This window comes from Pseudomonas sp. P116, assembly GCF_020149425.1.
Classification (GTDB): domain Bacteria; phylum Pseudomonadota; class Gammaproteobacteria; order Pseudomonadales; family Pseudomonadaceae; genus Aquipseudomonas; species Aquipseudomonas anatoliensis.
Genome location: NZ_JACVHB010000003.1, coordinates 517,851 through 575,388 on the forward strand (window position 1 = coordinate 517,851; position 57,538 = coordinate 575,388).

Here is a 57,538-nt window from a genome sequence, read left to right on the forward strand (position 1 = left end):
GCCTTATCCTTATCCGCCGCCCCCGGCAGCACCGGCGGTTTAATCCCGATCCCGGTGCCGGAGCCAGCCGAGCCCCCGGCATTGATCTTGATCACCGGCCCAACCACCGTCACACCACCGCCATCCAGCTTGATAAAGCTCCCACCCCCAAGAATGGTCAGCTCTGTCCCCGCCTCAATAACAATCTTGTCCCCAGCCTTGAGGTGTATCTCTTTCCCCACGCTGGTCAGTTGCGCAGTCCCCAGCTTCACATGCTGGTTTTGCCCAATCGTCAGGTGATCATCCAGCTTCGCTTCGATCTTGCGGTCGCTGATGGTGGTGCGGTGTTCCTCGGCTTTCAGCTCGGTGTAGGTGTTCTTCACCACCGTGTCATGACGTTCATTCCCGACCCGAATCTTCTGGTCGTGTTCGACGTTCTCGTCCCAGTCCCGCTGGGCGTGGATGAAGATTTGTTCGGCGCCTTTCTTGTCTTCAATGCGCAGTTCGTTATACCCACCACCACCCGGCGAGCTAAGCGTTTTGAACACGCTGCGGGTTTTGTTCGCCGGCAGTGCATACGGCACCGGGTTTTCCTTGTGGTACAGGCAGCCGGTGACGAGGGGTTGGTCGGGGTCGCCTTCGAGGAAGGTTACGAGGACTTCCATGCCGATGCGCGGGATGCTGATCGCGCCGTAGCGGTCACCGGCCCAGGAGCTGGAAACGCGCATCCAGCAGCTGGTTTTGTCGTCGGCCTGGCCTTCGCGGTCCCAGTGGAATTGCACTTTGATGCGGCCGTATTGGTCGCAGTGGATTTCTTCGCCTTTGGGGCCGGTGACGTGGGCGGTCTGGCTGCCGAGGACGCGGGGTTTCGGGTGTTCCAGCGCGGGGCGGTAGAACACGTCCCATGGGGTGGCGAGGAAGGTGTTGCGGTAGCCCTGGTGAAAGTCGTCCTTGTTGTCGGTGGTGTCGCTGGTCACGCCTTCTTCGAGGACTTGCGGCTGTTTGCCTTCGTGGACGATTTCGGTGAGCAGCCACAGGTCGTTCCACTCGCTGCGCGGGTGGTCGGACATTTCCATGAAGTGGCCACTGACCAGTTTGGTCTGGTCGCCACGACCCTCGGCCTGACGATAGTCGGCGCGGTGGCGTTCGAGGGCGCGTTGGCTGAGGAACTTACCGCGCGCACGCTCGATGAAGCGGCCGGGGTAGTCGTAGTCTTCGAGATCCGGTTCGGTGCTCTCGCCTTCAGGCTTATAAGCAGCTTCCATTTGCAGGCGCGGTTTTTCGAAGTCGTAATCGCGTCGCGTGACGCGGCTGGTGCGGGTTTCCAGGCGCAGTTTGAAGCCTTTGATCACCGGTTCGTCGGCGACCATCCCGCTGCCTTGTACGTAGGCGGTGGGCTGGCCGAGTTTCTGGAACACGGTCTGGTCGTCGCCGAATACCAGCAGGTGAGCTTTGTCGCTGTGCTGGAAGTGGTAGTGAATGCCCTCCTCTTCGCACAGGCGCTGGACGAAGTGCAGGTCGGTTTCGTCGTACTGCACGCAATAGTCGCGATCCGGGCACGGCTGGCTCAGCTGGAAGCTGTAGGCGTTGCCTTTGATGCCGTGTTCTTCAAGGATCAGCGCGATGATTTTCGGCGCCGACATCTGCTGGTAGATGCGCTGGTTGGTGCGGTGATGCAGGTATTGCAGCTGCGGCACCATCGACACTTTGTAGCGGGTCAGGCGCTTGCCGGCATCGCCTTGGGCGACGCGGTAGATCTGGCCGTGGATGCCACTGCCCTGCGGATCGAACGCCAGGAATGCCTGCTTGTGCAGAAGCTTTTCCAGGTCCAGATCCGGGTTCTCGCTGACCAGTTCGAGGTCGAAGCGATAAGGCTGGCTGATGCCTTCGGTGCCGGTGAACGACAGCACTTGCAGGTCGCCGACATAGTCTTCAACCGTCAGGCTGAAGTGGGTCTCGTTAGCTGAGTTGAACATAAAGTGCTCCCTGTTCGAATGTCATCCGTTACGCCCGAAACCGCAGACGTTGCAGCCAGGATGAAGTGGCGCCCAAAGCGTCACGCAATTGTTGGGCAGTGATGGTGCGCTCTGCCGGGTCGAAGCTCAGCGCGGTTCGCAGCGCCGGCCAGCCGTGTTTCGGTAAGTTCTGCGGGGCTTGCAGCTCACGCTCCAGATGCTCGTCGCGGGCCTGGGTCGAGGGCAAGCGGCGGAACGGGTGTTTGCCGCTCGCCAGTTCATAGATCACACAGGCCACGCCGTACACGTCCGCGCTGGCCGACAACGCTTGGCCCTCAAGCAGTTCGGGGGCGGCGTAGCCCGGGGTCCAGGCGTTGAAGCGCTCGCGGCTCAGGTGCGGCAGGCCGGGCAAGGTGCCCTCTTCTGCCTGGCCCAAACCGAAGTCGAAGAGGCGCAAACCGTCTTCGCTGAGCATGACGTTGCTCGGTTTCATGTCACCGTGCAGCACGCCGCGACGGTGGGCGTAGGCCAACGTGTCGAGCAGCGGCAGGACGATGTCGCGCAGTTCTTTCCACGGCAGTCCGAGGGGCCGCTCGCAGAGCAATTTGTCCAGGGTCAGGCCACGCATGTATTCCATGGTGATGAAGGCCCGCTGGCAGTCGGTGTCGACTTCAAAGGTGTGCGCACGCACGACGTTGTCGTGGCGCAGGCGTCGGGTCAGCGCGAACTCGCTGTAGAGCAAGGCACTGGCGTCCGGCGATTCGGCAAATTCTTCGCTGAGGATTTTCAGCGCGATGTAAGGGTCGGGATCACCGAACTGTTCATGCAGCAGATCCCTTGCCCGGTAGACGGCGCCCATACCGCCCGCCCCGAGCAGACGCTCGAGGCGATAACGGCCCGCCAATACGTCAGGCAGTGCACCAATGCTGGCCTTGGTAGGCGCCAGCAAAGGCTCTGCATTATTGGGCTTGGCGAAGGCGAAGTAGGTCAGGTTGTTGGCCTGTTCTTCACTCATCAGCAAGTCATCGATGGGCGATTCGATTTCACTCATTGGCGGATTACCACGGCAGTCAGGTTGTCGCGAGCGGAGCCCCGCAGGGCGCCGTCGAACAAACGTTCCAGCGCCACATGCGGCGCGCTGAGGCTGAGGGCGGTGCCGAGGGCATCGCTGCTCAGGCCCTGATACAAACCATCGCTGCAGAGCAAAAACGCATCGCCCGGATAGACCTCAAGTTCCAGTACATCCAGGGTCAGTGTGTCGGCCGCGCCGACGGCTCGGGTCAATGCCTGAGCCGCCGGGTGCGCCGCCGCCTGTTCGACGCTCATTTGCTGCTCGTCGATCAGTTGCTGCTGCAGCGAATGGTCTTTGGACAGCTGATACAGACGCTGCCCGCGCCACATGTAACAACGGCTGTCGCCGGCCCAGATACAGGCCGCGCGATTGCCTTCCACCAGCAGCGCCACAACGGTGCTGCCCATGATGCTGTCGTGACGGCCGGCAGTGACGGTCAACTCCTGCCCCAAACGCCTGTTCAACCAATGCAGGCATTGGCGGATGGCTTTGAGGCGTTCGTCGAAGTCGTCGTGTTGCGGCAGTTCAGCCAGGCTGGCGACGATCAACTGGCTGGCGATGTCGCCACCCTGATGACCGCCCATGCCGTCCGCGACCACCCACAGCCCCTGCTGCGGAAGGTCGAGGAAGGCATCTTCGTTGCGCGCCCGCACCTTGCCCGGGTCGGTACGCGCCGCGCTGCGCCAGGGACTGGCCACCAGCATCAGAGCTGCACCGGCATACGGAAGGTGCGCAATACGCCGAGGTCGAACGGGTTCGGCGAGCGTTGGCTGGTCAGCAGGTAGTTGGCGCGCAGGCCACCTACGTCAGCTTTCAGCACCAGCACGTCGCGACCGCTCAGGTACTCGGTCTGCATCAGGTCGAACAGACGGAACAGCGACCATGGGCCGGAGTTCTTCTCGATGCCGATCGGACGCCCGGCCATTTTGTCCATCACCAGGCTGGTGCGGCCGTCTTCAGCATCGGTCGGCCATTTGAACGACATTGGCAGGATCGGGCCGTGACGGTATTCCATGGTCTTGTCGCCGAACTTGAACTCGGAACGGCTGACCGCCGGATCGAGGGTGTACGGCTCCAGTTTGAACTGCACGGTCGGTTCGGCCGGGTTGATCGAGAAGAAGCTCTGACGAATCGTCAGCGCAGCCGCCATCTGATCGAGGTAGACCTTGGACACCGGCAGGCTGTGGCCGTCGACGCTGCGCATCCGGTAGTTGCCCGGATCACCGCTGACGAACGGACGCATGTAGCTGTCGAAGAAGCGGTCGACGGTGCCTTGCGCGCGGAAGAACTCGCGGAAGTCGCTGATCGCCACGTCGCTGGTGCTGCTGGCGCTGAACGGATAACGCTTGCTGATGGTTTTGCCATACACGCTGTACAGCTCGTTCTGATAACGGCCGTTCAGGTATTGGTAGGCATCGTTGAGCACCAGGCGCCACGAGTCTTCGGCCAGCACGTTGAACCACACGCTCAGCGGACGCGGCAAGCGACCCGAAGCGGTGCGCAGGTTGGTCAGCGCATCACGCTGGCCGCTCATGCGGGTTTTGGCCATTTCGAACGCGGCTTGTTCCGGCGTACTGGAACGGGCCAGGCCGGACAATTGCAGTTGCAGGTCGTTGAGCGCGCTGAGGGCTGGTGTCAGGTCAGCGGCCGGGCCGTTGTTGTCATCGAGCAAACGATGCAGCGGTTCAAAACGACGTTGCAGGGATTTCTTGGCGGTGTCCGGCAGGTTTTTCGCGACGCTCAAGGCCGAAGCCTTGTCCGCTGCGGCGGCTGCCAGTTTGCCGACTTTACCCAGTTTGCCTTTCTGCCCGGCCAGCGCATCGGCGGCTTCGCCCGCTTCTTCGACCGGGTCTGCGGCGGCCTCGAAGCGCGTGTTTTCGCGCACTTCCGTCAGCAACGCGAGCACCGGCGAGTTGGCCGAAGTCAGGCCCGCCAGTTGCTCGGCGCCTTCACCGGCGTCGCTGATCGGTGGCAAGGCCACTTGGCCAACGGCCTCGCTCCAGTAGTTGGCATAGTCGCGGAAATACAATTGCTCCAGTTCGACCATCAGGCGACGCAAGTCCATGTCGCTGATGCCCGCGCCTTCACCCAGTACCCAGTTGTCACGCAGGATGTCGGTGACCAGCGCCGAACCCTGTACCGAGAAATACTGCTGATAACCGGTTTGCGTGTAGAAACCCGGGATCACGTACTCGGTGCCGATAAACAGCGAACCCTGCGGGCCGAGGTGTTGGCTGAAACGGTATTCCGGCAGGTCGCGCGCCTGCTCACGAAGCATGCGATAGACCACGGTAGCCAGCGACTCGCTGCGCAGAACCTGACGCGCCTGCGTTACCAGTTGATCGTTCAGCGGGTAGATGAAAGGTTGCTTCAGCAGGCGTTCGAGATGGACGTTCAGGCCGTTCTGTACCGCCGTGTTGCCGGTGTAGCGTTGCGACCAGTCACTTGCGATCCAGTCCTTGAGCCATGCGGCATCGCGGCGATCCTTCATGTTCAGCATCAGGTACGCGCGCAGGCTGTTGAGCAGCTTTTCGCGGTCCTTCATGTTGGTGCGGATCTGCCCTTCGAGCATCGTGGCAACCCGTGGCAGCAGTTGCGCTTCGAGCTCACGCTCGTACGCCGCTTTGACCGACGGATTGATGTCTTCGCCCTGGTACAGACCACCGCGCTCGTGGTACGACACGTCGCCCTTCTTCGGGAACACCTGAGTGGCGGCGTAGCTGGTGTCGAGGGTTTTCAGCACGCCCATCGCGTCATCACGCGGGGTCAGCGCCGAGCGCTGCTGAGTCCAGTTTTGCGCCAGTGTGCGCAGGTTTTCCAGACGCTCGTAGTTGGCCGAGAATCCGCCCGCCCAGAGCATGCCGAACAGCGCCAGCGCCGCCAGTGCGCCGACATACAACGCACGTTGGCCCCAGTGGATGCGGCTGCGCTCACGTTTATCCAGACCGGCCAGATCGGCCTCGGGGAAAATCACCTGGCTAAGCAGGTGGTGGATGAAGCGCGAACGACCGCTGCGCAGGGTCGGCAGCACACCGGCATTCATGCCGAGGCTGGCGCCGATGCCGGCGGTGGTCGAATCCATTTCCTGGGTCAGGTGCGGTGCGCTGGTCAGGTAGAAACCACGCAGTTGCGTTGCACGCTGATAGCGGTTGCCGGTGAACGCCATGTCGACGAACAGGCACAGACGCTCGCCGATCTGCCCCAGTTGATGCGGGAAGTCGAGGATGCGACCACGGCGCTGGGTATCGCGCTCGGAGTGCATGCGCATGATCACCTGGCTGTTGAGGCGACGCAGCAGTTCTTCAAACTCGTTGCGCAGCACAGCCACGTCGGTGCCGATCTGTTCCTTGCGGAAACTGGTGCCCAGCACCTGATCGCTTTCTTCGCGGGTCAGTTGATCGAAGAACTCGTCGAAGCCGAGCAGCTTGTCAGCCTTGCTCAGCACCAGATACACCGGCACATCGACGTGCAGCTTCTGATGAATGTCCTGCAAGCGACCGCGCACCTGGCGCGCCAGGGTGTCGATGTCTTGCTCGCTGCCACCGGTGAGGGATTCCACCGGAATGGTCACCAGCACACCGTTCAACGGACGGCCGCGACGACGCTTGCGCAGCAGCTCGAGCAAGGTGCGCCAGGCACTGCCGTCGACTTCGGCGTCCGGCTGGGTGGTGTAGCGCCCGGCGGTGTCGATCAGCACACCGTGATCGGCGAAGTACCAGTCGCAATGACGGGTGCCGAGGGTGTCGCGGGTCAGCTTGCGGTCGATCTTGTTGATCGGGAATTCCAGACCGGAAAAGTCCAGCAGGCTGGTTTTGCCAGAGGCTTGCGGACCGATCAGCAAGTACCACGGCAAATCACTGCGCCAGCGCTCGCTGCGACCACGATACAGGCTCGACGTCTTCAGGGTTTTCAGCGCGTCTTTGAAGCGCGCCTTCAACTCTTTCTGCTCGTCGTCGATCTGCTCTTCACGGCGGATACGGTCCTGGCCGTCTTCGCTTTCTTCGACGGCTTTCTTGCGAATACCGGCGCGCCAGCTGACGAAGACCATGGTCAGGCCCCAGATCAGGAACAAGACGCTGATGGTCAGCAGACGCGAGGTCGCGCTTTCCCAGAACTTGTAATCATCAACCGCCAACAACGGGCCGACGAACCACACCAGCAGTGCCACGAACAGCACCAGCAGCAGGGTCCAGACCCAGGTCTGGCGCAGGAAGGCGCCGACTTTCTTGAAAAACTTTTTCATCACACGTCCCTGTTTACGGCTGCGACTGCGGTTGAACCGCGGCTGGATCAAGCGGCTGGTATGGTTGCAGAACGGTTTCGCGCTGCTCGCCCAAGACCCAGGCGAAGCCCGAATACATCACCACCAGACAGACGACAGTGAACAACACCACCATCCACGCCGGCACGATGCGCACCAGACTGCGGCGCTGATCGTTGAGGCCTTCCCAGTGCGGCGACAACTCACGCGGCACGTCGCCACGCAACTGACGGATCTGGCGATACAAGGCATCGCGGATGCCTTCAAGCTCGAGCATGCCACGCGCCTGTACGCGGTACTTGCCCTCGAAACCGAGGGACAGGCACAGGTACATCAGCTCGAGCATCGGCAAGTGCTTGACCGGGTTTTTCGACAGCCGATCGAGCAGCTGGAAGAACTTCTCGCCACCGAAGGTTTCGTTGTGGAAGCTGCTGAGCAGGCTCATCTGCGACCATTCGCTTTCGTTGCCCCACGGCGTGGTCACGACAGCTTCGTCGACCACGGTGCAGAGCACGTAACGCGCGGCCATCACCTGGCTGCTTTCGGCGCCGTTGTGCAAGGCGCGCACTTCAAACAGCTTGAGCCCGGCGGTCAGGCGCTCATTGAGCGCGTAGAGGTCTTCGCGGGTTTCGCTGTGCTTGAGACGCACCACTTCCGAGAGCAGTTCGGACGAGGCGGCCACCAGCGAATTGAGGCTGATATTGAACGCCTCCGCCGGACGCAGGCGCGCGGCGTAGATCATGCGTTCTTCCAGTTGCTCGAAACGCGGCGGCGCGGCGAAGTCAGTCAGCGGACTCGCCGCCGGGCCGTGGCCCTGGCGGTCGAGCAAGACCGTTTTGTCGTCCTGGCTGTAATCCGTTTCCTTGATCATGTCGGTCAGTTCCTGATGGCCCAGAATTTCAGTTCAAGCTCGGCAAATTCGCCGGACACGTGGAACGCGAAGCCGCCGGAGCGCTCGAGTTGTGCCAGGTCTTCGGAACTGAGTTCGAGGATGAAATAGGTTTTGTTGGAGTGGAACGCGATCTGCCGCGGGGCCACCGGCAACGGTTTGACCTTGATCCCCGGCAAGTGCAGGTTGACCAGCTGGCGGATGCGCTCCACCGGGCCGACCTTGAGGTGCGCCGGCAAGCGGTGGCGCAGTTCTTCGGAGTCGCAATTGGCACTGGCTGCCAGCACGAACGACGCCGAGCCGAGCAGTTTGTGGTCGTGCAACGGCGACACGATGATGCCGTACTGACGCGCTTGCAGGATCAGTTCGATGGCGTGCTGTTCGAGCACCATCGACAGCACCTGACGGATCGCTTCCATCAGTTTGCGAAAGCTCCCGCCCTGGTCGGCGTGGGAGTAGCGGCTGTCCAGGCGCGGGCGTTTGCTCTCGCCGGAGAAGGTCGCCAGATCGCCGAGCATGGTCAGCAGCGTGCGATACAACTCTTCCGGGTGCACCTGCTCCAGGCCCAGATAGTGACGCAGCAGCAGTTCGGTGCGGTTGATCAGTTGCAGCATCATGAAGTCACCGACCTCGGCGCCGCCGACCTTGCCGTTGGAGCGAATCCGCTCGGCAATGGTGTCGCCCCGGTGGTTGAGCATGCTGATGACTTCTTTCAGACACGACAGCAGATAGCTGGACGCGTGAGCCTGAATGTAAGTCGGCACGAAGTCCGGATCGAGACTGATCACGCCGTCGGGCGTGGTGTCGAGCACGTCGCAGATCTTCAGCTTCACGTAGGCCTGATCGCTCTGCTGCTCGCCGAGCAACAGTTTGAAGTCCGGGCGACCACAGCTGACCTGGCTGGCGGAATCGTCGCCGGCGTTGGAGTCGGCCACTTCGGCGTCATACGCGGTGTAACGCGCCAGTACGTCTGATTGTTCCGGACGGCGCGACTCGATGTGGTTACCCGTGACCAGCGGCAGCGCCAGATAGATCGGCGTGTTGCCGGTGTTCGGTGGCACGTCCAGCGCCAGCGGTTCGGTGTTGCCACCGAGCTCGAACAGGCTGCCGTCCGGCAGAATCCCCGAGGCTTCACTGATCACCAGTTTGCCCATGTTGAGGAACTGCAAGTCGATCTCCAGATTGAGGAAACCCCAGGTGTAGCCACCGAGCAACTGGGTGCGGGTTTTCATCTGGTGATCGTAATAGCGATCGTTGTGCTGGAAGTGCTGCGGACGCAGCAGCATGCCTTCCTGCCAAATGACTTTATGGGTATTCATGATCAGTCATCCGCCTTGGCGAGCACTTGATGGGTGTTGCGGATACCGCCCTGGTCGAGGGTCAGATCAGCCTCGGTGACTTCCAGCGGGGTGATCTGCACCGTGTAGCGCCACTGGCTTTCCGGCAGGTCGCGGTAGGCGGCGAGGACGCCGACGTAGAGGCTGCCCTCCTCCACGCTGAGCTTCATTTCCACGGTTTCACCCGGACGCAGTTCGAGTTCTTCGCTGGCCACCAGATCCGGGTTGAGGGATTCCTTGGCGCGCTCGTAAAGGCTGAAGAAATCAGCATTCTCGAATGTCACCGGGTGCTTGAGTTCGAACAGGCGCACCACAATCGGCGACGGGCGACCGTTGAGGTCCGGGTTGAGCTGATCGCTGCCAGTCAGTTTCAGGTTGATCTTGGTCACTTTCGAGTACGGCGACAGCGACGAGCAACCGGCGAGCAGCACCAGCACGGTGAGCGCAGTCAGCGTCTTGAAAAAAGCGGTCGAACGGCGAGACATGCGCATCATCCTTGGTGGTCGGTGTGGAGGGTGGAGATCAGGCGGATCTGTTCTTCGTAAGCCTGGGCGAAATCGCGGGCCAGCAGACGCTCGCTCCAGTCATCGTCCTGACGCAGCGCCTGGTGATAACGACCAAACGCTCTCCAGCGCCCGCCGGAAGTCGCGATCATCGGCTTGCTGTCGCGCTCGAAACGCAAGGTCAGTTGCTCGGGCGAGAAGTGCTCCAGCGTGCCGCGCACGGCGGCGCGGCTGGCGGTCAGCAAGGCCACCTGATGCGCCTGCAAATCGCGGAACGCGCGGGAGATGGCTTGTTCGGCAGGCAGGTGTCCGGGCTTGCTTGGCTGCAACAGAATCTCCAGCGCTTCGCTCGGATCGACGGCGAATTTCAGCGGGTTCTTGTTGGTGCCTTGCACGGTGGTCTGGGCCAGACGCAGTTCGTTTTTCAGCTCCGAGCGGGTACGCAGGCTCTGCTGCAAACCGCCGATGCTCTGACGCAGCAAACGCGCGGCGTTCAGCGCCAGGGCTTCGCGTTCGTCGTGGCCGAGACCTTTGACGTCAACGCCGAGTGCGGCGCCGAAGTGCTCCCAGAAACCTTCGCTCTGACGCTCGACGGCTTTCGGTGCCGGAGCGGGTTCAGGTTCTGCGGGCGCGGCGATCAGCTCCGGCACCATCAGGCTTTCCATGTCGATGCGCGCGTAGTCGGCACGCTGACGGGAGTCTTCAGGCTTGGTGTTCGGCGCCAGCAGTTCGTCGATTTCCGAGTACACGCGCTCTTGCTGTTCGAGGGCGTTGAGCGGGTCGAGATCGAGGAACGCGTCGTCCGGAATGATGCTGCCGGCCGCACGCGGACGGCCGACTTCGCCGTCGAAGGTCGCCGGGTCACGCACAAGGCGCGCGCGAATTTCGAAGTCGCCGAGCACATAGGTGCTGCCGTGCTCGATGCGCATCGGTTCGCCCTTGTGCAGGCGTGCGCCGCTCGTGCCGTCCTGAACACCGTTGCTGCTGGTGTCGGTCAGGAAAAACGTGCCTTCGCGGTAGCTGACAATCGCGTGGTGATTGGACAGATGACGCTTGCGGTCAGGGATGATCCAGTCGCAGTCCTCGCCCCGTCCGATCACGCCGCCGGCCTGTTTGAAGGTCTTCTGGCACAACTCGGTGGGCACGAACTGCTTGGTGTTCAGCATTTCGAAAACCAGTTCCATGTTTGATGCTCCTTGCGGTCACTTGCCGCGATTGACCGCTTGCGGATCACCCAACGGGCGATAGTCGGTGTCATTGAATTTGTAATTGCCGCTACAGCCGCCAAGGCCACATAGAACGACGAGGGTCAGCAGGACAGCTTGCCAGTGACGAACAGACATCAGAGGGTCTCCAGGGGTAGACAAAGCACAAAGCGCCGGCCCTTGCGGGCGGCGCTGAAATAGGTTTTTCGAGGAGAAAACGATGATCTTTGCCTACCCATCGAAATCTCCCAGATTGATGTTCAACCGCCCGAGGCGGTACAGCAGGGTGCGGCGTGGCAGGCCCAATTCGCGGGCGGCGAGGGTCTGATTGCCGTCGTTCTTGCGCAGGCAATCGAGCAGCAATGTGCGTTCGACCCGCTCCATGCGCTCGCGCAGATTCAAGCCACTGTTGTCTTCGGGCATCGGCTCCATACGCAGGGAGAAATGCTCGGCCAGTAACTCACCGCCCTCGCACAACAACACCGCGCGCTCGACCAATGCCTTGAGTTCGCGAACGTTGCCGGGGAAGGTGTAACCGGACAAATGTTCCAGCGCCGGTTCCGACCAGCGCACCGGATCACGTTGCAGGAATCTGCAGGTCTTCTCGGCGAAGTGCCGGGCCAGATCGAGGATGTCGCCTTCGCGCTGACGCAGGGCCGGCAGTTCGATGGGGAATTGCGCGAGGCGGTAATACAAGTCCTCGCGGAATTTCCCTTCGCTGACCAGCACCGACAAATCGCGGTGCGTGGCGGCGATGATGCGCACGTCAATCTTGTGCGTGTCGTTGGAACCCAGCGGGCGGATCTCGCCCTCCTGCAACACGCGCAAGATTTTCGCCTGGAGCGACAGCGGCATGTCACCGATTTCGTCGAGCAACAGCGTGCCACCGTTGGCCGCATCGAACAGCCCGGCGCGGTCGCGGTCGGCGCCTGTGAACGCGCCTTTGCGATAGCCGAACAGCTCGCTTTCCAGCAGGTTCTCGGGGAACGCCGCGCAGTTCTGCACGATGAACGCCTGGGAACGACGCGGCCCGCAATCGTGAATCGCCCGCGCGACCACTTCCTTGCCGGTGCCGGTCTCGCCCCGCAACAGCACGGTGTACGGGCTGTGCAGCACTTTGCTGATCAGCGAATAGGTCTGGCGAATCGCCGCGCTTTTACCGATTAGCCCGTAACCGCTGATGCTCGGCACGCTGCGTACCGCTGGCGCCTGAACATCCAGAGGCTGGCGCAGGCGTTGCAGCAAGTGCAATTGGCCGAGCACGAACGAACCGAGCTGGCCGAGCGAATCGGCAAAGCCCTGCAGGTCGGCGCGGCGACGGCTGGCACACAACAGCAAACCTTCCACAGCCTTATGCTGATTGACCAGCGGCACGCACAACAGTGATTGCCACGGCGAAGACGCGGCCGGCAGAAAACTGGTTTCGTGCAGGCTGGCGCTAAGGTCGTCGAGGCACACCACGCGGTTCTGGCACAGGGCGAATTGCAGCAATTGCTCACCGTTGTAATCCGCCGGCAGACTCGCCGCCTGGCGCGGTTGCAGCGCGCCGTCGAGGTATTCGGCGTTCATCCCAAGGCAGGTGTGGGTGGCATCGAGCAGATACAGCTGCGTCAGTTCGCAACCGCTCAACTCGGCCAACCCGCGCACAAAGTCACCCAGCAGCGCAGCACCGTCCGCCGCCCGCGACAGGCTGGCAAACTGCGCCAGCAACGCTTCGGCGTAAGCCAGCGGCTGCGGCACTTGAGTGAACATCACGCCCACCTCAGGCGAACTCGCACGTCACGCTGGCGTTGCCGTCGAGCGTGGCATGCACGCGCTTGAGGCTTTCACCCGTGGCCATGGCATCGAGCAAGCGATCGGCTACCAGCGGCAGCACATGCTGATCGAGCAGATGATCGATCAGACGCGCGCCGCTGTCGCTTTGCGTGCAGCGCTCGGACAGATGATCGACGAGGTTCTGGCACCAGCTGAAATCCAGCTGACGACGGTTCAGGCGCTCGCCGAGACGACCGAGTTTGATCTCGATCAGCTCGCGCAATACCGGGCCGCCGACTGGGTAGTAAGGCACCACTTTCATCCGCGCCAGCAGGGCGGGTTTGAAATGTTTGCTGAGTACCGGGCGAATCGTCTCTTCGAGCACTTCGGCGGTCGGCCGCGCGCCACCTTCGCAGAGGTCGCTGATGCGATCGCTGCCCAGGTTCGAGGTCATCAGGATCAACGTGTTGCGGAAGTCGATCTCGCGACCTTCGCCGTCGTTGGCCACGCCTTTGTCGAAGATTTGGTAGAACAGGTTAAGCACGTCCGGATCAGCCTTCTCGACTTCATCGAGCAGCACCACCGAGTACGGTTTCTGGCGCACGGCTTCGGTGAGCATGCCGCCCTCGCCGTAACCGACGTAGCCCGGTGGTGCACCGATCAGGCGAGAAACGGTGTGTTTCTCCTGGAACTCGGACATGTTGATGGTGGTAATAAAACGGTCGCCGCCGTACAGCAGGTCAGCGAGGGCCAGCGCGGTTTCGGTTTTACCGACGCCGCTCGGGCCGACCAGCAGGAACACACCGACCGGCGCGTCAGGCTTGTTCAGGCCGGCAGCTGTGGCGCGCATCGAGCGATCCAGTGCGTGCACGGCTTGCTCCTGACCACGGATGCGCGTGCGCAGGTCGGTGGCGAAACTGGCGACCTTGGCGTTGTGCTCACGGGCCAGTTGCGCCAGTGGCACGCCGGTCCAGGCGCTGATCACTTCGGCGACCAGACGCGGGCAGACTTCGAAGCTGACCAGACGTTCTTTGACCTGGGCGGCGGTGAGTGCGCTGTGGGTTTCGTTGAGTTGGGCTTCCAGCGCTGCGACGCTTTGACCTTCCTCGACTTCAGCGGCCAGGGTTTCGATGACGGTGCCTTCGGCGTCTTCCTCAACCGATACGGTCGGCTCGACCGCAGCGGCTTCGCGCGCCTTGGCCAGTTGCTGACGCAGGTCCAGCAAGCGCTCGGCCAGTGCCTTCTGTTCAGTCCACAGGGCTTCCAGCGCGACCATTTCGTCTTCGGCTTCTTCCAGTCGCGCTTCCAGTGCATCCAGCGCTTCGTGGTCGATCAGCAGACCGGCCTCGGCATCGCGGCGCAAGGCCTGACGCTGACGACCACCTTCGGCCAGTTCGCCACGCAGACGCTCAAGGCTTTCCGGGGCGGCGGCGAGGCTGATGCGTACGCGGGCGCAAGCGGTGTCGAGGACATCGACGGCTTTGTCCGGCAGTTGCCGACCCGCCAGGTAACGCGCGGACAATTCAGCCGCCGACACCACCGCGTCGTCACGCAGATAAATGCCGTGGCTCTTCTCGTAGACCTGGGCCAGGCCACGGAGAATGGTCACCGCTTCGCTGACGGTTGGTTCATGCAGTTGAACTGGCTGGAAACGACGGGCCAGCGCCGGGTCTTTCTCGAAGTATTTCTTGTACTCGGCCCAAGTGGTGGCGGCGATGGTGCGCAGTTCGCCACGGGCCAGTGCAGGTTTCAGCAGGTTGGCTGCATCGGAACCACCGGCATTGCCGCCCGCGCCGATCAGGGTGTGGGCTTCGTCGATGAACAGAATGATCGGTTTTGGCGAAGCTTTGACTTCGTCGATCACGCCTTTGAGACGACGCTCGAATTCACCTTTGACGCTGGCGCCGGCCTGCAACAGGCCCATGTCCAGCGACAGCAGTTCAACGCCTTTGAGCACTTGCGGCACTTCACCGGCAGCGATGCGCGAAGCCAGACCTTCGACGATGGCGGTTTTACCGACACCGGCCTCACCGACCACAATCGGGTTGTTCTTGCGGCGACGGGCAAGGATGTCGACCATCTGGCGGATCGCGCCATCGCGGCACAGCACCGGGTCGAGTTTGCCGTCGCGGGCCTGTTGAGTCAGGTTGTGAGTGAAGCGCTGCAACAGCGATTCGCCCTGCGCGGCAGGTTTACCGTTGGCCGCCGGTTGCTCCTTTTGCGACAGGGCAAATTCTTTCAGGCGATCGATGTTCAGCTTGGCGAGCAGCGGCTGATAACGGCTGCCGGCATAACGCATCGGGTTGCGCAGCAAAGCGAGGATCAGCGCGGCGTCTTCGACCTGGGTCTGGCCCAGTTCGAGGTTGGCCACCAGCAGTGCGTCTTGCAGCCATTGCACCAGTTCCGGGGCGAACACCGGGTTGCGCGAAGCGCTGTGCTCGACCCGCGATTGCAGCGCGGCGCTGAGTTCACCGGCATCGACATCGGCGTCCTGCAACGCGCGTGCGAGTAAGCCGTTCGGACGCTCCAGCAGGCCGAGCATCATGTCTTCGACGAGGATCTTGCTGCCGCCACGGGCTACACAGCGCTCAGCCGAACGCTCCAGATCACGACGGGTTTCGGCGTCCAGCGCCTGAATGAGTTGTTGCAGGTCTACGTTGATCATGGCTCACGTCCTTAATGAATTTTGCTGCCCAGGGTCACCACGCCGTCCGCCTTCTCGCGGCCCAGCCAACTGGTCCAGCCGAGGCGACAGGCGTTCTGCTCACCGATGCGCAGTTCGCGGATTTCTTCCTGGCGCAGGACCAGGCGAATGTCGTAATCGAGCGGGTCACGCAGGGTGAACCGCACCAGCGCGCAGAGCGGCTGGTAACCAAAACCGATCGGCAGGAATTCGTGGAATCGCTGCCAGTCGAGTTGGGTGATGTGAATGCGGAATTTGCCGCTGCGGTCGCGCACGCGCTCACCGAGCACCAGGTCCTCGCCAAGCACGCTGTTGTCGCGGCCCAAACGATTGCGCTGCTCGTCGAGAATTTCCACGCGGCGCTCGATGCACTGCTCGATGACCAGGTCTTCGTGCTTGAAGTAGTAACGCAGCACGGCCTCGATCAACGCCGCCGAGTGCGCCCGCAAACTGAGCAGGCCGAGGTACGGCAGCAGGCGTTTCCAGTTGAGTTCCTTGGCCTTGCGGATCTCGTCGCCACCCAGGCCGATCAGTGCGAACAGCTGCGATGAAAACGGGTCAATCGCCCCGCTCTGGAAACTCGCGCGATAGCGGTACTTGCGCCAGATCGGCAGCATCAGCCGTTGCAGACGATGGTGGAACAGGTCGAGGAAATTGCGCGTCGGGTTGCCGTCTTCGCTGTCGCCCAAGGCTTGTTCGCCGTAGAACGCCGGCAGCGGTGAACCGGAACCGACCAGGCCGATCAGGTTGAAACGCACGCGCGCGCGCATCTGCCCGTGCTCTTCGAAAAACTCCACGCGATCGACATCGCTACGCGGAAATCCGAGGCTCGGGTTGGCCTGAAACTCGACCTGATCGTACAGATCGTCTTCGCTCAGGTGCGGGTGTGCCTCGCGCAGCCGGTCGATCACCAGCAGCACGGCCTGAAACAGCGAGTACTCGCGTATTACCCGGGTCAGCCCGCTTAAAGCAGGGGCTGAAGGCCCATACGTGGTGTCCATTGGTACACCTCTCCCTGTGTGCTTTTTACCCGCAGCTCATGGAATGAATTGAGACTGGCGTAAAGCGCGAAAAACTCGTTAAGAACCGAAGCGAAAACGAACAGGTCGCCTTCGCCGATATACCCTTCCGGATCGATGGTCAGTTCGGTGCGCAAACCGCGCACCGGCAGGCCACGGTGCAGCCGATCGACGTGGTGGTGCTTGATATGTTTGAGGCCGCCGAGCAGGCGCTTGCTGACTTTCTCCGCGTGCTGGTCGTAGTAGCGCGGCAGGTCGTAGGTTTCCAGAATCACCTTCAACGCATTGACGTCGGCCAGCGACAGATAGTTAAGCGACATGTTGCTGATCAGCTTCCACAGGAAGTCACGATTCAGCGGCGGCGCGAAGCTTGGGGTGGCCGGGGTGATGTTGCGGAAGCTCAAAAACTCCGGCGTCTCTTCGCAGGCCATGCAGATGTCGCCGAGCTTGAGCTTCTTCGGCAGGTTCTGGTTAGTGCACATCAGCTCGATCGACAGCGTTTCGTGAGCTTCGGTGTGGCGGATGCCGAAGCTCAGGTAAGTGTCGAGGCCATCGTGCAGCAGTGACGAACGCTGACGGATACTGTAATGCGGACGGCTGTTGGGCACGTCGAAACTCGGGTCGTGCTCGAAGGATTCGAACGGCACGTACTCCTGATAGCCGAGGCCGCCGGGCTTCCATCCCGTCACGGTTTCCACCGAGAACACGCCGCAGTTTTCCAGATCGTATTCCGCCGGCAGCAGCAGGTATTCGTCCTGTTTGCCGTCGAGGCGGATTGGCAGCGCGTCGTGCTCGAACAGATTGACGATCGGCGTGCAGAACAGCTTCACGTTATCCAGCGTCGGCCGCATGCGCATGATGCCGCTCTTGCGAATGTCGAAACGCAATTCCAGGCCGCGCATCTGCTTGAGGGTGTCTTCGGGCAGCGCCTTGAGAATGTCCAGACCGTTGACGTCGACGAACAGGAATTTGTCCTGGAAGGCGAAGTATTCCTGCAGGTAGCGATAACCACGGAAGGTGTTCAGCGGATAGGGGATCAACGCTTCTTCTTCGGCAAAGCCCACTGGTTTGACGCGATCACCGGGAATCTTGAACGCCATCGGTTTGCCGCTGACGCCATCAATCGGCTTGCCGGCGCCGTCGAGCGGGATCAGCTCGATGCCTTCGAGGTTGCGCAGCAGGCTCAAATACAGCATCTGGCTGATGTAGCGCTCACCGGCAAAGTGCAGGCGCAGCTTGCTCAGTTCCAGTTCGCCGAGGTGGCCGTCGGCGCTCATTTCCAGACGCAGGCTGAGCAGCGAACCGTCGCCCTTCACCGAGTAATTCAGCGCGGCCAGATCCAGCGGCAGCACCTCAGTCGGGTAGCAGGTACGGAAGCGGCAACGCACGTCTTCGATCGGTTTGCTTTCCACCGGCGTATCGCGCGCGACCACCAGCGCCGGGCCGGAACGCTTGAGCGGATCGAACTGCAAAATGCTGAACGCCGGCAGCGGCCGCATGTAGTTCGGCCACAGCAGTTGCATCAGCGAATGGCTGAGTTCCGGCAACTCGTCATCGAGCTTCTGGCGCAGACGCCCGGTCAGAAAAGCAAAGCCTTCCAGCAACCGCTCCACATCCGGATCCCGCCCGGCCTGGCCCAGAAACGGCGCCAACGCCGGACTACGCTCGGCGAAACGGCGACCGAGTTGGCGCAGTGCAGTGAGTTCGCTTTGGTAGTAGTGGTTAAAGGACACGGGTTACCTGCCTGGTAGTGGAACTCATGGAAAAACTGTCCTGTGGATTACGCTCGATGTCCGACCTGATCATTGGATTGCACCTGCAGGCTGACTTGGCGGGATTCGATCCGATACGTTTCGCAAAACCCAACGCAACTCGATGACTTGAGTGGTGAGAATTGCCAGCAACGTGACGCAACCTTGTGCAACGCCGTAAAACAGGGCTCTCAACGGGTTGTCCGGCAGCATCCATAGCAGAATGAAGCCCACCATCAGACCAAGGATGACTAGCTTGGCGACCAGACTTGGAATCAGCGCAACGATCAAGTTGACGCCCAGAAAAATGTAAAACAGTGCGTAACTCGCCATGCCGATGGCGACACCGCGGGAGGTGAATCCGCCGTTAAAAAGCTTGTAAGCATGCACAACCGCGTCATTCAAAAACGCGTAAGCCACGCATCCGAGGGCGTGGATTAACAGGCATAGGCCAAGACGTGCGTAGTTACTCATGCAAGCCCCAGATTCCCATACCACGAACCAAAACCACCCTGTTTCCCGGCCCAGAACATCAATTTTCCAGAACCTTGTAGGGCGTATTACTGATAAAAAAATCCAACCAGTGCTTTCTCGGATTAGATAGCGCCAGCGTGAACTCCTTGCTTTTTTTATCCAGCTCGATGAAAACAACTCCGACAACTTCGTCATCCTCATCGGCATTCATATCCAATGAAACATCAGAAAACAAAGGGGTTCGATATGCACGATCAGGATTATTCAAATCCGTAAAACGCAAATACACCGAATCTCGCGGAGTCAAAAGGGAACTCGCCGGAATTGACTCTATAAGATACTGTCCGGACGGACTCTTTTTTGAGACATCAGGTGCACGATTCAAAACACCATTTATAATAAAAGCGACAACGATGAACAAGCTGACCAATAGCGCAGCCAAACTCATAAAAAACTTATTCCATGAACTCATTTAGAGATTTCCTCAATAGGAGCCACGGATACGCTCTCGTACAAAATGTCCGAATAAACGCGAAAGCCCCCCCCTTTTTTATTCTGATCCCGATAATCTCGAAAATCGCTATTTTGTACGAGCATATAATGCTTGCCTTCCAGCTCTCTATATCGCCGCACGGCTTCGTCCTTTTGCTGAGGGCTTTGTTCTCCCTTGACCTGCTTATACGTGGACTCAGCCATCAAAGAAGTCATTTCGGCAGCCAGCTTCGCGTTTGTTTTAGCGCCTTCCACAGGATCAGTGACCAATTTATCAAAATTCCAGTAACCTAGAATTTGACTAAAAAGAGCAATACCATCATTGAAGTCATAAGCATCTTCAATATAAAAACCGATTTGCGATGGCGTAAAAACAATACTTTTGCCTGTTACGACTACCGAGCCTTCGGCAATCACGCGCATATTGAAATTTGCAAGCGCAGCGCGAAGCTCGTTAACTTCATCAGCACCAGCCTGTTCGAACTCGACAACTTTATTATTGGAGTAACCAAATTTCTCAGCAGCACTGGCCACGCCATTAAAAGCCACTGGATAACAGCCGGGAACGCTATTGGAAAAATTATCTCGCAATCTCTTCTTTATCAGATTGATCCCAGGAGGACTGTTCCAGTTTGCTTTCAAGTGTTTGAATGCTGCATTTGCTCGCTCAAACCCAAGCACCCAATTCATTTTAACGATGGACTCTTCGATGTAATTTGCCGGAGCAAATGCGTCGTGCCTTTTTACGACATCATCCATTCCACCATCTTTTGTCGCCCATGGTTTACCATTGAACCAATGGCTCATCAAAGCAGCGGCAACAGGCCAGTTTATTTTTTTCATCGTGGCCGGGATATCAGTAATCTTGAACTGGCGCGCAGTAGCAGTCTGACCGGTTTTATTGCTCGCCGGAGTCATGGTGGTTGCCACTGTCTTCGCTGCCATCTCTATATCCCTTTGATATATTTTCCAGCAATCAAACTTTGCTGAATCTCAAAACCAACAAAACTAAGCAAGCACAACTCTGCTCTGAGGTTCAATGATCAATTCAACGGCTTCTGCGGTGGCTGAAAATACTTTTTGAGTTTTCCCGTCCGCACCTGTCACGCCGTTTATGATCTTCCCCGAGGAAGTTTTAAGTGTGTATTCCACCCCCGCAAGGGGTTTGCCTGTTTCTTCGCAATTGATTACAAAATGCTCGTTAAACGGCCACTGAATCTCCACCGGCAACGGCGGCACAAACGGCGCCGGCGAATGCGAATTCCCGATAATCACCGTCCCCGATCCAGCCGTAACCTTGTTGCCATGCGTACCCACCGAATCAACCGTCGCGGCAGGTTTGCCGTTGATCAACACAGTGGTCGCCAAACCTCCCGACATCGCACCACCACACGCCGAGGCATCGCCCTGGCGGGCGGCCGCGAGGCCGTCGAAGAACACGTCGCCGGAACCGGCGGCGATCGGGTTGGTACCGTGGCCTGGAAGTGGGCAAGCGGTGGGGTCGGATACGCGTGCTGCGGGTTTGCCAGACATCGGGGATCTCCTTAATTGACCTTGGCTTGGTGGCTGTTCATTTCTTGACCACACGCTGGAATATTCCAGCCCTCGTAACCAGCCGCTGTCGGATAAATCGCATGGCCGGATACCCACTGCGCACGTTCATCGGTAGTGAACTCGTTCTGCCAGAGCAGCCATTCGGACGACTTAAGCAGCGTGCCGTCTTTTGCATAAACGCGGAAAAAGGCTTCGCTGGCGAATAGCTTGAAAAGCTTTCCCGGTATGCCGAAGGCTGAGTACTGCGGAATGTAGGAGCGGATGGAGCACGTACCATTGTCATTCCAGACAATCGAGTACTCGTCAGCCAGCCGTGCTGCCGTCGTTTTCACGTAGCAGGCGACTGAAATCAGGGCAGTAGCGGTTAGAGCCAGAAATAGCAACGCGCTACGCCCCAACGTTGCCAGCTTACCCCGGTGTACGGCGCTCCCTCGCATGATCCTAATTCACCTTCACTTGCCCGCTGCCATCCAGGCGCGCGGAAAAACTGACCTGACGCTTGAACCCTTCAACTTCCAGCAGCCCTTCGATACTGAAGGACAGGCGAAGCTGATCGTGGTCACGCGGCAGGGAAATGACACGCACGTTGCTCAGGCGTGGCTCGTAGGCTTCGATGAAGGTTTCGATGGCCAGACGGGCCTGACTCAGGGAGTCGTGCAGGCTCAGACGCATGTCATTGAGATCGGGCAACCCGTAGTCGGACAGCGTTTGCACGCTGCCGGCCCGGGTGCTGAGCATTTTGGCCAGATGGGCAGCGACTGACGCCATGGCAGAAACCTCGAGGCTCCTGCCCTTGCGTTTTTCCGCGTCGCCATTGAGACGTTCGAAAAGGCTGCCGTATCCGTCCATGAGTCGCTCTTACTCTTTGTCCAGCTTGCCAACCAGCGACAGGGTGAAATCGGCACCCATGTACTTGAAGTGCGGACGCACGTTCAAGCTCACGCGGTACCAGCCTGGCTCGCCTTCAACGTCGCTGACGATGATTTGCGCAGCGCGCAGCGGACGACGGCCACGTACTTCGGCGCTTGGGTTTTCCTGGTCGGCAACGTACTGACGGATCCACTTGTTGAGTTCCAGCTCGAGGTCGGTACGTTCTTTCCACGAACCGAGTTGCTCGCGCTGCAGCACTTTCAAGTAGTGAGCCAGGCGGTTGACGATCATCATGTACGGCAGTTGGGTGCCGAGCTTGTAGTTCAGCTCTGCCGCCTTGCCTTCTGCGCTGATGCCGAAGAACTTCGGCTTCTGCACCGAGCTTGCGGAGAAGAACGCCGCGTTGTCGGAGCCTTTACGCATGGTCAGGGAGATGAAGCCTTCCTCGGCCAGTTCGTATTCACGACGGTCGGAAACCAGAACCTCAGTAGGGATCTTGGTTTCGATTTCGCCCATGCTTTCGAAATGGTGCAACGGCAGGTCTTCAACAGCACCACCGCTCTGAGGGCCGATGATGTTCGGGCACCAGCGGAATTTGGCGAAGCTGTCGGTCAGCTTGGTGCCGAACGCGTAAGCGGTGTTGCCCCACAGGTAGTGCTCGTGGCTGTTGGCAACGGTTTCCTTGTACACGAACGATTTGACCGGGTTTTCTTCCGGGTCGTACGGGTTACGCAGCAGGAAACGCGGCACGGTCAGGCCAACATAACGGGAGTCTTCCGAAGTACGGAAGCTCTGCCATTTGGCGAATTGCGGGCCTTCGAAGTGGTCTTTCAGATCTTTCAGATCCGGCAGGCCGGTGAAGCTTTCCAGACCGAAAAACTTAGGACCCGCAGCGGCGATGAACGGCGCGTGGGACATGCAGGCTACGCTGGACACGTACTGCATCAGTTTCACGTCCGGCGAGCTTGGGGACATGTAGTAGTTGGCGATGATCGCGCCAACCGGCTGACCACCGAACTGGCCGTATTCAGCGGTGTAGATGTGCTTGTACAGGCCCGACTGCATGACTTCCGGCGAATCTTCGAAATCGTCCAGCAGGTCTTCTTTCGAGACGTTGAGGATTTCGATCTTGATGTTTTCGCGGAAGTTGGTGCGGTCTACCAGCAACTGCAGACCACGCCACGACGATTCCAGAGCCTGGAAGTCCGGGTGGTGCAGGATTTCGTCCATCTGACGGCTGAGCTTGGCATCGATCTCGGCGATCATGCGGTCAACCATGGCTTTCTTGACCGGCTCACCGTTGTTCTGCGGCTTGAGCAGCTCTTCGATGAACGCCGACACACCGCGTTTGGCGATGTCGTAGGCTTCGTCGTCCGGCGTCAGGCGGGTTTCGGCGATGATGCTGTCGAGAATGCTGTACTCGCCGCTGGCGGCGCCTTTCTCTTGTGCTGCGCTAGTGCTCATTGTGTTGGCTTCCTTGGCTGCTGGGTTCAGGCGTCGGTGGCTGCGGCGTTCAGGCCCAGCTCACCGAGTACGCGACCGCGGGATTCGTCGTCGGCGAGCACGCCTTCGATGGCTTTACGGAAAGCAGGTGCGTTACCCAGCGGGCCTTTGAGGGCCACCAGCGCGTCACGCAGTTCCATCAGCTTTTTCAGCTCAGGCACTTGCTCGACCAGGCTGGCCGGGTTGAAGTCCTTCATCGAATTGACGCGCAGTTGCACGCCCAACTCTTCAGTGCTGCCTTCTTCCTGCAGACGGTTCGGCACGTTCATCGTCAGGCTAAGCTCTTGCTTGGCCAGCACTTCGTCGAAGGTCATCTTGTCGATGCTGATCGGCTTGCGATCTTCGATCTTGCGCTCGTCCTTGCGGTGGGTGTAGTCACCGATTGCCAGCAGTTTCAGCGGCAGTTCAATCTCTTCCTGAGCACCGCCGGTGGCGGGTTTGAAGGTGACGTTGATGCGTTCCTTGGGGGCTACCGAGCCTTCTTTGGCCATGGCTTTTCTCCTTGCGGTTGTGGCCCTGGGGCCTATTCGAGTACCACTTCGAGATCGAGGTGGCACAGCCTGCGATAAATCTCTTCCTTGCGTTCACGCACTGCATGGTTCTGCGGTAACAACTCGCAGCAACTGTGCAGCAGGTGCAGCACTTCCAATGCAAGATCGGGCTCCCAGGCGTGCAGGCCTGAGTCCTGTAATGTCTGATCGAGGGTTTCCAGCTGGTTTTTGGCCAGCTCGTATTTCTTGGCCATGAAGCACAGCCTTGCGAGCGCGAACTGCCAGAAGAAGCGCTCGCGCCCGCCGTGGGCCGATTGCAGCCCTTGCTTGAGAATCTGCACGGCAGGCTTGAGGCCTTCCTTGCGCAGAGTCGGCAAGACTTCTTCGAGGGCTTTTTCCCAGGCTGGCTGGGTTTCGACGTTGTCGCTTTCAACCTTGCGTGGCGCGCTGGCGCTTTGCAGGTGCGGCATGACGTTGGCGGCAATCCACGCCCGGGTGGACGGATCGGCAAACGGCGCGCCGTCGTGGTAACGCAATTCGACAATGCCGGGAAGGCGCTGAATCAAAAGCGCGAAGTGGATTTCCACTTCGCGCATGGCCAGCTCGGCGTTGAGGTTCTGGAGACATTCCCAGACCATCCTCTGGCCATCGAACCAGAACGGCGCCTTCGCCAGACTCGCCTCCAGTTCCACCAGCAGGTCTGCGTATTTGCCCTGATCGAATCGATCCTGATAGAGCTTCAACTTGTCGAGCGGCAGACCGCGCAACACGGTGATCTGCTCGGCATTACGCTCGGGCACGGCGTCGATGGTCATCCACAGCAGCGTGCGGTTCAGGCGCAGGGCGCGCAGGTCGGTGGCTTTCTGCTTGAGCCACCAGGCGCACAACGGCCGGGCGCTTTCCTGCTGGGCGCGGAGCGCTTTGTGGGCGTCTCTTTCGTTATCGATCGGCGCGCCGGGCGTGAGCAGCTGACTCGCCGCCTGCTTGACCTGCGCCACCGCCGCCCCCACAACACCTGGGGCCGGCTGGTTGTCGGCGGCGCGCTGGATCATGGTTTTCAGGCGTCGGGAGATCGGCAGCAACAGCGGCGAGTCGTCGCCCAGATGTTCAGCGCAAGCGGCTTCGAGACCGGACAGGTGCTCGGAGAGCTGCCGGAACATCGGCAACTGCTCTTTGATCGCAATGTTTTCGGTGATGACCTGCTCAAGACGCGGCACCAGCCAGCCAATGGCAGCGGCACGTGTGCGGGGTTTGAGCGGGTGAACGTCGGCCCAGTTGTTTTCCGACAAGTGGTGCAGCAAGCCAAGGCCGGCCAGCAGCCCGGGGAAGGATTCACGCTGGTAAAGCGACCAGGTCAGCCAGGCGCCGACACGCAAATCCTTGGATTGGGTACGCAGAAGGTTTTCGCTGTTTTCGCGAATTTTCAGCCAGTCGATCTGCCCGCTTTCGTGCATCGACGAGGCTTTGGCCAGCTCGCTTTCCAGCGCCTCGAATTCGCTCGAAAAACGAACGTCTTCGCCCGCGAAATTCTCTTTGGAAACAGAGACTTTGGCGAGTTCGAGGTAATGGGCGGAAAGTTTGCTTGAGTAGGACATCCATGGCCTTTATTAAGGATTACAGTCAGGCGCCAATTTGAGGTGCGGCAGCGCGGGACAGTATCGAAGAGCAGTGATGAAACTCATCCAATTGAGTGAGAGCTCTTTCAAGTGGGCGCATCGTAATCACTATGATGGCCACTAGCAAGCATCTGGTTAAACAACAAGACGAACTGTTGATTGGGGCTTGTAGGAGATCGCCCTATATATGACAAGGGATTCCCTGACACCGACTTATATTACGTGCATTTGCCCCGCCCCCTCAGAACCCCTGATCCAGAGCGGCCCGACCATGCTCGACCGCATCGACCAGAACGCCTGTCCCGTTTCACGGCAGTGAGCATGACAACTCTTGAAAAAAATAGAAGTAGGACTCTTCCGAAAATTCGCTGGTTTCAATTAATAATTTACCGGCGACAACGGTCAACTAAAAAAGTGCCATCAATTTGATGGCATTGATATTTCTGCAACATGACGTCTCCGCAAATACTGCACAACCGTGCTAACTCAATAATTATCGAAGTGTTTTCCTACAGTCATTTCCGTCAATCCACCCAACCACTTCACACCCGGAATACTCTGACAAATCTCAGGGATACTTCTTACATCAATTTATTTCCTGCATTGCTAGCTTGGCTTGGCAAATTCTTTTTGCGTGGCGATCACGGACGATCGGACACCGCGCATCGACTCACTTGCTTAAGGACAAGCGTATGTTCAGTGCAGGCAATTGCGCGCTATTCACCCTGCTAATCCCCGCTATTCGGCACGACTTCAAGGTGCTTGCCTTTAACGGCACCGAAGCCATCAGCCAGCTGTACTCCGTCAGGATCGAACTGGTCAGCGAGCATCCGGATTTCGATCTTGAGAGCCTGCTCAGCCAACCCGCGTTTCTACAATTCGGCCTCGACGGCGAAGGCATTCACGGGCGCATCGAAGATGTGATGGTGGCAGAGTCCGGTAAACGTCTGACTCGCTATGAGCTGACGCTGGTGCCGGCGCTGCACTATTTGCAGTTCAGTCAGGATCAGCGGATTTTTCAGAGTCTTACGGTGCCGCAGATCATCGCAGAGGTGCTCAATGGGCACGGCATTCAAGCCGATGCGTTTACCTTCCATGTCAGCACCTGCGAGCCTCGTGAGTACTGCGTTCAGTACGCGGAAAATAATCTGGAATTCATCCAGAGGTTATGCGCCGAGGACGGCATTGCCTGGCATCACCAGCACTCGGCGGACAGCCATATGCTGGTGTTCACTGATGATCAGGTGTTCCTGCCCAAACTCGGCGCCACGCCCTATCAGCAAGATTCCGGCATGGTCGCCGCGCATCCGGTAGTTAGCCGGCTCAGCCTGCGAACCAGCACCCGCACCAGCGCGGTCACCCGCCGTGACTATGATTCGAAGCGCCCGAACCTGCTGCTCGAAAGTCGCTTCACCGCGGAGTTCACGCCGACGCTGGAAGACTACCGCTACCCGTTACTGCTGAATAACGAGAAGCGCGCCAAAAAACGAGTTCGACAGACGCTGGAGCGGCTTCGCGCCGACTATGAATTGGCCGAGGGCGTAAGCGATCAGCCGAGCCTGCGCTGCGGCTATCTTTTCGACCTGACCGAACACCCGCGTAAACAGTGCAACGACTTGTGGCTATTGCTCAGCGTTTCCCACACCGGCCGACAGCCACAAGTGCTCGAGGAGGCGGGCACCAGTGACGTCAAACCCGCCGACGGCTTCACTCAGGGTTATCGCAATCGCTTCAGCGCAATTCCCGCCGAGGTGGTTTTCCGCCCACCGCTGCCGGTGCGTCGTCCACCGCTGGTAGCACAGACCGCGCGAGTCACCGGGCCTCAAGGCGAGGAGATCTACTGTGATGAATCAGGGCGCGTGAAGATTGAGCTGCCGTGGGATCGCGCCGAACTGAACAGTGAGCGCAGCAGTTGCTGGGTACGCGTGGCGACCGGTTGGGCCGGGGATCATTTTGGAGCGATGGCCATTCCGCGCATTGGCATGGAAGTCGTGGTGACCTTTCTGGAAGGCGATCCGGACAAACCGCTGATCACCGGTTGCGTGGCCAACACAGTCACTTCGCCGCCTTACTCCTTGCCCGAGCACAAAACCAGAACCGTGCTGCGCAGCCACAGTTCGCCCAACAGTGGCGGCTACAACGAACTGGCGATCGAAGATCGCGCCGGCCAGGAGCTGATCTATTTGCGCGCGCAGCGCGACATGGTTCAGGAGGTCGGCAACAGCATTCAGCTGGAAGTCGGCAATGAACGCCGCGAAACCATCAACGGCAACAGCCACACGAGCGTCGGCAAGATCCTCGACGTCGAAGCCGGCCAGCAAGTGCATCTCAAGGCCGGCGCCAATGTCGTGCTGGATGCCGGCGCCAGCATCACGCTGAAAGCGGGCGGTCATCACATCGTGATCGATGCTGGCGGTATTTTCAGCAGCATCGAAATCGAAACGGGCCGACAGCCAGCCGACAGCGCAGGCAGCCATTTGCTGCTGCCTGGACTGGAGGGCGCATTGCCCGTGTCCGCCTCGGCACCGACACAAGCACTTATCGAGGAGGAACTCGAAGAAGAGGAGGAAGAAGTCGATCTGGAGGATGAAACGCCGGGGGGCATTACTTTGCGGATCGGCGTGTTTTTCGATGGCACGGGGAATAACCGACTGAACAGCGAAATGGCTGCTGGCTGCTACGCAAGCGATGTGGGATTGGCGGAGCAGGCAGAAGAGATCCAGAAGTTCTGCATGAGCCAAGGTTATGACGGTATGGGCGGAGTACCCGATAACAGTTATGGCAACGACATGAGCAATGTGGCTAGGCTTTATGACTTGTATCGCGATGACAGTGAACGCCGATTGGAAAGTGATGAATTGATTGGATTCATACCGGTATACGTGGAAGGTATCGGCACTAGCAGTGGCGCGGAAGATTCTAAGTACTCGAAAGCAACTGGAGGGGGCGCACAGGGCATTCTTGCAAGAGTGGCGCAAAGTCCAACGCTCATCGTGGAACGGCTACGGCTTTTTCATCAGAAAAATGCTGAAAGAAAAGCCGCTCGAATCGAGCTGGATATTTTCGGCTTTAGTCGAGGCGCTGCGGCTGCAAGGCATTTTGCCAACGAAGTACTGAAGATCGAGGAAAATATCTTGGTGGAGGCACTCGCGAGCACCCCACTGCTAGTCGAGGGATTCAGCCCGGATAATCTTGCCATCAACTTTATTGGCATCTTCGACACTGCTTCGGCCGTCGCAAAAATATCCTCCGGCGATTTCAGCGTCCACGACGCCGAAAACCCCGACGTGAACCTCTATCTCGCGCCAGACATCGCCAAAAAAGTCGTGCACCTCGTAGCTCGGGACGAGCGCCGCCATAATTTTTCGCTGAACAAGGCCGATGCTGCCGACCTCGTATTACCAGGGGTGCATTCTGATCTGGGTGGCGGGTATGTGCCCCGCATCACCGAGCGTGTTTTGCTCAGCAAACCACGCCAAAGCGCAGAGGATGTTCGCCTGCCCAATCATGAGTCAGATGCTTATAAGGTCACGCAGTATGAACTCAGGCGCCTGCAGGACCAGCTGAATCTCCAAGACTTGCCACTGCATATACGCGCCTGGGAGAAAGTATTCACCCGCAATGCCAAGGGCGACAGAGCCCGTTGGAAACAGGTGCACGCAGTCATCAGTTGTGAGCGAGAAGTCCGCAATGATCTGTCATTGATTTATCTGCGAGTTATGCGGGAGTTGGGTGCGAAGCATGGCGTTCAATTCAAAGTCATTGACGAAGAAGACAGCCGATATGCGTTGCCAAGGGAACTACACACCATTGCGAGGAAATTGATGGCTTATTCACTCGGTCACAGCGGTCATATTGGATTGACACCGAACGAGGAGGCCTTGCTCCTAGCACGCTACATCCATCTTTCAGCAAACTGGAACACGACAGAGGAGTTGAACGGTAGCGAACTGAACATCCTGTTCATCAATCGGCCAGCCGAAAACTTTGTTCGTGTGGTGCATCCCAATGCTTGAGAAATACGGCGTCTTTCTTTGCACTTTGTCGCTTGCGCTATTTTTGAGTAGCTGTACCTCAGCGGCTGACCGCTCTCTTCCTTATGACGCATGGACGTTACAACTTTTCTCTCCTGACTATATGGATGTCGTGATTGAAGCTACAGCGGCAGTAGATATAGATAACAGGCTATTCAGTAACATCGGCAGCAGCGTCGCAGCACAAAGCTATCCGAACGCATTCAGAAAAGGAACGCCCGACGAATTCAAAGGCAGCCCTGCTGGATGGCCCGGGGACCCAGGGGGAAAGGGGCGGCCTACTTCAGGCGCGAATCTGCCCGAGCGCATTTATGTCCGCTGGCAGTCACTTGTTGAGTCACAAACTTACGAAGTCGTCATCAGGATTCCTGAGTCCACTCGAATGCAGATGCGTAAACGCGAGGACATATTTTGCGCGTTTGACGGGAAGGTCATAACGCAATATCGAAAATGGCTGGTAGTGGGACTAGCCCCCGGCGGTATCGCCAAAGTATGGGTTCGCGGACCATGTCTTCCGGGCATTGAAATCACACGCGTGAAAGGCATAGTCCACTCAAAGGGATCAAACAGCAGGCGCGGGGGCGGTGAATACTCTGGTCTACACGAAGAATCCAAATCCTACATCGAAAAGTTCGGGATTCCCTATGGCTCGTGGTAACCACAATCCGGTCATCGCGCCAAGGAGTCCGAGCCCTCGCATAAAAAAATACGTACGCCTGTTCTTCGGGCTGCTGTTGTCGGTTTGCACTCAAATTCATGCTCAATCGACTAAACAACCATCCTGGTTCCTTGGCTTTGGAGCGCCCGACTACATGGAGGTCTGGATTGAAACAGCCGATGTCGTGGATATCCGTGAACGGGTGTTCCGTCGTGCCGGAGCCGGTATTGCTTCGGTAAGTACCCCCACCAACAACACGGGCACACCCGCAGGCTGGCCGGACAATCCCGGTAGTGGCGCTGGTCGCGAAGTCAACGGCGCCGACCTGCCCCGTTTGATCTACGTGCGCTGGCAATCACTTGCCGAACCTCAAACCTATGAGGCTTACATTGTAATTCCCGAATCAGCCCGTGAAATCATGCGCAAACCCGAGAAGGCCTTCTGCAGGGCTGATGGCAAGTGGATCACGGATTACCGAGATGACATCGGTATTGGTCTGGCGCCCGGCGGAATCGCCAAGGTCTGGTTGGGAGGGCCCTGCTTGAAGGCTGTCGAGATTGCCCGCGTAGAGGGAACCATCAATCCGAAAGGCCCTTATGAAGGCAAATCCGGCGGTAAACATCGACCTCTTACCGATGTATCCAAAACCTACATCGAAAAGTTCGGGATTCCCTATGGGAGCTGGTGAGACGTCAAAATCTCCGGGGATTCATTTACCCACCGTCGCTCACCCACCATTCTCCACAGTCGCCCTTTCATTTCGACGTCAAACGCTACTAAAAAGGATTTCTCGAAACACTACGCAGTTATCCGTTGCTTCTCGAGCCGTTATTTGAAACCTTCATCGGAAAATCCAACACGCAACGAAAGCTGGTAAGGAGTAATGACCTCATGGAATTGAAACCACTGTTTTTTGCAGCACTGATGTGGCTGCCCATCACCCAAGCATCAGCAGACACCTCGCCGCTGGAGGGCCATTACTATCTGTACGGCGCGATGGAAATGGGCGCCGAGTTGCTACTGCGTAAGGACGGCACCTTTGATGCAGGTGTTTCGTATGGCAGTGCGGACGGTTTTGCCAAGGGCACATGGCAGGTAGAGAACGAAACGCTGACGCTGAAAAGCGCGACCAAAGCCGCCTCCAACAGCGATTTGTCCGGCCTGTTTCAGGATCTGGAATTGGCCATCGAGCCAAACTGTCTGGCGGTAGACTTCGGCAACGGCAAGGCCTGCTTCCGTCGCCAGTAAGTGCGTTAAACAGCCAAAAAAAATGGGCACCCGACCGCAATCGGTGTGCCCATTTTTTATTGCGGTTCTCCCCGTTATTCAGGGAGCTCGCCGCAATTATGGATTAACGCTGTCTTTCAACGATTTGCCTGGCTTGAACGCTACGGTATTGCTGGCCTTGATTTTGACCGGCTCGCCGGTTTGCGGGTTTTTGCCGGTACGGGCGCCGCGGTGGCGTTGCAGGAAGGTGCCGAAGCCCACCAGCGTGACGCTGTCCTTGCGGTGCAGAGCGCCGGTGATTTCTTCGAGAACGGCGTTGAGCACGCGGTTGGCCTGTTCTTTGGTCAGATCTGCTTTTTCAGCAATTGCAGCGGCGAGTTCTGGTTTACGCATTAGTGAAGCCCCTTTGACGGTTTTTTGTTGTTATGTCCGTGCTGTTCTCGTTGGAACAGCGCCCAAGGCGCCGCAGGCTCTACGCTGCGGCAGACGGGAGTGAGAATGGCACGCGGATACGGGCGGCGCCAGTCTCCCCGCGACCTTTGTGGGGGCAAAAGCTGGGTGATTCCGACAGAACGACCGGTATTTACGCCAGCAGGGCCGGAAGCTGTTTGTTCAGGGCGAGTTTTTCCATCACCGCCGCACCGGTCAGGGCATACCCCAGCAACTGACCGTCGGCGCCGTGGCACAGGGCCTTGATGTCGGCGCCCTGCCCCTCGACGGTCCAGACCCCTTCGCTGCCCCGTGGTGGCGGCGACACCACCAATGGGCAGACGGGGGTTTTCACGGTGATCGGCATCGGGCCGTAGTTCACCGCCGTCGGGTTGCCTGCGAGGGTTTGTGCCAGCGCACGCGCACAACTCATGAGGGGCATGACGTACAAAAGATTCAGCCCATCGACCTCGGCGCAGTCGCCCAAGGCGTAGATATTGGCGTGGGATGTTTTCAGTTGTCGATCAACCACGACACCGCGATTGACCTGCACGCCGGCAGCCGCCGCCAGATCGATCCGTGGGCGCAGGCCGATGGCCGAGACCACTACGTCGCAGGGGATAACCTGGCCGTCGGACAAATGCGCTTCCAGACCGTCGGCGACCTTGTGCAGACGGGTCAGCACCGGGCCGAGGTGGAATTTTGCGCCAAGGCTTTCCAGCCCGGACTGCACCGCAGCTGCGGCCGCTGGATGCAGCAACATCGGCATGACTTGCTCACACGGGGCAACCAGTTGCACCTCGTAGCCACCGAGGATCAGATCGTTAGCGAATTCACAGCCGATCAACCCGGCACCGAGCACCAGTACCCGACGCTTGCCAGCCGCTGCCGCGCGGAAACGTGCGTAGTCTTCGAGATCATTGATCGGGAACACCCGATCAGCACCGTCGCCCTCAATCGGCACGCGTACGGTTTCTGCACCCCAGGCGAGGATCAGGTCGCGATAAGCCACGGCTTCTTCGCCGATCCACAGGCGCTTGTGGCCCGCGTCGATTCCGCTGATGCGCGTATGCGTACGCACCTCGGCCTTCAACTGCTCGGCCATCGCGCCTGGCTCGGCCATGCTCAGGCCATCGGCGTCCTTGTTCTTGCCGAAACCGGTGGAGAGCATCGGCTTGGAGTAGGAGCGACCGTCATCGGCGGTAATCAGCAGCAGCGGTGTTTCGCTGTCGAGCTTGCGAAACTCGCGGGCCAGGTTGTAGCCCGCAAGCCCGGTGCCGATGATGACGACTGGTGCGCTCATGCCTTGTTCCCTCTGTTTTTCTTAGTTGATTTCGATCATTTCGAAGTCCATCTTGCCAACGCCGCAGTCTGGGCACAGCCAGTCTTCCGGCACGTCCTGCCACAGGGTGCCCGGCGCGATGCCGTCATCCGGCCAGCCGTCGGCTTCGTTATAGATCAGGCCACAGACCACACATTGCCACTTCTTCATTCAGGTACTTCCTCAGGATTCAGGCTTTTGCCGGCGCGAATGGTCGATGGGTGTTGCGCTGCCATCCGGCTCAGGGCGTTTTGTACTGATGGTGCCGGACAGATGCAAGCCTGTTCGGCGCAACGGCGACCCGGATCAATCAATATCGGTGCCCGCCATGGTAAGCTCGGCGCCTCATTTGCGGCCAATAATGACTCATTGTGCAACAGACAAACTCCTCCCCCGCCCCGCTCTGGCTGCCCCAAAGCCGACTGACGCCCCTCCCCGATTCATCGACCCTGGACTGGCTGTTCGACGAAGGTTCGCTGACCCGCCGCCTGACCCGTTTGTCCAACGATGGCTTCAGCGTCACGCCGCTTTTCGAAGGCTGGGACACCTTGCGTGTCGACGAATGTGCCGCGCTGGATCTGGCAGAAGGCAGCGAAGGCTGGGTGCGCGAGGTGTATTTGCGCGGCCATGGCCAGGCGTGGGTGTTCGCCCGCAGCGTGGCATCGCGCAGTGCATTGCAGGGCGACGGTTTGCACATGGATGAGTTGGGCAGCCGCTCGCTGGGCGAACTGCTGTTTTGCGACCAGGCCTTCCGGCGCCGCGCCATCGAAGTCTGTCACTACCCGGAGCAGTGGCTGCCACCCGCCGCCCAGGCGCCCGAGTTGTGGGGCCGTCGTTCGCGTTTCGACCGTGGCGCATTGAGCGTGCTGGTTGCGGAAATCTTCTTGCCGAGCCTGTGGGACGCCGCCCGCGCCCATCCGGAGAACTGCTGATGTACCAGAGCCTGCTCAAGTCCCTGAACCGTTTGAACCCGCGCGCCTGGGATTTCATTCAGTTGACGCGCATGGACAAGCCGATCGGCATTTATCTGCTGCTGTGGCCAACCTTGTGGGCGTTGTGGATCGCCGGCAAGGGTTCGCCGTCGCTGGCCAACGTGGTGATTTTCGTCCTCGGTGTGGTGCTGACCCGCGCCGGTGGCTGCGTGATCAATGACTGGGCCGATCGCAAGGTCGACGGCCACGTCAAACGCACAGCGCAACGGCCTCTGGCAGCCGGCAGGATCAGCTCAAAAGAGGCGCTGGTGTTCTTTGCGCTGCTGATGGGCGTGAGTTTCCTGCTGGTGCTCTGCACCAATGCCCCGACAATCTGGTTGTCGCTGGGCGGTCTGGCGCTGGCCTTCACCTATCCGTTCATGAAGCGCTACACCTATTACCCGCAAGTGGTACTGGGTGCGGCGTTTTCCTGGGGTATGCCGATGGCATTCACCGCAGAGACCGGCGAGTTGCCAGCGGCGGCGTGGCTGCTGTGGATCGCCAATCTGCTGTGGACGGTGGGTTACGACACCTATTACGCGATGACCGACCGCGATGACGACCTCAAGATCGGCGTGAAATCCACGGCGATTCTGTTCGGCGAGGCGGACCGGGTGATCATCCTGAGCTTGCAGGCGTTGTCGCTGGTTTGTTTGTTACTGGCCGGATCGAAATTCGAGTTGGGAATCTGGTTTCAACTCGGTCTGCTGGTGGCCGCCGGATGTTACACGTGGGAGTTCTGGTACACCCGCAGCAAGGACCGGATGCGCTGCTTCCAGGCGTTTTTGCACAACCACTGGGCCGGGCTGGCGATTTTTGTCGGGATCGTGCTGGATTACGCGTTGCGTTGAGCCACAGACCCAGTGGGAGCGAGCCAGCTCGATAGCGGTGGATCAGTTCACAAATATTCTGACTGACACGACGCTTTCGCGAGCAGGCTCGCTCCCACAGGGAATCGCGGTTATTTCTGCGATTCGCGAACGACGTGCCAGACGCTTTTCATCTTGTCGCCTGTCATGTCTCCAGGCTTCTCGTCCTTCATGAAGGTGTACAGCGGTTTGCCATCGTAGGCGTACTGCATCATGCCGTCATCGCGCTTGATGACACTCCATTTACCGTCAGCCTTGGCGTCCGCCGGCGCCATCAATGGTGGCCAGTTCTTGGCGCAGTCGTCGTTGCACATCGACTTGCCGCCAGCGTCCTTGTCGAACGTGTAAAGCGTCATGCCTTTGTGGTCGACCATCATGCCGTCTTTCATCATGGCCGGATCGGCAGCCATCGCCAGTCCAGGCAGAGTCAGGGCGGCAGCCATCAGCAAAGCTTTGAAGGAAACAGTCATTTGAGTCATGGAAACCTTCTCTTGTGGTTGTCAGGATTCGGACTCAAAGCTTAGTTGAGGATCTGCACATTCGCCCCCGAGCTAAAATACTGTCACACGACTGCAATAATTCCGTTATCTAATGCGGCGCAAGACAGTTAAATGACAAGAGGATTAAGGCATGGTTGGCAGGAGCATTCTGATCGTCGACGACGAAGCGCCGATTCGCGAAATGATCGCCGTGGCGTTGGAAATGGCCGGCTATGACTGCCTCGAGGCAGAGAACTCGCAGCAGGCGCACGCCATCATCGTCGACCGCAAGCCGGACCTGATCCTGCTCGACTGGATGTTGCCCGGCACATCCGGCATTGAGTTGGCCCGACGTCTGAAGCGTGATGAACTGACCGGGGACATCCCGATCATCATGCTCACCGCCAAGGGCGAAGAGGACAACAAGATCCAGGGTCTTGAAGTCGGCGCCGATGATTACATCACCAAACCATTTTCCCCACGCGAACTGGTCGCACGCCTCAAGGCCGTGCTGCGCCGCGCCGGCCCGACCGATGGCGAAGCGCCAATCGAAGTCGGTGGCCTGCTGCTCGACCCGATCAGCCACCGCGTGACCATCGACGGCAAACCGGCCGAGATGGGCCCGACCGAGTACCGTCTGCTGCAATTCTTCATGACCCACCAGGAACGCGCCTACACTCGCGGCCAGTTGCTGGATCAGGTCTGGGGCGGCAACGTCTATGTTGAAGAGCGCACGGTCGACGTGCACATCCGACGACTGCGCAAGGCCCTCGGCGACGCTTACGAAAATCTGGTACAAACCGTGCGCGGCACCGGCTACCGGTTCTCCACAAAAGCATAAAAACAGCTGCAAGCTTCTAGCTACAAGCGGCAAGAAACAGCGAGCCGCTCTGACTTGTAGCTTGCAGCTTGAAACTTGACGCTGCGGCTAAGGACGCCCCCGTGAATCAAAACTGGCATGGCACCCTGATTCGCCACATGCTGCTGCTGGTCACCGCCTGCCTGGTGATCGGTCTGATCAGCGGCTATTACGGCTGGAGCCTCGCGGCGGGACTGGGTATTTACCTGGCCTGGACACTCAAGCAATTGCTGCGTCTGCACGAGTGGCTGCGCCTGCACCAACCTGATGAAGCACCGCCCGACGGTTACGGTCTGTGGGGCGAGGTGTTCGACAGCATCTATCACCTGCAGCGCCGCGACCAACGAGTGCGCGGGCGTCTGCAAGCGGTGATCGACCGGGTCCAGGAGTCCACCGCTGCGCTGAAAGACGCGGTCATCATGCTCGACAGCGATGGCAACCTCGAATGGTGGAACCGCGCCGCCGAAACCCTGCTCGGGCTCAAGACCCCACAGGACAGCGGCCAACCGGTGACCAATCTGGTGCGCCATCCGCGCTTCAAGGAATACTTCGAGCAAGACAGCTATTCCGAGCCGCTGGAAATCCCCTCGCCGACCAATGATCGCGTGCGCATTCAGCTGTACCTGACCCGCTACGGCAACAACGAACACTTGATGCTGGTGCGCGACGTCACGCGCATTCATCAGCTGGAACAGATGCGCAAAGACTTCATCGCCAACGTCTCCCACGAATTGCGCACGCCGCTGACGGTAATCTGCGGCTATCTGGAAACCCTGCTCGACAACGTCGAAGAAGTGAACCCGCGCTGGAGCCGTGCCCTGCAGCAGATGCAACAACAGGGCGGGCGCATGCAGACGCTGCTCAACGATTTGTTGCTGCTGGCGAAGCTGGAAGCCACCGATTACCCGTCCGACAACCAACCGATACAGATCGACACGCTGTTGCAGTCGATCACGAGCGATGCGCAGCAATTGTCCGGCTCGAAAAACCAGCGCATCACTCTGGAGGCCGACAGCAGCCTGTTGCTCAAGGGCAGCGAGGCGGAACTGCGCAGCGCGTTTTCCAATCTGGTGTTCAACGCGGTGAAGTACACCCCGGCCGAGGGCAATATCCGCATTCGCTGGTGGGGCGACGAGCAAGGCGCACACCTGAGCGTGCAGGATTCGGGGATCGGCATCGACAGCAAACACCTGCCGCGCCTGACCGAACGCTTTTACCGTGTCGACTCCAGCCGCAACTCCAACACCGGTGGCACCGGGCTCGGTCTGGCCATCGTCAAACACGTATTGCTGCGCCACCGCGCACGCATGGAGATCAGCAGCGTGCCCGGCCACGGCAGCACGTTCACCTGCCATTTCGCCCCGGCTCAGGTCGCTTACGCACGGGCGATCAACGCCGCCGAGTGATACCGGCCGGCACGCGCCACTAGGCAATCGCCAAGTCAGCCGCTACATTGGCTGACTTGTGCCTGCCTTTCAGGTGCGGCTTTTATCTCTTTTGAATCACACGGAACCCGCAAAACTCCATCATGGACCCTTCCCCTGGCTTGTCCCTCGCAACAATATTCGCCGATTTCGGCATGATCCTTTTTGCTCTGATCCTGGTTTTGCTCAACGGCTTTTTCGTTGCGGCAGAATTCGCCATGGTCAAACTGCGCTCGACCCGCGTCGAGGCCATCGCTGACAAGAACGGCTGGCGCGGGCACATCCTGCGCACCGTACACAGTCAGCTCGATGCGTACCTCTCGGCGTGTCAGCTCGGTATCACCCTCGCCTCGCTTGGTCTGGGCTGGGTGGGTGAGCCCGCGTTTGCGCACATTCTCGAGCCGCTGCTGGAAAGCGTTGGCGTGCAGTCGCCTGAAGTGATCAAAGGCGTGTCGTTCTTCGCCGCGTTCTTCGTCATTTCGTATCTGCACATCGTCGTCGGTGAGCTGGCGCCCAAATCCTGGGCAATCCGCAAACCCGAGCTGCTGTCGCTGTGGACGGCGGTGCCGCTGTACCTGTTCTATTGGGCGATGTACCCGGCGATTTACCTGCTCAACGCCAGCGCCAACGCGATTCTGCGTATCGCCGGCCAGGGTGAACCCGGCCCGCACCATGAACACCATTACAGCCGCGAAGAACTGAAACTGATCCTGCACTCCAGCCGTGGCCAGGATCCCAGCGACCAGGGCATGCGCGTTTTGGCCTCGGCGGTGGAGATGGGCGAACTGGAAGTGGTCGACTGGGCCAACTCCCGCGAAGACCTGATCACGCTGGAATTCAACGCGCCGCTGAAAGAAATCCTGGCGATGTTCCGTCGCCACAAGTTCAGCCGTTATCCGGTGTACGACAGCGAGCGCCAGGAGTTCGTCGGCCTGCTGCACATCAAGGATCTGCTGCTGGAGCTGGCAGCACTGGATCACATTCCCGAGTCGTTCAACCTGGCTGAACTGACCCGTCCGCTGGAGCGCGTGTCGCGGCACATGCCGCTGTCGCAGCTGCTGGAGCAGTTCCGCAAGGGCGGCTCGCACTTCGCCGTGGTCGAGGAGGCTGACGGCAACATCATCGGCTACCTGACCATGGAAGACGTGCTGGAAGTGCTGGTCGGCGATATTCAGGACGAACACCGCAAGGCTGAGCGCGGCATCCTCGCCTATCAGCCGGGCAAGCTGCTGGTGCGCGGCGACACGCCATTGTTCAAGGTTGAACGCCTGCTGGGGATCGACCTGGACCACATCGAAGCCGAAACCCTCGCTGGCCTGGTCTATGAAACCCTGAAACGGGTGCCGGAAGAGGAAGAAGTGCTGGAAGTCGAAGGCTTGCGGATCATCATCAAGAAGATGAAAGGGCCGAAGATTGTGCTGGCGAAGGTGTTGATGCTGGATTAATGGGAGTTTGGGGGGGCTCTTGTGGCGAGGGGATTTATCCCCGATGGGCTGCGAAGCGGCCCCAAACCCTGCAACTCTGTACTTACTGACTGCATTGAATGGTTCTGGGACGGCTACGCCGTCCATCGGGGATAAATCCCCTCGCCACAAAAAACCTCAACACCCTATCGCGCCTACTGCTTGCCCAACGCAAAGTTGGGCAACGCCCCCAGCGGCTGGTTGAACTGATACGGAATCGACACCAGCCCCGCGCCGCTGTTGCGCTGCACCACAAAGTGCAGGTGCGGGCCACTGCTGTTGCCGGTATTGCCCGACAGCGCCAACGGACTGCCCACTTTCACCCGCTGCCCTTCGCGCACACTCACCGAACCTTGCTTGAGATGCAGGTACACGCCCATCGTGCCGTCGTCGTGCAGCACCCGCACGAAATTGCCGGATGCATCATTGCCGCGCCCGTTCTGCGAATTCTCGGTCTTTACCACCACGCCGGCCCGCGCCGCGATAATCGGCGTGCCGACCGGCATGGCGATGTCCATTGCATATTTGTTCTTCGGCCCATAGTGGCTGTATTGGCCGTTGGCACCCTGACTCAAGCGGAACGGTCCACCACGCCACGGCAGCGGATAACGATAGCCCTGGGCCGCTCCTGAAGGATCGCCGAGGGAATAGTGAAACTGCGGCGAATACACCAATGGCTGGCCGCCGGACACCGCTTTGAGCAACGCCAACCGCGTATTGCTGCGCGCCGGCAACACCCGGCGAATGGTTTGAGTCGGCGCGCCACGCACGTTGCTCAGCCCGGTAAACGCCAGCGCTATCTCAACCGGCGCATACAGGTCATTGCGCACGAACACCACGTCGACGCCCTTCTGTTTCTTGATGTCGAGGTAGACCTGGCGCTCGAGGCGCTCGACCATTCGGTCCTGAAACACGAACACCTTCGCACCTTTGCTCGGACGGTCGCTGTACGAGACCACGCCGTTGGCATCGGTGGATTTGTAGATGGTCATTGCCACAGCCAGGTTGGAGGCCATGACCAAACCACAGAAAAACAGCAGGCGCGCGAGCATGGGCAAGAGTCTGTCGAAGTAAGGCCTGGGAAAGAGCCTAGCAGGTGAGACAGACCAGGGTAGTCGAGAGATGTTTCAAATTTGGCACAGCCCAAAGCAAAAGATCGCAGCCTTCGGCAGCTCCTACATTGGAATGTGATCCCTGTAGGAGCTGCCGCAGGCTGCGATCTTTCGGGGCGCCCCGCTTATGCGCCGGGAACGAAGTGCTTCTGCGCCGTGCCGCGGGCGATCAGACGGGAGATGTAGTCGAGTTTCTGCGCGTCCTGGTCGACGAAGCGGAACGTCAGTTGCAGCCAGTCGCTGTCAGGTTTCTGCTCAAACGCGACGATGGCGTGCAGATAGCCATTGAGGCGGGCGATTTCGGCGTTGTCACCCTGCTCCAGGTCGAGCACAGCGCTGTCGAGGATCTGCGGCAGGGTGTCGGTGCGTTTCACCACCAGCAGCGCTTCCTTGATGCTCAGGGCCTTGATCACGCATTGCTGCGTGCCGCTCGGCAGGCGCAATTGGCCCTGACCGCGACCGCTGGCAGGCGAAGACGCAGCCACAGGCGCCTTGACCGGTGGGCTGTTGAGCAGGCCACGCGACGCGGCTGCCGCCGGTGCAGGCGCCGCGGCGACGGGTTTGGCAAACGGGTTTACCGCCGCCGCAGCCGGGGCACCGCCACCAATTACCGCTGCTTTACCGCCGGTCAGGGCACTCAGGGAGTCATTGCCGAACGCCGAGTTCATCTTGGTCGGTGCGCTGTTCATCAGGGTGTCGAGCTTGCCGACCTTGTTCAGCGCCTGCTTGACCTTGGTCAGCAGTTGTTCGTTGGTGAACGGCTTGCTGACATAGCCGGAAACGCCGGCCTGGATCGCCTGCACGACGTTTTCCTTGTCGCCACGGCTGGTGACCATGACAAACGGCATGGTCTTGAGATTTTCCTGCTCGCGGCACCAGGTCAGCAGTTCCAGACCCGACATTTCCGGCATTTCCCAGTCGCACAGGACCAGGTCGAAGGCTTCACGGGCCAGCATGGCCTGGGCCTTCTTGCCGTTGATGGCGTCCTCGGTGCGGATCCCCGGGAAGTAATTACGCAGGCACTTTTTCACCAGGTCACGAATGAACGAAGCGTCGTCCACAACCAACACACTGATCTTGCTCATCCAACACCCCTATTAAAATCCCGGCAAGCATAACGCTGGCTGATGGCACATTGCCAAAACTCTTCAGTCACGCCGGGACTTTTCGTTCGCGGGTGCTGCTTTTTAATTCGATTGATTCAAAAGCACCGGAAACAAAAACGCCCGGCCAAAGGGCCGGGCGCTTTTCTCAGGCAATCTTACTTATCGTCAGCAACGCCCGGAACATTAGCGGTTTCGCCGCTTGTGCCTTGAACTTCTTCCTTCATGCGCTTGAGGCCCATGTGGCGCACGTCGGTGCCGCGCACCAGATAGATCACCAACTCGGAGATATTGCGCGCGTGGTCGCCGATGCGCTCCAGCGAACGCAGCACCCAGATGATGCTCAAGACGCGCGAGATAGAGCGCGGGTCTTCCATCATGTAGGTCGCCAGTTCACGCAGGGCAGTCTTGTACTCGCGGTCGATGATTTTGTCGTATTGCGCCACCGACAAGGCCAGATCGGCGTCGAAACGGGCAAACGCGTCCAGCGCATCGCGAACCATGTTGCGCACCTGGTCGCCAATGTGGCGAACCTCGACGTAACCGCGCGGGGCTTCGCCTTCTTCGCACAGTTGAATGGCACGGCGGGCGATCTTGGTGGCTTCGTCGCCGATACGCTCCAGGTCGATCACCGACTTGGAGATGCTGATGATCAGACGCAGGTCGGACGCCGCCGGCTGACGACGGGCCAGAATGCGCAGGCACTCTTCGTCGATGTTGCGTTCCATCTGGTTGATCTGGTCGTCGATCTCGCGCACCTGCTGAGCCAGGCCGGAGTCGGCCTCGATCAATGCCGTGACCGCGTCGTTGACCTGCTTCTCGACCAGCCCGCCCATGGCCAGGAGGTGGCTGCGCACTTCCTCAAGCTCGGCATTGAACTGCGCGGAAATGTGATGGGTAAGGCCTTCTTTACTAATCATGTTGGCGTCCTTGGAGCGTCCGGTAAGGTGCGGCGGGCCGCAGCGTCAATTCTGTGAGTAACCCGCAACTGTCAGCCGTAACGACCGGTGATGTAGTCTTCGGTCTGCTTCTTGGCCGGATTGGTGAACAGCGTATCGGTATCGCCAAATTCCACCAGTTTGCCCATGTACATGAACGCCGTGTAGTCGGACACCCGCGCGGCTTGCTGCATGTTGTGGGTCACGATGACGATGGTGAACTTGGACTTCAGTTCGTAGATCAGCTCTTCGACTTTCAGCGTCGAGATCGGGTCGAGTGCCGAGCAAGGCTCGTCGAGCAGCAGGACTTCTGGCTCCACGGCGATGGTGCGCGCGATTACCAGACGTTGCTGCTGACCACCGGACAGACCCAGTGCCGACTCGTGCAGACGATCTTTGACTTCGTCCCACAGCGCCGCGCCTTTCAGTGCCCACTCAACGGCTTCGTCGAGGACGCGCTTCTTGTTGATGCCCTGGATGCGCAGACCGTAAACCACGTTTTCGTAGATGGTTTTCGGGAACGGGTTCGGCTTCTGGAACACCATGCCGACGCGACGACGCAGTTCGGCCACATCTTCGCCCTTGCGATAGATGTTGTTGCCGTACAGGTTGATTGCGCCTTCGACACGGCAGCCGTCAACCAGATCGTTCATGCGGTTGAAGGTGCGCAGCAGCGTGGACTTGCCGCAGCCGGACGGGCCGATGAACGCGGTCACGCGCTGTTTCGGAATGTTCATGCTGACGTCGAACAGTGCTTGCTTCTCGCCGTAGTACAGGCTCAGGCCCGGCACTTCGATGGCAACGGTTTCCTGCTCGAGGTTCAGGCTCTGCTTGTCGCGACCCAAGGCAGACATGTTGATGCCGTGGGTATGGGTTTCGTGCTGCATGGGACATCCCCTGTGCTAACAAATTCGGTTCTATGAACCACTGGCATAGCCAATGGGTTACTCAAAATCTATGGCTGCGCCGATCCTTGTGGGAGCTGGCTTGCCAGCGATGCAGGCAACTCGGTCTGCCAGTTACACCCTGGTGTTGCCATCGCTGGCAAGCCAGCTCCCACAGGATTTGTATTAACTATCCAGTGCTTTGTATTTTTCGCGCAGGTGGTTACGGATATACACCGCCGACAGGTTCAACGTCGCGATCACCAACACCAGCAACAGCGCCGTGGCGTACACCAGCGGTCGTGCCGCTTCGACGTTCGGGCTCTGGAAGCCGACGTCATAGATGTGGAAGCCCAGGTGCATGATCTTCTGGTCCAGGTGCAGGTACGGATAGTTGCCATCCACCGGCAGCGACGGCGCCAGTTTCACCACACCCACCAGCATCAGCGGCGCTACTTCACCGGCGGCACGGGCCACCGCGAGGATCATGCCGGTCATCATCGCCGGACTGGCCATCGGGATGACGATCTTCCACAAGGTCTCAGCCTTGGTCGCGCCGAGGGCCAACGAACCTTCACGCACGGTGCGAGGAATCCGCGCCAGGCCTTCTTCAGTGGCCACGATCACCACTGGCACCGCCAGCAGCGCCAGCGTCAGCGAAGCCCAGAGCAGGCCCGGCGTACCGAAGGTCGGTGCCGGCAACGCTTCCGGGAAGAACAAGCGGTCAACCGAACCACCCAACACGTAAACGAAGAAGCCCAGGCCAAACACGCCGTAAACGATTGCCGGAACACCCGCGAGGTTGTTCACTGCGATCCGGATGATCCGCGTCAGGGTGTTCTGCTTGGCGTATTCACGCAGGTACACCGCTGCCAGAACGCCGAACGGCGTCACGATCATCGCCATGATCAGCGTCATCATCACGGTGCCGAAAATCGCCGGGAAGATCCCGCCCTCGGTGTTCGCTTCACGCGGGTCGTCCGACAGGAATTCCCAGATCTTGCTGAAGTAGAAGCCGATCTTGGTCATCGTGCCCATGGCGTTCGGCTGGTAGGCGTGAACCACTTTGCCCAGATCGATTTGAATCTCTTTGCCGTTGGCATCGCGAGCGGTCAAAGCGTCGCGGTTGAACTGCGCATGCAGATCAGCCAGACGCGCTTCGATGTCCTGATAGCGGGCATTGAGTTCGGCACGCTCGGACTCCATGTCGGCTTGCGCGGCGGCGTCGAATTTGCCTTCAAGCTCCAGTTTGCGACTGTGCAGGCGGATGCGCTCCAGCCCTGCGTTGATCGCGCCGATGTCGGTTTTTTCCAGCGATTTCAGTTGCGCGGCCAGACCATTGACGCGGTCGATCCGCGCTTGCAGTTCAGGCCAGGCCGCTTCACCTTCGGCGATGACCTTGCCGTCCTGTTTGACGTTGACCAGGTAGCCGTAGAAATTGCCCCACTCACGACGTTCGATCGCCATCAGCTCCGGCGGCGTCTTCTGGTTGGTCAGCCACTCGCCGACGATCCAGGTGAAGTCGTTGCCGTTCAGGTCACGGTTGCCAACTTTGATCAGCTCGCGGGTCATGAATTCCGGGCCAGCGTCCGGCACCGGCAAACCGGCGCTCTTCAGACGGGCGCGGGGCACTTCTTCTTTCTGCACCACTTCGCCGACCACCAGATGCTGGGCCTGGCCCGGCACGTCGTAGCTGGCGTGGATCAGATCCGCCGGCCAGAAGTGACCCAGGCCGCGCACGGCAATCACTGCCAGCAGGCCAATGGTCATGATGACCGCGATGGACACCGCGCCACCGCTGATCCAGACGCCTGGGGCGCCGCTCTTGAACCATCCTTTCAGGGAGTTCTGTTTCACAGACTTCTACCTTTGCTTAAAGCGACGAGTATTTCTTGCGCAGACGCTGACGAATCAGTTCTGCCAGGGTGTTCATGACGAAGGTGAACAACAGCAGCACCAGCGCCGAGAGGAACAGCACGCGGTAGTGGCTGCCGCCGACTTCCGACTCGGGCATTTCCACTGCGACGTTGGCGGCCAGGGTGCGCAGGCCTTCGAACAGGTTCATTTCCATGACCGGGGTGTTACCGGTGGCCATCAGCACGATCATCGTTTCACCGACCGCACGGCCCATGCCGATCATCAGTGCCGAGAAGATGCCCGGGCTGGCGGTGAGGATCACCACGCGAGTCATGGTCTGCCACGGCGTGGCACCGAGGGCCAGCGAACCGAGGGTCAGACCACGGGGCACGCTGAACACGGCGTCTTCGGCGATCGAGTAGATGTTCGGGATCACCGCAAAACCCATGGCCAGGCCGACTACCAGAGCGTTGCGCTGGTCGTAGGTGATGCCCAGATCGTGGGAGATCCACATGCGCATGTCGCCGCCGAAGAACCAGTTCTCCATGAACGGGCTCATGTACAGCGACAGCCAGCCCACAAACAGGATCACTGGAATCAGCAGCGCACTTTCCCAGCCATCCGGAACTCTCAGACGGATCGACTCAGGCAGACGGCTGAAGGTGAACCCGGCGACCAGAATGCCGATCGGCAGCAACATCAACAGGCTGAAGATGCCCGGCAAATGTCCTTCCACATAAGGGGCGAGGAACAGACCGGCGAAGAAACCGAGGATCACCGTCGGCATCGCTTCCATCAACTCGATCACCGGTTTGACCTTGCGGCGCATGCCCGGGACCATGAAGTACGCGGTGTAGATCGCGGCGGCAACGGCAAGCGGCGCAGCCAGCAGCATCGCGTAGAACGCGGCTTTCAGGGTGCCGAAGGTCAGTGGCGAGAGGCTCAGTTTCGGTTCGAAATCGGTGTTGGCCGCAGTCGATTGCCAGACATATTTAGGCTCGTCGTAGTTCTCGTACCAGACCTTGCTCCACAGCGCGCTCCAGGACACTTCCGGGTGCGGGTTATCAAGCAGCAGCGGTTGCAGCTTGCCGCCGGCTTCGACGATCACGCGGTTGGCACGCGGCGACAGACCGAACAGGCCTTGGCCTTCAACAACCTGATCGACCAGCAAGGTACGGTGCGCGGTGCTGTGGAACACGCCGAGCTTGCCGTCGGCATCCAGCGCCAGGAAGCCTTTGCGGCGCTCTTCGGCGGTGATCTCAATGATTGGCGCCTTGCCCATCTGGAACGTACGAATCTGCTTCAGGCGCTGCTCGCCATCGGGGTCGCGAGCCATGAACCACTGGGCCAGACCACCTTTGGAGTCACCGATGATCAGCGAGATACCGCCAACCAGTTGCGTGGTTGCGGTGACTTCGGCGTCAGCATTTTCGAGCAATTTGTAACGACCGTTAAGGCTCTTGTCGCGCAGGCTGAACACGTCGGCCTGAGCACGACCGTTGACCACATACAGCCACTGCTGGCGCGGGTCGACGAAGATGTTTTTCACCGGCTCGGTCATCTGCGGCAGATCAATACGCTTCTGCTCGTTGGTGACTTCGCCAGTCATCATGTTTTCTTCGCTGGTCAGCGACAAAACATTGAGTTGCGAACCGGTCGAACCCACCAGCATCAGCGTCGAATCGGTAGCATTGAGGCTGACGTGCTCCAGCGCACCACCGCTTTCGTTCAACGCGATCGGCGTGTTGCCGTACGGGTATTCGATAGCCGGGGTGATGGTTTTCTTGCTGTCGGGATAGCTGACTTTATAGGTGTGACGGAACACCAGCGCCTGACCGTTGGACAAACCCACGGCCACCAGCGGATGACCTGGCTGGTCTTCTCCAATGGAGGTCACGGTTGCGCCTGCCGGCAATGGCAGGTCGACGCGCGTCAGTTCAGCACCGCTGTCGAGATCGAAGAACAGCGCCTGGCCCTTGTCGGAAACGCGCATGGCCACCTGATTCTGCTCTTCGAGCGAAATCATCAGCGGCTTGCCGGCGTCCTGCATCCAGGCCGGGGTGATGGCATCTTTCGCGGTCAGGTCGGCACCCTTGAAGAGCGGCGCGACGACATAGGCGAGGAAGAAAAAGATCAGGGTAATGGCTGCCAGCACCGCCAGGCCGCCAACGAGGACGTACCAGCGAGTGAAGCGATCCTTGAGCGCGCGAATGCGGCGCTTGCGTTGCAGCTCAGGCGTATTGAAGTCAATGCGCTTGGGAGGATTAGTAGTCATTTGGGAATTGGCCAGATCATTCATGCGCTCACCCTAGCGATCCTGTATGACAGAAAGATGACAATGCAGTGACGCAGCAAATCCACCGCCAGCGGGTACTGGAGGAGGATCAAGGAATTCGAAAGGTTTCAGCCCTTTTGGGACCCGCTTGAAACCTGTGCAGGAGCTGTCGAGGGAACCGAGGCTGCGATCTTTTGATCTTGCGATCAGAGGCCAGATCAAAAGATCGCAGCCTCGTTTCACTCGACAGCTCCTACAGGGTTCCTGCAGGTCCGGGGGTTAGCCCGGACCTAAGGTGTTACTTCTTGGCGACAGCGCCGCCTTCCTGCAGACCCAGGTCAGCCAGTGCTTTTGCAGCAACCTTGGCTGGCAACGGGATGTAGCCGTCTTTCACAACAACTTCCTGACCCTGTTTGGACAGAATCAGTTTCACGAACTCGGCTTCCAGCGGGGCCAGAGGCTTGTTCGGGGCTTTGTTGACGTAAACGTAGAGGAAGCGCGACAGCGGGTACTTGCCGTTCAGGGCGTTTTCTTCGGTGTCTTCGATGAAATCGGTGCTGCCTTTCTTGGCCAGAGCTACCGTTTTCACGCTTGCGGTCTTGTAGCCGATACCCGAGTAACCAACGCCGTTCAGCGAGGAGCTGATCGACTGCACGACCGAAGCCGAACCAGGTTGTTCGTTGACGTTTGGCTTGAAGTCGCCTTTGCACAAGGCTTCTTCTTTGAAGTAGCCGTAGGTGCCCGATACCGAGTTACGACCGAACAGCTGAACCGGCTTGTTGGCCAGGTCGCCGGTCACACCCAGGTCACCCCAGGTTTTCACGTCGGTTTTAGCACCGCACAGGCGAGTGGACGAGAAGATCGCGTCGACTTGCTCCATGGTCAGACCCTTGATCGGGTTGTCCTTGTGTACGAATACAGCCAGGGCGTCCACGGCAACCGGGATAGCGGTTGGCTTGTAGCCATATTTGGTTTCGAAGGCTTGCAGCTCGTTGTCCTTCATCTTGCGGCTCATCGGGCCCAGGTTAGCGGTGCCTTCAGTCAGCGCAGGTGGCGCGGTCGAAGAACCGGCGGCCTGAATCTGGATGTTTACGTTCGGGTATTCTTTTTTGTAGTTCTCAGCCCAGAGGGTCATGAGGTTGGCCAGGGTATCGGAGCCGACGCTGGACAGGTTGCCCGACACACCAGTGGTCTTGGTGTAGCTCGGGATAGCAGGGTCAACAGCGGCAACCGCGTTGGCAGTCGCAACGCCAGCAGCGACAAAAGTCATTGCCGCCATCAAACGCTTCAGTTTCATGCCTTACTCCTAGCAGATAGGGTGTGTTAAGTCGGGGCCAAGTATCAGCAGGCCGTGTGAACACTCTATGGCTGAAATATGACAATTGGATGAAAGGCCAGCATTCGGGTTTTACAAGATGATTCGAGTGACCCCAATCGCGAGCAGGCTCACTCCTACACTTGAAATGCATTCCAAATGTAGGAGTGAGCCTGCTCGCGATGGCGTCTGTACAGCTACAGATAATGTCGGACTCAGCGCCCCCTCTTCCACAGCCACGCGCCAACCAGTATCCCCATCGCGCAAAGCACCGCCACATAGTAGGCAGGCCCCATCGGGCTTTCTTTAAGCAGCAGGCTGACGATCATTGGCGTCAGGCCACCGAAGATTGCGTACGCCACGTTGTACGAGAACGACAACCCGCTGAAACGTACCACTGGCGGGAACGCCTTGACCATCACGTACGGTACCGCACCGATGGTGCCGACCAGCAAACCGGTCAGGGCATACAGCGGGAACAGCCAGTTCGGGTGATCGGCGAGGCTGTGATAGAAGGTCCACGAACTGATCAACAGGCCCAGGCAACCGAACACGAATACGCGGCCAGCGCCAAAGCGATCGGCCAGCGCCCCGGAAATAATGCAGCCAAAGCTCAGGAACACAATCGCCAGGCTGTTGGATTGCAGCGCTGTGGTGGGCGAGAAGTGATAGACCGTTTGCAGCACGGTCGGGGTCATCAGGATCACCACAACAATGCCGGCAGACAGCAGCCACGTCAGCAGCATCGAGATCGCAATCGCCCCGCGATGATCACGCAGCACCGCGCGCAGCGGCACTTCTTCGGCCAGCGCCTTGCGCTGTTGCAGCTCGGCAAATACCGGTGTTTCGTGCAGCCAGCGGCGCAGGTAAACCGAGAACAGACCAAACACGCCGCCAAGCAGGAACGGAATCCGCCAGGCGTAATCGGAAACTTCGGTCGGCGTATAGATGCTGTTGATCGCCGTGGCGACCAGCGAGCCGAGCAGGATACCGGCGGTCAGGCCGCTGGTGAGCGTGCCACAGGCGTAACCCATATGCTTTTGCGGCACATGTTCGGAAACGAAGACCCACGCCCCCGGCACTTCACCACCAATCGCCGCGCCTTGAATCACGCGCATCAATAGAAGAAGGATCGGCGCCCACATGCCGATCTGCGCATACGTCGGCAGCAAACCCATGATCAGGGTCGGCACGGCCATCATGAAGATGCTCAGGGTGAACATCTTCTTGCGCCCCAGCAGGTCGCCGAAGTGCGCCATGACGATGCCGCCCAGCGGCCGCGCGAGATAACCGGCGGCGAAGATGCCGAAGGTCTGCATCATGCGCAGCCACTCGGGCATGTCGGCCGGGAAGAACAGTTTGCCGACTACGGTGGCGAAGAATACGAAGATGATGAAATCGTAGAATTCCAGCGCGCCACCGAGGGCGGACAGCGACAGAGTCTTGTAGTCATTGCGGGTCAACGGTCGTGCGGGTTGCTCGGGCTGCGCGAGGCTCGAAGGCGCTGTGGTCATGGCAAGGGCTTCTCTTATAGTCGGATCTGCCGCCACAACAACGCTGGCGGTGGCTTCGGCAGGTTCGGCACCATAGCAAATTGTTCGAAAAAGCACATAGAGCCGCGTATTTGACAGTCGAAATCAGAACCGGACGGTCGTCGTGGAGTCTACCGACCGATATACTCGCAAACTTGCCCCGGTTTGTAGGGGGTTGCTGTGCGAAAACGTTGTTGGCCCGCCCTTTGATCGGCGCAGCCGGTTTCGCAGAGTTTCCCTTTAGTTGCTTACGGAAAACGTGACGAACGTAGTATGTTCGGTGCTGAATCGTTTTTCCCGAAGACGGCTACCACCAGCAGCACACACGAAGAGTCACGGGTCAGAGGCCCCCCGGCATGATAGAACTCGAACAAGAAGATCCGATCCCGCAAGGCGACCTGGCCCTGCAAATCACCGCGCTTCCGCGCGAAACCAACGGCTTTGGCGATATTTTCGGCGGCTGGCTGGTAGCGCAGATGGATTTGGCCGGCACCGCGATGGCCAGCCGTGTTGCCGGTGGCCGCGTGGCCACTGTCGCCATCGACCGTATGGCGTTTCTGGTACCTGTGGCGGTCGGCGCGCAATTGTCCTTTTACACCCAGACCCTGGAAATCGGTCGCAGCTCGATCCAGATGATGGTCGAGGTGTGGAGCGACGATCCGCTGTCCAGCGAATGGCGCAAGGTGACCGAAGCGGTATTCGTCTTCGTCGCCATCGACGGCAGCGGCCGCACTCGTTCAGTGCCGCCACGCGCACGTTAAACCTCGCGGCCGTTTTGCGGTCGATAGTCGTCCCAAGTGTCTGATCGAGAGCTGTCCCATGACCACGCCCAACGTTGAAGCCGTGAAACTGGATGAACTGAACTGCTGGCGCATCCGCCACGGTCAGGCCGAAGTGCTGGTCGCTCAGCAAGGCGCGCACATTCTCAGTTACCAGATCGACGGCCAGCCGCCGATCATCTGGCTCAACGACAAGGCCGAGTTCAAGACTGGCAAGAGCATCCGCGCCGGTGTGCCGGTGTGCTGGCCGTGGTTCGGCAAGTTCGAACGCAATCCGCAGAGTGTGCAGGCGATGTACACCGGTGAGCAGCCGGCACCTGCGCACGGTCTGGTGCGGGCGATGGATTGGGAACTGGGCGGGATCGAAGCCGAGAGCAACGGGATCAAGGTCGAGTTCAAGTTGCCCTATCCCGAAGGTGGCCTGCCGGGCTGGCCCCATCAGGTGGATCTGACCCTGACCCTGCATCTGTCGGATCAGCTGCAATTCAGCCTGACCAGCCATAACCGTGGCAGTGACACCGTCAGCCTGAGTCAGGCGCTGCATACCTATTTTGCTGTCAGCGATGTGCGCAATGTGCATGTCGACGGCGTGAAGGGGCTGGATTACATCGAGACGCTGGACGACTGGAAAACCCACAACCAGCAAGGTGATCTGCATTTTGCCGGTGAGACTGACCGCATCTATCTCGATGCTCCGCCACAGCTGAGCATCGTCGACCCGACGTGGGAACGGCGCATCGTGCTGACCGCCACCGGCTCACGCACTGCCGTGATCTGGAACCCGTGGATCGACCGTGCTGCGGCGCTTAGCGATATGGATAACGATGGCTGGCAGCGCATGCTGTGCATCGAGACGGCGAATGTGATGGATGACATCGTCACGCTCGCGCCGGGGGCGAGTCATACCATGGGCGTCAGCGTCGCCAGCAAACCGCTTTAAGATCAAAAGATCGCAGCCTTCGGCAGCTCCTACAGGGAAATGCATTCCAATGTAGGAGCTGCCGAAGGCTGCGATCTTTTGCTTTAGAGATCAGATTCCTGCACCACCCGCACCTTGTCCGCCTCCAGCGCATACGCCGCATCGGCCAGATCATTGCTGACCTTCTCGACCTTCAACGTGCCGGTCACCCACAGCGGCGTGTAGATGTCGTCCAGCTTCAGACCCTTCGGATATCGCACCAGCACCAGTTGATTCGGCGGCGGTGGCGGCACGTGGATGCAAGCGCCCGGGTACGGCACGAGGAAGAACAGTGTGCTGCGACCCTTGGCGTCGGATTCCAGCGACACCGGATAACCACCGATGCGGATGTGTTTGTCATTCATCGACGCTACGGTTTTGCTCGAATACATCACCGCCGGCAGACCTTTGGCCTGCTTCATGCCGCCCTTCTCGGTGAAGGTGCCGATGGCTTCCGGGGAGTTGTGATCGATTTCAGGCATGGCCTCGAGGGCCTTTTGATCCGACTTGGGCATCAGGTCGAGCCAGTCGGTTTCCGGCAGTTCGCCGGCGTGGGCCAAACCGCTGCCCAGTAAGAGGAGAGTCAACAGAAGACGGCGCATGAATGTGCTCGGTAAAAAAGGATGATAAATCGCCGAGCATTCTAGCCCTCCCCGCCGCGCTGGCGGAGAGGACTTCGTCGCTTTGAATCAGTTCTTTTTGATCAGGCCGTAGATCACCAGCAACACGACTGCGCCAACCAGTGCGCCGAGGAAGCCAGCGCCCTCGCCCGCCTGATAAATGCCCAGAGCCTGGCCGCCGTAAGTGGCCGCCAGCGAACCGCCGATACCGAGCAGGATGGTCATGATCCAGCCCATGCTGTCATCGCCCGGTTTCAGGAACCGAGCCAGCAGGCCGACGATCAAGCCGATAAAGATGGTTCCGATAATTCCCATGGCATTTCCCTCTGTGTGAATTGGCTATGCCAAAGCCTAGACAGACTTTGGCATCCTGCCATCAGAGAACGGCGGCCCCTGAATGGTTCCGCCGCTGCCACATGAAACTGTTTTACTCGGCGATCAGCGCCTGAACCTTGACGATCTGCGCCTGGAGCGTGGCCTTGTCGGCGCAACGCAGGTTGGCGTGACCGACCTTGCGTCCGGCCTTGAAGGCTTTGCCGTAGTGATGCAAATGGCAATCTTCGATGGCGATGACTTTCTCGACCGGCGGGACAACGCCGATAAAGTTGAGCATCGCGCTCTCGCCGACCTTGGCCGTTGAACCCAGCGGCAGACCGGCAACGGCCCGCAGATGGTTTTCGAACTGGCTGCACTCGGCGCCTTCGGTGGTCCAGTGCCCGGAGTTGTGCACGCGCGGGGCGATTTCGTTGGCCTTGAGGCCGCCGTCGACTTCAAAGAACTCGAACGCCATCACACCGACATAATCCAGCTGCTTGAGCACACGGCTGGAATAGTCTTCGGCCAACGCCTGCAACGGGTGATCAGTGCTGGCAACCGACAGCTTGAGGATGCCGCTGTCGTGGGTGTTGTGCACCAACGGGTAGAACTTCGTTTCACCATCGCGAGCGCGCACGGCGATCAGCGAGACTTCACCGGTGAACGGCACGAAGCCTTCCAGCAAGCAGGCAACGCTGCCGAGTTCGGCGAAGGTGCCAACCACATCTTCAGGCGTGCGCAGGACTTTCTGACCCTTGCCGTCATAACCCAGCGTGCGGGTTTTCAGCACGGCCGGCAGACCGATTGCAGCCACGGCAGCATCCAGATCGGCTTGTGACTGAATGTCGGCGAAGGCCGGGGTCGGAATCCCCAGATCCTTGAACATGCTCTTTTCGAACCAGCGGTCGCGAGCGATGCGCAGGGCTTCGGCGCTCGGATAGACCGGCACGAATTGCGAGAGAAACGCTACGGTTTCAGCCGGGACACTTTCAAATTCGAAGGTCACCAGATCGACTTCATCGGCCAGTTGGCGCAGATGATCCTGATCGCCGTAATCGGCCCGCAGGTGTTCGCCCAGCGCAGCGGCGCAAGCGTCCGGCGCAGGATCGAGGAAAGCGAAGTTCATGCCCAGCGGGGTGCCCGCCAGGGCCAACATGCGACCCAACTGGCCGCCACCGATTACACCGATCTTCATCTCAACAACCTCAGGCAATACGTGGGTCTGGATTGTCCAGGACGCTGTCTGTCTGCTCGGCACGGAAGGTTTTCAGTACCGCGTGGAACTGTGGATGCTTGGCGCCGAGGATGCTCGCCGAGAGCAGCGCTGCGTTGATCGCGCCAGCCTTGCCGATGGCCAGAGTCGCGACCGGAATGCCGGCCGGCATTTGCACGATCGACAGCAGCGAATCGACGCCCGAGAGCATTGCCGATTGCACGGGAACACCCAGCACTGGCAGGTGGGTCTTGGCCGCACACATGCCTGGCAAGTGAGCTGCGCCACCGGCACCGGCGATAATCACCTCGATGCCGCGGCCTTCAGCCTCTTCGGCGTACTGGAACAGCAGATCCGGGGTACGGTGCGCAGAAACCACCTTGACCTCGTACGGGATGCCGAGCTTTTCCAGCATATCGGCGGTGTGGCTAAGGGTGGACCAATCGGACTTGGAGCCCATGATCACGCCAACCAGTGCACTCATCGTCGCGCCTCTTCTCTCTGGGCGCCCGCAGGCGCGTCAAAAACAACAAACCACGCAGGTTGCGTGGCTTGATTGTACGAAAAATGGCCGGTCGTACCGGCCAAAGGCCGCGCAGTATACCGCAATGAAAGTAATAAACAGCCCCCTGCGCGACCATCTGTCATCTGCCGCAAAAGCCCGGTTTTATTGACCTGAAGGTCAGCCAAAAAGATCAAAAGATCGCAGCCTTCGGCAGCTCCTACAGGGGAACGCATTTCAACATGTAGGAGCTGCCGAAGGCTGCGATCTTTTCCCCCAGACACCCTCCATCAGGAAGCTTGTGCTGCGCCACCTTCGAGCTTGCGCCACAGCAACCGCACGTTGGCCTTGCGCACCAGTGCGCAGCGGTACAGACGAATTTCCAGTGGCACATGCCATTGCGGGCCGCCGCACACAACCAGCTCGCCACGGGCCAGTTCGGCACGCACACTCAGTTGTGGCACCCAGGCGATGCCGAGGCCTTCCAACGCCATGCTTTTCAGGCTGTCGGCCATGGCGGTTTCATAAATGGTGGTAAACCGCAGCTGACGCTGGCGCAGCAAACCGTTTACGGAGCGGCCGAGGAAAGCTCCGGCGCTGTAGGCGAGCAGCGGCACGCTGGCTTCGCCTTCCAGATCGAACAACGGTTTACCGTCGGCATCCGCCGCGCACACCGGCAACATTTCGGTCTGGCCCAAGTGCAGCGACGGGAAAATCTCCGGGTCCATCTGCATCGCTGCGTCCGGATCATAGAACGCCAGCATCAGGTCACAACCACCCTCGCGCAACGCATGCACGGCGTCGCCAACGTTGGTCGCTACCAACCGAGTGGCAATGTTCAGCCCTTCATTACGCAGTTGCGCGATCCAGCGCGGGAAGAAACCCAGCGCCAGGGAGTGAGCAGCGGCCACCTGCATCACCTCGCCCTGCCCGCCTTCCAGATGATGCAGGTGACGCAACACTTCGCCGAGCTGCTCGACCACGGTGCGCGCGGTCACCAGAAACAATTGCCCCGCCGCCGTCAGCTCGATCGGCGTGCGCGATCGATTGACCAGGGTCAGCCCCAGCGCCGCTTCGAGGCTGCGGATCCGCCGACTGAATGCCGGCTGAGTCACGAAACGTCGTTCGGCGGCCTGCGAGAAGCTGCGGGTGGCGGCCAGAGCACTGAAGTCCTCGAGCCATTTGCTTTCCAGATTCATCACGTCCTCCCGGACACGCACCAAAACAGGTCACACGTCTGCCGCGCACGCGGCGTCACACGGGCATTATGCCGAATGTGCATAGGCCAGTGCTTAACAGCATTGGCCCAAATTTCCCCACAAGCCTAGCATTCGCAGCGTTCCGGCACAGACCGGGTCCATATCGAGATGATTTCTATCATGTCCTCCGCTGCATCTTTCCGCACAGAAAACGACCTGCTTGGCGCCCTCGAAGTACCGGCTCAAGCGTATTACGGCATCCAGACCCTGCGAGCGGTGAACAACTTCCGCCTCTCGGGCGTTCCGATTTCGCATTACCCGAAACTGGTTGTGGGTCTGGCGATGGTCAAACAGGCCGCCGCTGACGCCAACCGTGAGCTGGGTCACCTGAGCGAAGCCAAGCACGCTGCCATCAGCGAAGCCTGTGCCCGATTGATCCGCGGTGATTTCCACGAAGAGTTCGTGGTCGACATGATTCAAGGTGGCGCCGGTACCTCCACCAACATGAACGCCAACGAAGTGATCGCCAACATTGCTCTGGAAGCAATGGGTCACCAGAAAGGCGAGTATCAGTACCTGCACCCGAACGACGACGTGAACATGGCGCAGTCGACCAACGACGCCTACCCGACGGCCATCCGCCTGGGTCTGCTGTTGGGTCACGACACCCTGCTCGCCAGCCTCGACAGCCTGATTCAGGCGTTCGCGGCCAAAGGTAAAGAATTCGATCACGTCCTGAAGATGGGCCGTACCCAACTGCAAGACGCCGTACCGATGACCCTCGGTCAGGAATTCCGTGCTTTCGCCACCACCATGGGCGAAGACCTGGCCCGTCTGAAGACGCTGGCCCCGGAACTGCTGACTGAAGTGAACCTGGGCGGCACCGCGATCGGCACTGGGATCAACGCCGACCCGCGTTATCAGGCGCTGGCGGTACAGCGTCTGGCGCTGATCAGCGGTCAACCGCTGGTGCCAGCGGCCGACCTGATCGAAGCCACCTCCGACATGGGCGCCTTCGTGCTGTTCTCCGGCATGCTCAAGCGCACCGCGGTCAAGCTGTCGAAGATCTGCAACGACCTGCGCCTGCTGTCCAGCGGTCCACGCACCGGCATCAACGAAATCAACCTGCCTGCCCGTCAGCCAGGCAGCTCGATCATGCCCGGCAAGGTCAACCCGGTGATCCCGGAAGCCGTTAACCAGGTTGCGTTCCAGGTCATCGGTAACGATCTGGCGCTGACCATGGCAGCCGAAGGCGGCCAATTGCAGCTGAACGTGATGGAGCCGCTGATCGCCTTCAAGATCTTCGACTCGATCCGCCTGCTGCAACGCGCCATGGACATGCTGCGCGAGCACTGCATCGTCGGCATCACCGCCAACGAAGCGCGCTGCCGTGAACTGGTCGAGCACTCGATCGGTCTGGTCACCGCACTGAACCCGTACATCGGCTACAAAAACGCTACCCGCATCGCCGGCATCGCTCTTGAAAGCGGCCGCGGCGTGCTGGAACTGGTGCGCGAAGAAGGTCTGCTCGACGAAGCCATGCTCGCCGACATCCTGCGCCCGGAAAACATGATTGCTCCGCGTCTGGTTCCGCTCAAAGCCTGAGCCGACGCGTTATTTGTAGCACCGCTCACCAGGTCGAGGGACTAGACACCTCTCACCTTTTGAGGGCTTGGGGATTTTTCTCCAGGCCCTTTTTTTTAACTATCTGATCCTGAGACCCGAATGTCTGGGGATTGCTTCATGTGGAGGTGAGCCCTTGTGGCGAGGGGATTCATCCCCGATGGGTCGCG

51 protein-coding genes (1 of these 51 running past the window's edge) are annotated in these 57,538 nt (G+C 59.5%); 12 read left to right on the plus strand and 39 right to left on the minus strand.

Going from position 1 to position 57,538, the window contains the following annotated elements; translation table 11 throughout:
- The 22 genes from ICA15_RS12835 to tssA form a co-directional block, all read right to left on the minus strand.
- Window positions 1-1,955 carry the 5' portion of a type VI secretion system tip protein VgrG gene (locus ICA15_RS12835; protein ID WP_210553345.1) on the minus strand. Its footprint begins 88 nt before the window's first position, so 1,955 of the gene's 2,043 nt are visible here — the first part of the coding sequence; the start codon lies at window positions 1,953-1,955; the stop codon falls past the left edge of the window.
- A 28-nt stretch (window positions 1,956-1,983) separates the two neighbouring features.
- Complete coding sequence (locus tag ICA15_RS12840) at window positions 1,984-2,985, minus strand: serine/threonine-protein kinase (protein ID WP_150616888.1); 1,002 nt, start codon at window positions 2,983-2,985, stop codon at window positions 1,984-1,986.
- On the minus strand, window positions 2,982-3,710 hold the full coding sequence (locus tag ICA15_RS12845; RefSeq protein ID WP_042561783.1) for a PP2C family protein-serine/threonine phosphatase: 729 nt from the start codon (window positions 3,708-3,710) through the stop codon (window positions 2,982-2,984). Before ICA15_RS12845 ends, ICA15_RS12840 begins: the two co-directional genes overlap by 4 nt.
- Window positions 3,710-7,249: a type VI secretion system membrane subunit TssM gene (gene tssM / locus ICA15_RS12850; RefSeq protein ID WP_210553344.1), complete on the minus strand. Its 3,540-nt coding sequence runs from the start codon at window positions 7,247-7,249 to the stop codon at window positions 3,710-3,712. The genes ICA15_RS12845 and tssM overlap by 1 nt, the downstream gene beginning before the upstream one ends.
- Window positions 7,250-7,262: 13 nt before the next feature.
- Window positions 7,263-8,138, minus strand: a complete 876-nt coding sequence (icmH, locus tag ICA15_RS12855; RefSeq protein WP_150604656.1) for a type IVB secretion system protein IcmH/DotU — start codon at window positions 8,136-8,138, stop codon at window positions 7,263-7,265.
- 5 nt (window positions 8,139-8,143) lie between these two features.
- Window positions 8,144-9,475 carry a type VI secretion system baseplate subunit TssK gene (gene tssK / locus ICA15_RS12860; protein ID WP_007920300.1) on the minus strand — a complete coding sequence of 444 codons (1,332 nt, stop codon included), beginning with the start codon at window positions 9,473-9,475 and terminating at the stop codon, window positions 8,144-8,146.
- A 2-nt stretch (window positions 9,476-9,477) separates the two neighbouring features.
- On the minus strand, window positions 9,478-9,978 hold the full coding sequence (tssJ, locus tag ICA15_RS12865; protein ID WP_210553343.1) for a type VI secretion system lipoprotein TssJ: 501 nt from the start codon (window positions 9,976-9,978) through the stop codon (window positions 9,478-9,480).
- A 5-nt stretch (window positions 9,979-9,983) separates the two neighbouring features.
- Window positions 9,984-11,180, minus strand: a complete 1,197-nt coding sequence (gene tagH / locus ICA15_RS12870) for a type VI secretion system-associated FHA domain protein TagH (RefSeq protein ID WP_210553342.1) — start codon at window positions 11,178-11,180, stop codon at window positions 9,984-9,986.
- Window positions 11,181-11,198: 18 nt separating this feature from the next.
- On the minus strand, window positions 11,199-11,339 hold the full coding sequence (locus ICA15_RS12875) for a type VI secretion protein (protein ID WP_150616891.1): 141 nt from the start codon (window positions 11,337-11,339) through the stop codon (window positions 11,199-11,201).
- A 93-nt stretch (window positions 11,340-11,432) separates the two neighbouring features.
- Complete coding sequence (locus ICA15_RS12880) at window positions 11,433-12,953, minus strand: sigma-54 interaction domain-containing protein (protein ID WP_210553341.1); 1,521 nt, start codon at window positions 12,951-12,953, stop codon at window positions 11,433-11,435.
- Window positions 12,954-12,963: 10 nt separating this feature from the next.
- Window positions 12,964-15,621, minus strand: a complete 2,658-nt coding sequence (gene tssH, locus ICA15_RS12885; protein WP_150604659.1) for a type VI secretion system ATPase TssH — start codon at window positions 15,619-15,621, stop codon at window positions 12,964-12,966.
- An 11-nt stretch (window positions 15,622-15,632) separates the two neighbouring features.
- Entirely contained in the window at window positions 15,633-16,640 is a 1,008-nt protein-coding gene (tssG, locus tag ICA15_RS12890; RefSeq protein ID WP_042561791.1) for a type VI secretion system baseplate subunit TssG, read from the minus strand.
- Entirely contained in the window at window positions 16,604-18,391 is a 1,788-nt protein-coding gene (gene tssF / locus ICA15_RS12895; protein ID WP_210553340.1) for a type VI secretion system baseplate subunit TssF, read from the minus strand. The genes tssG and tssF overlap by 37 nt, the downstream gene beginning before the upstream one ends.
- A gap of 69 nt (window positions 18,392-18,460) precedes the next feature.
- Window positions 18,461-18,883: a hypothetical protein gene (locus ICA15_RS12900; RefSeq protein ID WP_210553339.1), complete on the minus strand. Its 423-nt coding sequence runs from the start codon at window positions 18,881-18,883 to the stop codon at window positions 18,461-18,463.
- Between the two features lie 58 nt (window positions 18,884-18,941).
- On the minus strand, window positions 18,942-19,355 hold the full coding sequence (locus ICA15_RS12905; protein ID WP_210553338.1) for a hypothetical protein: 414 nt from the start codon (window positions 19,353-19,355) through the stop codon (window positions 18,942-18,944).
- Window positions 19,352-20,320 carry a DUF6402 family protein gene (locus tag ICA15_RS12910; RefSeq protein ID WP_210553337.1) on the minus strand — a complete coding sequence of 323 codons (969 nt, stop codon included), beginning with the start codon at window positions 20,318-20,320 and terminating at the stop codon, window positions 19,352-19,354. Before ICA15_RS12910 ends, ICA15_RS12905 begins: the two co-directional genes overlap by 4 nt.
- 63 nt (window positions 20,321-20,383) lie before the next feature.
- Window positions 20,384-20,908 (minus strand): PAAR domain-containing protein, encoded by a 525-nt coding sequence (locus ICA15_RS12915; protein ID WP_210553336.1) that lies wholly within the window; start codon window positions 20,906-20,908, stop codon window positions 20,384-20,386.
- Between the two features lie 11 nt (window positions 20,909-20,919).
- A complete protein-coding gene (locus ICA15_RS12920; protein ID WP_224450878.1) occupies window positions 20,920-21,312 on the minus strand; it encodes a hypothetical protein in 393 nt (130 codons plus the stop codon).
- Window positions 21,313-21,370: 58 nt separating this feature from the next.
- Window positions 21,371-21,778 (minus strand): type VI secretion system baseplate subunit TssE, encoded by a 408-nt coding sequence (gene tssE / locus ICA15_RS12925; RefSeq protein ID WP_150593418.1) that lies wholly within the window; start codon window positions 21,776-21,778, stop codon window positions 21,371-21,373.
- A 9-nt stretch (window positions 21,779-21,787) separates the two neighbouring features.
- Window positions 21,788-23,263 (minus strand): type VI secretion system contractile sheath large subunit, encoded by a 1,476-nt coding sequence (tssC, locus tag ICA15_RS12930; protein ID WP_042561804.1) that lies wholly within the window; start codon window positions 23,261-23,263, stop codon window positions 21,788-21,790.
- Window positions 23,264-23,289: 26 nt separating this feature from the next.
- Window positions 23,290-23,793 carry a type VI secretion system contractile sheath small subunit gene (tssB, locus tag ICA15_RS12935; protein ID WP_042561805.1) on the minus strand — a complete coding sequence of 168 codons (504 nt, stop codon included), beginning with the start codon at window positions 23,791-23,793 and terminating at the stop codon, window positions 23,290-23,292.
- Window positions 23,794-23,825: 32 nt separating this feature from the next.
- A complete protein-coding gene (gene tssA / locus ICA15_RS12940) occupies window positions 23,826-25,388 on the minus strand; it encodes a type VI secretion system protein TssA (protein WP_042561806.1) in 1,563 nt (520 codons plus the stop codon).
- A 713-nt stretch (window positions 25,389-26,101) separates the two neighbouring features.
- Here tssA and tssI point away from each other — a divergent pair.
- The 4 genes from tssI (at window position 26,102) to ICA15_RS12960 (ending at window position 31,349) form a co-directional block, all read left to right on the plus strand.
- Complete coding sequence (gene tssI, locus ICA15_RS12945) at window positions 26,102-29,425, plus strand: type VI secretion system tip protein TssI/VgrG (RefSeq protein WP_210553335.1); 3,324 nt, start codon at window positions 26,102-26,104, stop codon at window positions 29,423-29,425.
- Window positions 29,418-30,101, plus strand: coding sequence for a DUF2931 family protein (locus tag ICA15_RS12950; protein WP_210553334.1), 684 nt, complete (start codon window positions 29,418-29,420; stop codon window positions 30,099-30,101). Before tssI ends, ICA15_RS12950 begins: the two co-directional genes overlap by 8 nt.
- Window positions 30,088-30,789, plus strand: a complete 702-nt coding sequence (locus ICA15_RS12955; RefSeq protein ID WP_210553333.1) for a DUF2931 family protein — start codon at window positions 30,088-30,090, stop codon at window positions 30,787-30,789. Before ICA15_RS12950 ends, ICA15_RS12955 begins: the two co-directional genes overlap by 14 nt.
- Before the next feature lie 203 nt (window positions 30,790-30,992).
- Window positions 30,993-31,349: a hypothetical protein gene (locus ICA15_RS12960; protein WP_150616904.1), complete on the plus strand. Its 357-nt coding sequence runs from the start codon at window positions 30,993-30,995 to the stop codon at window positions 31,347-31,349.
- 96 nt (window positions 31,350-31,445) lie between these two features.
- Here ICA15_RS12960 and ICA15_RS12965 read toward each other — a convergent pair whose 3' ends face one another.
- The 3 genes from ICA15_RS12965 to ICA15_RS12975 all read right to left on the minus strand — a co-directional run bounded on the left by ICA15_RS12965 (window position 31,446) and on the right by ICA15_RS12975 (window position 33,249).
- Window positions 31,446-31,721, minus strand: a complete 276-nt coding sequence (locus ICA15_RS12965; protein WP_003213368.1) for an HU family DNA-binding protein — start codon at window positions 31,719-31,721, stop codon at window positions 31,446-31,448.
- Between the two features lie 190 nt (window positions 31,722-31,911).
- A complete protein-coding gene (locus tag ICA15_RS12970) occupies window positions 31,912-33,060 on the minus strand; it encodes an NAD(P)/FAD-dependent oxidoreductase (protein WP_042561809.1) in 1,149 nt (382 codons plus the stop codon).
- A 21-nt stretch (window positions 33,061-33,081) separates the two neighbouring features.
- A complete protein-coding gene (locus tag ICA15_RS12975) occupies window positions 33,082-33,249 on the minus strand; it encodes a rubredoxin (protein ID WP_007954349.1) in 168 nt (55 codons plus the stop codon).
- 200 nt (window positions 33,250-33,449) lie between these two features.
- Here ICA15_RS12975 and ICA15_RS12980 point away from each other — a divergent pair, with 200 nt between their 5' ends.
- A complete protein-coding gene (locus ICA15_RS12980) occupies window positions 33,450-34,010 on the plus strand; it encodes a chorismate--pyruvate lyase family protein (protein WP_210553332.1) in 561 nt (186 codons plus the stop codon).
- On the plus strand, window positions 34,010-34,900 hold the full coding sequence (gene ubiA / locus ICA15_RS12985) for a 4-hydroxybenzoate octaprenyltransferase (protein WP_210553331.1): 891 nt from the start codon (window positions 34,010-34,012) through the stop codon (window positions 34,898-34,900). Before ICA15_RS12980 ends, ubiA begins: the two co-directional genes overlap by 1 nt.
- 110 nt (window positions 34,901-35,010) lie before the next feature.
- Here ubiA and ICA15_RS12990 read toward each other — a convergent pair whose 3' ends face one another.
- Window positions 35,011-35,397, minus strand: a complete 387-nt coding sequence (locus ICA15_RS12990; RefSeq protein WP_150688302.1) for a hypothetical protein — start codon at window positions 35,395-35,397, stop codon at window positions 35,011-35,013.
- A 151-nt stretch (window positions 35,398-35,548) separates the two neighbouring features.
- Here ICA15_RS12990 and phoB point away from each other — a divergent pair, with 151 nt between their 5' ends.
- From phoB to ICA15_RS13005, 3 genes are all read left to right on the plus strand, one after another.
- A complete protein-coding gene (gene phoB / locus ICA15_RS12995) occupies window positions 35,549-36,238 on the plus strand; it encodes a phosphate regulon transcriptional regulator PhoB (RefSeq protein ID WP_007896474.1) in 690 nt (229 codons plus the stop codon).
- A 137-nt stretch (window positions 36,239-36,375) separates the two neighbouring features.
- Window positions 36,376-37,662 (plus strand): phosphate regulon sensor histidine kinase PhoR, encoded by a 1,287-nt coding sequence (gene phoR, locus ICA15_RS13000; RefSeq protein WP_215731328.1) that lies wholly within the window; start codon window positions 36,376-36,378, stop codon window positions 37,660-37,662.
- 122 nt (window positions 37,663-37,784) lie between these two features.
- Entirely contained in the window at window positions 37,785-39,125 is a 1,341-nt protein-coding gene (locus ICA15_RS13005) for a hemolysin family protein (protein WP_150593411.1), read from the plus strand.
- A 173-nt stretch (window positions 39,126-39,298) separates the two neighbouring features.
- Here the strand turns inward: ICA15_RS13005 and ICA15_RS13010 are convergent, their stop codons facing one another.
- The 8 genes from ICA15_RS13010 to ICA15_RS13045 all read right to left on the minus strand — a co-directional run bounded on the left by ICA15_RS13010 (window position 39,299) and on the right by ICA15_RS13045 (window position 50,141).
- Entirely contained in the window at window positions 39,299-40,195 is an 897-nt protein-coding gene (locus ICA15_RS13010; protein ID WP_210553329.1) for a peptidoglycan DD-metalloendopeptidase family protein, read from the minus strand.
- 185 nt (window positions 40,196-40,380) lie between these two features.
- Window positions 40,381-41,340, minus strand: a complete 960-nt coding sequence (locus ICA15_RS13015; RefSeq protein WP_210553328.1) for a response regulator — start codon at window positions 41,338-41,340, stop codon at window positions 40,381-40,383.
- Between the two features lie 176 nt (window positions 41,341-41,516).
- The gene (gene phoU, locus ICA15_RS13020; protein ID WP_042561816.1) at window positions 41,517-42,278 is read right to left on the minus strand and encodes a phosphate signaling complex protein PhoU; all 762 of its coding nucleotides are present in this window, start codon (window positions 42,276-42,278) and stop codon (window positions 41,517-41,519) included.
- A 71-nt stretch (window positions 42,279-42,349) separates the two neighbouring features.
- On the minus strand, window positions 42,350-43,183 hold the full coding sequence (gene pstB / locus ICA15_RS13025; RefSeq protein WP_093429626.1) for a phosphate ABC transporter ATP-binding protein PstB: 834 nt from the start codon (window positions 43,181-43,183) through the stop codon (window positions 42,350-42,352).
- A 183-nt stretch (window positions 43,184-43,366) separates the two neighbouring features.
- A complete protein-coding gene (pstA, locus tag ICA15_RS13030) occupies window positions 43,367-45,037 on the minus strand; it encodes a phosphate ABC transporter permease PstA (RefSeq protein ID WP_150603585.1) in 1,671 nt (556 codons plus the stop codon).
- Window positions 45,038-45,053: 16 nt separating this feature from the next.
- Window positions 45,054-47,336 carry an ABC transporter permease subunit gene (locus tag ICA15_RS13035; protein WP_210553327.1) on the minus strand — a complete coding sequence of 761 codons (2,283 nt, stop codon included), beginning with the start codon at window positions 47,334-47,336 and terminating at the stop codon, window positions 45,054-45,056.
- A gap of 274 nt (window positions 47,337-47,610) precedes the next feature.
- Window positions 47,611-48,609, minus strand: coding sequence for a phosphate ABC transporter substrate-binding protein PstS (locus ICA15_RS13040; RefSeq protein WP_042561820.1), 999 nt, complete (start codon window positions 48,607-48,609; stop codon window positions 47,611-47,613).
- A gap of 233 nt (window positions 48,610-48,842) precedes the next feature.
- Entirely contained in the window at window positions 48,843-50,141 is a 1,299-nt protein-coding gene (locus ICA15_RS13045) for an MFS transporter (RefSeq protein WP_210553326.1), read from the minus strand.
- 374 nt (window positions 50,142-50,515) lie between these two features.
- On the opposite strand from ICA15_RS13045, the gene ICA15_RS13050 reads away from it, so the two are divergent.
- Both ICA15_RS13050 and ICA15_RS13055 read left to right on the plus strand, forming a co-directional pair.
- Window positions 50,516-50,920 (plus strand): acyl-CoA thioesterase, encoded by a 405-nt coding sequence (locus ICA15_RS13050; RefSeq protein WP_003229628.1) that lies wholly within the window; start codon window positions 50,516-50,518, stop codon window positions 50,918-50,920.
- Between the two features lie 58 nt (window positions 50,921-50,978).
- A complete protein-coding gene (locus tag ICA15_RS13055; RefSeq protein ID WP_224450879.1) occupies window positions 50,979-51,878 on the plus strand; it encodes a D-hexose-6-phosphate mutarotase in 900 nt (299 codons plus the stop codon).
- A gap of 83 nt (window positions 51,879-51,961) precedes the next feature.
- Here the strand turns inward: ICA15_RS13055 and ICA15_RS13060 are convergent, their stop codons facing one another.
- The 5 genes from ICA15_RS13060 to ICA15_RS13080 form a co-directional block, all read right to left on the minus strand.
- Complete coding sequence (locus ICA15_RS13060) at window positions 51,962-52,498, minus strand: DUF3299 domain-containing protein (RefSeq protein WP_210553324.1); 537 nt, start codon at window positions 52,496-52,498, stop codon at window positions 51,962-51,964.
- 87 nt (window positions 52,499-52,585) lie between these two features.
- On the minus strand, window positions 52,586-52,831 hold the full coding sequence (locus ICA15_RS13065; protein ID WP_016772475.1) for a GlsB/YeaQ/YmgE family stress response membrane protein: 246 nt from the start codon (window positions 52,829-52,831) through the stop codon (window positions 52,586-52,588).
- A 112-nt stretch (window positions 52,832-52,943) separates the two neighbouring features.
- Window positions 52,944-54,026 (minus strand): 5-(carboxyamino)imidazole ribonucleotide synthase, encoded by a 1,083-nt coding sequence (locus ICA15_RS13070; RefSeq protein ID WP_210553323.1) that lies wholly within the window; start codon window positions 54,024-54,026, stop codon window positions 52,944-52,946.
- A 10-nt stretch (window positions 54,027-54,036) separates the two neighbouring features.
- Window positions 54,037-54,528 carry a 5-(carboxyamino)imidazole ribonucleotide mutase gene (gene purE / locus ICA15_RS13075; protein ID WP_007954291.1) on the minus strand — a complete coding sequence of 164 codons (492 nt, stop codon included), beginning with the start codon at window positions 54,526-54,528 and terminating at the stop codon, window positions 54,037-54,039.
- Between the two features lie 308 nt (window positions 54,529-54,836).
- Window positions 54,837-55,745 carry a LysR substrate-binding domain-containing protein gene (locus ICA15_RS13080; protein WP_007962273.1) on the minus strand — a complete coding sequence of 303 codons (909 nt, stop codon included), beginning with the start codon at window positions 55,743-55,745 and terminating at the stop codon, window positions 54,837-54,839.
- A 180-nt stretch (window positions 55,746-55,925) separates the two neighbouring features.
- On the opposite strand from ICA15_RS13080, the gene aspA reads away from it, so the two are divergent.
- Window positions 55,926-57,350, plus strand: a complete 1,425-nt coding sequence (gene aspA / locus ICA15_RS13085) for an aspartate ammonia-lyase (protein WP_042561826.1) — start codon at window positions 55,926-55,928, stop codon at window positions 57,348-57,350.
- Window positions 57,351-57,538: the final 188 nt, after the last annotated feature.

What these genes read in the sequence shown, in the direction of transcription:
- icmH (WP_150604656.1), bottom strand. Translation starts at nt 8,138, where the DNA reads ATGATCAAGGAAACGGATTACAGCCAGGACGACAAAACGGTCTTGCTC.
- tssB (WP_042561805.1), bottom strand. Translation starts at nt 23,793, where the DNA reads ATGGCCAAAGAAGGCTCGGTAGCCCCCAAGGAACGCATCAACGTCACC.
- phoR (WP_215731328.1), top strand. Translation starts at nt 36,376, where the DNA reads ATGCTGCTGCTGGTCACCGCCTGCCTGGTGATCGGTCTGATCAGCGGC.
- ICA15_RS13010 (WP_210553329.1), bottom strand. Translation starts at nt 40,195, where the DNA reads ATGCTCGCGCGCCTGCTGTTTTTCTGTGGTTTGGTCATGGCCTCCAAC.
- ICA15_RS13070 (WP_210553323.1), bottom strand. Translation starts at nt 54,026, where the DNA reads ATGAAGATCGGTGTAATCGGTGGCGGCCAGTTGGGTCGCATGTTGGCC.
- ICA15_RS12840 (WP_150616888.1), bottom strand. Translation starts at nt 2,985, where the DNA reads ATGAGTGAAATCGAATCGCCCATCGATGACTTGCTGATGAGTGAAGAA.
- ICA15_RS12905 (WP_210553338.1), bottom strand. Translation starts at nt 19,355, where the DNA reads ATGAGTTCATGGAATAAGTTTTTTATGAGTTTGGCTGCGCTATTGGTC.
- tssE (WP_150593418.1), bottom strand. Translation starts at nt 21,778, where the DNA reads ATGGACGGATACGGCAGCCTTTTCGAACGTCTCAATGGCGACGCGGAA.
- ICA15_RS13060 (WP_210553324.1), bottom strand. Translation starts at nt 52,498, where the DNA reads ATGCGCCGTCTTCTGTTGACTCTCCTCTTACTGGGCAGCGGTTTGGCC.
- ICA15_RS13045 (WP_210553326.1), bottom strand. Translation starts at nt 50,141, where the DNA reads ATGACCACAGCGCCTTCGAGCCTCGCGCAGCCCGAGCAACCCGCACGA.
- phoU (WP_042561816.1), bottom strand. Translation starts at nt 42,278, where the DNA reads ATGATTAGTAAAGAAGGCCTTACCCATCACATTTCCGCGCAGTTCAAT.
- tssM (WP_210553344.1), bottom strand. Translation starts at nt 7,249, where the DNA reads ATGAAAAAGTTTTTCAAGAAAGTCGGCGCCTTCCTGCGCCAGACCTGG.
- tssA (WP_042561806.1), bottom strand. Translation starts at nt 25,388, where the DNA reads ATGTCCTACTCAAGCAAACTTTCCGCCCATTACCTCGAACTCGCCAAA.
- tssJ (WP_210553343.1), bottom strand. Translation starts at nt 9,978, where the DNA reads ATGTCTCGCCGTTCGACCGCTTTTTTCAAGACGCTGACTGCGCTCACC.
- ICA15_RS12900 (WP_210553339.1), bottom strand. Translation starts at nt 18,883, where the DNA reads ATGAGTAACTACGCACGTCTTGGCCTATGCCTGTTAATCCACGCCCTC.
- ICA15_RS12975 (WP_007954349.1), bottom strand. Translation starts at nt 33,249, where the DNA reads ATGAAGAAGTGGCAATGTGTGGTCTGTGGCCTGATCTATAACGAAGCC.
- pstB (WP_093429626.1), bottom strand. Translation starts at nt 43,183, where the DNA reads ATGCAGCACGAAACCCATACCCACGGCATCAACATGTCTGCCTTGGGT.
- ICA15_RS12955 (WP_210553333.1), top strand. Translation starts at nt 30,088, where the DNA reads ATGGCTCGTGGTAACCACAATCCGGTCATCGCGCCAAGGAGTCCGAGC.
- ICA15_RS13035 (WP_210553327.1), bottom strand. Translation starts at nt 47,336, where the DNA reads ATGAATGATCTGGCCAATTCCCAAATGACTACTAATCCTCCCAAGCGC.
- ICA15_RS12990 (WP_150688302.1), bottom strand. Translation starts at nt 35,397, where the DNA reads ATGACTCAAATGACTGTTTCCTTCAAAGCTTTGCTGATGGCTGCCGCC.
- ICA15_RS13005 (WP_150593411.1), top strand. Translation starts at nt 37,785, where the DNA reads ATGGACCCTTCCCCTGGCTTGTCCCTCGCAACAATATTCGCCGATTTC.
- ICA15_RS12950 (WP_210553334.1), top strand. Translation starts at nt 29,418, where the DNA reads ATGCTTGAGAAATACGGCGTCTTTCTTTGCACTTTGTCGCTTGCGCTA.
- ICA15_RS12875 (WP_150616891.1), bottom strand. Translation starts at nt 11,339, where the DNA reads ATGTCTGTTCGTCACTGGCAAGCTGTCCTGCTGACCCTCGTCGTTCTA.
- purE (WP_007954291.1), bottom strand. Translation starts at nt 54,528, where the DNA reads ATGAGTGCACTGGTTGGCGTGATCATGGGCTCCAAGTCCGATTGGTCC.
- phoB (WP_007896474.1), top strand. Translation starts at nt 35,549, where the DNA reads ATGGTTGGCAGGAGCATTCTGATCGTCGACGACGAAGCGCCGATTCGC.
- ICA15_RS12845 (WP_042561783.1), bottom strand. Translation starts at nt 3,710, where the DNA reads ATGCTGGTGGCCAGTCCCTGGCGCAGCGCGGCGCGTACCGACCCGGGC.
- ubiA (WP_210553331.1), top strand. Translation starts at nt 34,010, where the DNA reads ATGTACCAGAGCCTGCTCAAGTCCCTGAACCGTTTGAACCCGCGCGCC.
- tssC (WP_042561804.1), bottom strand. Translation starts at nt 23,263, where the DNA reads ATGAGCACTAGCGCAGCACAAGAGAAAGGCGCCGCCAGCGGCGAGTAC.
- ICA15_RS12960 (WP_150616904.1), top strand. Translation starts at nt 30,993, where the DNA reads ATGGAATTGAAACCACTGTTTTTTGCAGCACTGATGTGGCTGCCCATC.
- tssG (WP_042561791.1), bottom strand. Translation starts at nt 16,640, where the DNA reads ATGGACACCACGTATGGGCCTTCAGCCCCTGCTTTAAGCGGGCTGACC.
- ICA15_RS12970 (WP_042561809.1), bottom strand. Translation starts at nt 33,060, where the DNA reads ATGAGCGCACCAGTCGTCATCATCGGCACCGGGCTTGCGGGCTACAAC.
- ICA15_RS13015 (WP_210553328.1), bottom strand. Translation starts at nt 41,340, where the DNA reads ATGAGCAAGATCAGTGTGTTGGTTGTGGACGACGCTTCGTTCATTCGT.
- aspA (WP_042561826.1), top strand. Translation starts at nt 55,926, where the DNA reads ATGTCCTCCGCTGCATCTTTCCGCACAGAAAACGACCTGCTTGGCGCC.
- ICA15_RS12915 (WP_210553336.1), bottom strand. Translation starts at nt 20,908, where the DNA reads ATGTCTGGCAAACCCGCAGCACGCGTATCCGACCCCACCGCTTGCCCA.
- ICA15_RS13080 (WP_007962273.1), bottom strand. Translation starts at nt 55,745, where the DNA reads ATGAATCTGGAAAGCAAATGGCTCGAGGACTTCAGTGCTCTGGCCGCC.
- tagH (WP_210553342.1), bottom strand. Translation starts at nt 11,180, where the DNA reads ATGGAACTGGTTTTCGAAATGCTGAACACCAAGCAGTTCGTGCCCACC.
- ICA15_RS13055 (WP_224450879.1), top strand. Translation starts at nt 50,979, where the DNA reads ATGACCACGCCCAACGTTGAAGCCGTGAAACTGGATGAACTGAACTGC.
- tssK (WP_007920300.1), bottom strand. Translation starts at nt 9,475, where the DNA reads ATGAATACCCATAAAGTCATTTGGCAGGAAGGCATGCTGCTGCGTCCG.
- ICA15_RS13050 (WP_003229628.1), top strand. Translation starts at nt 50,516, where the DNA reads ATGATAGAACTCGAACAAGAAGATCCGATCCCGCAAGGCGACCTGGCC.
- ICA15_RS13065 (WP_016772475.1), bottom strand. Translation starts at nt 52,831, where the DNA reads ATGGGAATTATCGGAACCATCTTTATCGGCTTGATCGTCGGCCTGCTG.
- ICA15_RS12965 (WP_003213368.1), bottom strand. Translation starts at nt 31,721, where the DNA reads ATGCGTAAACCAGAACTCGCCGCTGCAATTGCTGAAAAAGCAGATCTG.
- tssH (WP_150604659.1), bottom strand. Translation starts at nt 15,621, where the DNA reads ATGATCAACGTAGACCTGCAACAACTCATTCAGGCGCTGGACGCCGAA.
- ICA15_RS13040 (WP_042561820.1), bottom strand. Translation starts at nt 48,609, where the DNA reads ATGAAACTGAAGCGTTTGATGGCGGCAATGACTTTTGTCGCTGCTGGC.
- ICA15_RS12910 (WP_210553337.1), bottom strand. Translation starts at nt 20,320, where the DNA reads ATGGCAGCGAAGACAGTGGCAACCACCATGACTCCGGCGAGCAATAAA.
- ICA15_RS12880 (WP_210553341.1), bottom strand. Translation starts at nt 12,953, where the DNA reads ATGTTCACTCAAGTGCCGCAGCCGCTGGCTTACGCCGAAGCGTTGCTG.
- tssI (WP_210553335.1), top strand. Translation starts at nt 26,102, where the DNA reads ATGTTCAGTGCAGGCAATTGCGCGCTATTCACCCTGCTAATCCCCGCT.